We start from the raw sequence: 57086 nt of genomic DNA, 5'->3' as shown, positions 1-57086 counted from the left end.
CTTGAGAGAACCCAATCAACGCCCAATTATATCCTGGCAACCCAGACAAACCGCCGCAACACCCACAGGGAGGGGAACGCTCAAAAACCAAAAAATCAATCTTGATTATTTCAAATAGGCTATTAGCATAATATCCCTATGGACATTCCACACGCCGAACGCATCAAACAGCGCGAGATCGCCTTCCAGGCGATCCACCCGAATCCGCATCAGGCGGACACGGCAGCCCGTTTTTTGAATGATGTGGACGGCATACTGGACGTCCGCTCCCTCTCACCCACCCAGCTGCGAATCCGCTACGATGTCCTCAAAACGAGCCTGCACGAGATCGAATCGGCCCTGATCGAACTGGGACTACACCTCGACAACCGGCTCTTCTATCGGCTTCGGCGCGCACTGCACCATTACACGGAAGAAACAGTCCGCGCCAATTGCGGCGGTCTCAACTGCGAAAGCAACTGCACCAAGAAACTCTTCGCCAAACGCTACGAGCTGATCGAACACGGCTGCCGTGACGACCGCCCCGAGCATTGGCGGCGCTATCTCTAACTCAGGACTCCCCCCATTCGCCCGCACAAAACGGCCCCGCAAGGGGATTAGACCGCTCGCCCATCACGCCATACCCATACCATGAACGACGACCAACTCCTCCGTTACAGCCGCCAAATCATGCTGCCCGCCTTCGGGATCGATGCCCAGGAACGCCTGATGGCGTCGAGCGTGCTGATCGTCGGACTGGGCGGACTGGGATCGCCAGCGGCCATGTATCTCGCGACCGCCGGGGTGGGACATCTGCTGCTCGCCGATTTCGACGCCGTCGATCTGTCCAACCTTCAACGCCAGATCCTGCATACCAACGAACGCATCGGCATGCCCAAGGCGGATTCGGCCCGCCTGGCATTAGAGGCACTCAATCCAGAGGTCCGACTCACGACCATCAAGCGCAGTCTGAGCGAGGATCAACTTCCCGACCTGCTCGCCGAGGTCGATCTGGTCGTGGATGCGAGCGACAACTTTCCCACCCGCTTTGCACTCAACCGCGCCTGCGTCGCGGCACGGGTTCCGCTCGTCTCAGGCGCCGCGATCCGCATGGAGGGACAGGTGACCGCCTTCTCCGGCCAGCCAGGTACCCCCTGTTATCGCTGTCTCTATCCGGATGACGGCAGCATCGATGACAGTTGCTCGGCCAACGGCGTCCTCGCTCCATTGGTCGGCATCATCGGCAGCGTTCAGGCCGCCGAGGCGATCAAGATTCTCACCGGAGTCGGCCGCCCGCTGTTCGGTCGCCTACTGCTGCTGGACGCCTCCAGCATGGAGTGGCGCAGCCTGAGATTGCCCCAGGACCCGGACTGTCCGGTCTGCTCGGGACAGTAGCCGGCCAGCGGCGTGATTGTCGATCGACACCAAACGATCCAAGCACTGATAGCTGATAGCTGATAGCTGGCCGCTGAATGCTGTATCTTCGGGATTCGTCCAACGTCCCGGCCGCACCCACCATGCGCTTCGAAGTCAGTCACGACGAAATCAAACAGGCCAACATCCCACACGAGTTGTTCCTGACCAACCTGATCGGCAATCACATCCTCATGGCAGTGGGACTGGGCGGCCTGGCCGGCAGTTTCCCCTGGGCGATGGCGCTGATTCCGACCATCTCGTTCAGCATCCTCGGATACACCCTTTGGCGCGCGCGCCAGTCGCGCAAACGCGATTCCTGGTACGTCATGTGTCACTGGCAGATCTGCGCACGCCGCAGCCGGCTGTTCATGCTGATGCTCGGGCTGCTACTGATCGCAGCCACACTCGGATGGATCGGCTATACCTACGGCGGGATGATGAAGGAAGCCGTCTGGGCCTTGGTCGGAGGGACAGGCATCCTGCCCATCATGGTCACCATCCTGGTTCTGGTCATCGTAGAGTCGGACGCGCTCTATCACGCCAATCAGGCCCGACTGCCACTGTGGGTGGTCGCGCGCTATCCCAACCCGGATGCCCGCATCCTCGACGAGGAGGCGAGCCTTGAGGAGCCAAACCAGACAGCTCTATGAGCGCCCGGCCAGCTCCTCGACGATGAGTGCGTCGAGCACCTGGAACATCCGCTCGGTCCCGCCCGCCTCGCCCGGAGTCGTACGGTATGTTCCATCGACGATCAGGGTCGGAACACTGTCGATGCCGTAACGGATCGCCATCTCTTTGGCATGCTGCAGCTCGGCCTCGACCTCGGGAGAGGCGTAGCGAGACCGAAATTCGGCCTCATCCAGCCCGACCTCCACGGCGACGGCCGCCAGGTCGTCCTCGCTCATCACAGAACGCCGCTGTACGTGGATCGCCTCGAACAGCGCGCGATGGAACGCCTCCAGTTTGCCCATCGACTGGGCGACATAGAAGGCGCGCGCATGGGCGTCCCAACGTCCGCCGGTCGCCGGCATGCGTCGAAACTCGACTCCCTCGGGAAGCGTCTTCAGCCAACGCGCGAGCGCCGGCTCCAGATGCCAGCAATGCGGACAGCCGTACCAAAAGACCTCCAACACCTCGACTTTATCGCCCGTTTCAGTCGGCTGGGGCTGAACGAGGCGCTGATAGTCGATCCCCTCATCGAATGCCCAGACCGAACAGGTCAGCACAAGACCGCACAGAACCGAGACCAGAGAGACAGGCCGCATCGCGCGAAGCGGTCCGAGCGTTAGAGACATGGCAGCGACTCCTGATTCGAATCCAGGTTGACGAGAGTCTCCGACCGACATCAGCCGATCAGGGCGTAATCCAACACCAATCCGACGAAGACGACCATGCCGAAGAAGTTGTTGTTGAGGAAGGCCTGGAAGCAGGCGGCGGGCTCGCGATTCCAGGTCAGCTTCTGCTGATAGATGCTGAAGCCGGCGGCCACCAGAAGGCTCGACACATAGACGGGACCGCGCCCGGCCTGCTGCCCGACCCAGAACAGAAGCGCCAGCATCAGCAGCTGCAACAGCCCGATCACATGCCGATCCCAGCGCCCGAACAGAATCGCCGTGGATTTGACGCCGATCTTGAGATCGTCCTCGCGATCGACCATCGCATACTGGGTGTCGTAGATCAGCGCCCAGATCAGGGTCGCAACGAAGAGCACCCAGGCATAGACAGGAATAGTGCCCGTCACGGCGGTGAAGGCCATGGGAATGGCCCAACCGAACGCCGCACCGAGGAAGAGCTGCGGGACGTGGGTGAAGCGCTTCATGAAGGGATAGACGAAGGTCAGCAGCAACGCGACGATCGAAAGCGCAATGGTCTGCCAATTCAACTGAAGCACCAGCCCGAACGACATCAGACTCAGCCCGACGAACACGCCGATCGCCTCGCCCGGCGTCACATCGCCCGTCGCAAGCGGGCGTCGATTGGTGCGAGCGACGTGGCCATCGAAATCACGATCGGCATAGTCGTTGATCGCGCACCCGGCCGAGCGCATCAGCACCACCCCAAGCACGAAGATGACCACCACCAACCACGGCGGCTGCCCGTCGCCTGCGAGCCAGAGCGCCCACAATGCCGGCCACATCAGCAGGAAGATGCCGATAGGGCGGTGCAGACGGACCAGATACATATAGCCAATCAGGCGGTCACGCAGCGAGAAGGGCCGCTGATGACGAACTTTCAGCTCGGGGACGTTCATAGGCTGATCGAAAATCGGTTGAATTTTGGAGAGCGAAACGCTGGAAACGCAGAAGATTATGGCATAGCCCGAAGGCCGAGGAGATCCCCGCCGAGTGCGAGGCATCGATCAGAGGACGTTTCAGAGCGCAGAGATGGCGTTCAGACCTGCCCGTAGAGTTCGCGATCGCCCAGCCAACGATCGATCAGCGGCGAGACCAGATCGGGATAGCGCGCCAAGATGAGGTCGGCCGCGCGCTGGGCCGGGGCGACCAGATGCTGATCGCGCAGTGGATCGGCCACGCGCAGCTGAATGGCGCCCGTCTGACGCGTACCCAACACCTCGCCCGCCCCGCGCATCTGCAGATCGCGCTCGGCGAGCAGGAAGCCATCGCAGGTCGAACGCATCAGGCCCAAACGCTCGCGCGCCACCTCGGACAAGGGCGCGCGGTACAGCAGGAGACAATGACTCTCGACCGAGCCGCGCCCAACCCGCCCGCGCAGCTGATGCAACTGGGCGAGGCCCAGCCGCTCAGCGTTCTCGATGATCATGAGGCTGGCGTTGGGCACGTCCACCCCAACCTCGATCACCGTCGTGGCAACCAGCAGCCCCAGTTCGCCGCGCGCAAAGGCCCCCATCACCGACTCGCGCTCGCTCGGTTTGACCCGCCCATGGACCAGACCCACGCGGACATCGGGCAGCAGTTCGGCCAACTGGCAGGCGCTCTCCTCGGCGGCCTGACACTGGAGCGCCTCGGATTCCTCGATCAGGGTACAGACCCAATAGACCTGCCGCCCCTGTTCGCAGGCCCTTCTGACCCGCTCGATAACCTCGTCGCGCCGTCCCTCGGGGACCGCAACCGTGGTGATGGGCGTACGCCCCGGCGGAAGCGTATCGATCACCGAGAGATCCAGATCCGCATAGAACGTCATGGCCAGCGAACGCGGAATCGGCGTCGCGGTCATGATGAGCTGATGGGGCACGCAATCCGCATCAGCACCCTTCTCGCGCAGCTTCATGCGCTGATGGACGCCGAACCGGTGCTGCTCATCGATGATCACCAGTCCTAGACCCGCAAAGCGCACACTGTCCTGAAAGAGCGCATGGGTTCCGACGATCAGACGCGCCTCGCCCGAGGCGATGGCATCGAGCAGATCGGCCCGCTCCTGCCCCTTGTGTCGACCGGTGAGCCAGCGCACCTGGATCCCCAGCGGTTCGAGCCAGCCGGCCAGAGTGCGATGATGCTGCTCGGACAAGAGCTCGGTCGGCGCCATCAGAGCCACCTGCCAACCCGCCTCCAGCGCCTGGAGCGCGGCCAGCGCCGCCACCACGGTTTTGCCGGAACCCACGTCGCCCTGAAGCAGACGCTGCATGGGCCGCGCCTCGGCAAGATCGGCCGAGATCTCGCCCAACACCCGCTCCTGCGCCGGGGTGAGCGCAAAGGGGAGCGACCGACGCAATGCCTGACGCAGCCCGCCATCCCCGTCGAGAATCGGCGCCGAGACCTTGCGCTGGGCAAGACGCATCCGCCGCAGTCCGACCTGATGGGCGACCAACTCCTCGAAAGCCAGCCGCAGAAAGGCCGGATGGCGACGCTCCTGAAGCTCATCAAGATCCGCCCCGACTGGCGGACGATGCAGATAGACCAGCGCCTCGGCCAAATCGCTGAAGGACGCGCCACCCAGGGTCTCGCGCGGCAGACAATCGGACAGCGGACTGCGCCCCAACTGTTCGAGCGCCTGATCCATGAGCGCGCGCCAAACCGATTGACTCAACCCCTCGGTGGTGGGATAGACCGGCGTCAGACAGGCATCGGGTTGCGAGACATCGCCAGTCTGGACGCGATACTCGGGATGGATCATCTCCAGCGCGCCCTGCCCAGGCCGGACCTCGCCGTAGCAGCGCAGACGGATGCCCGGACGGAAGAATCCGGCCTGAGAGGCGGAGAAATGGAAGAACCGCAGAACGAGCCCCTGAGCGGGGCCGTCGGACAGCCAGACCTTGAGCGAACGCCTGCGTCCCTCGACGACCGTCGATTCGACGACCTCACCCTCGATCAATGCCTCGGCGCCCACAACCAATGCACCGATCGGGACGAGACGGGTCCGATCCTGGTAACGCAATGGGAAATGCAGGAGCAGGTCCTGGATCGTGCGGACATTCAGCCGCGCAAGCCGCTCGGCCACCTTGGGACCAACACGCTTGAGGCCCTCAACGGAGAGACGTTCGAGCGCCGAATCCGCGTCACCCCCCGCAGCGATCGCATCAGCGGAGACGGGCTCTTTGGTCTCGGACGCCGTCATGACGCGAAGCGGTCCCACGCTGGCGCTTGCCCGTTCACCACACCGACGACAGTCTCACGCGCGGCAGACCGGAGTGCCGCGACCGAATCGCCTGAGCCAGCTGGTGCACGGCCATGGCGTAATAGCTACTGTGGTTGTAGCGGGTAATCACATAGAAGTTGTGCAGACCGACCCAGTATTGGTAACCACCGGCCGCATCCAACTGGAGCAGACTGACCTCGCCCATGCTGGAAACGGAACCGGCCGGCACGACGCCCCGCGCCGCCAGCTCGCCAAGACCGTATCGCGTATCGAACCCTGTCTTCATCAGACCAACCGAGGCACCCGGAGCCACATTGGCGCGCACCGCCACGCCCTGTCCGGCACGCCAGCCGTGCTGCTTGAAATAGTTGGCCACGCTACCGATGGCGTCCTCCGGATGCCAGAGATCGCGATGACCATCTCCGGTGAAGTCCACCGCATAGTCACGAAAGCTCGACGGCATAAACTGGCACAGCCCCATGGCGCCGGCGAAGGATCCCTCGGGCCGGGTAGGATCGATGCCCTCGTCGCGAGCCATGACCAAAAACTCTTCCAGCTCGTTGGTGAAATAGTCCGCGCGGCGGGGATAGGCGAAGGAGAGCGTCGCCAGCGCGTCTAGGACCGAGGTCTTGCCGACGAAGCCGCCATAGCGGGTCTCGACCCCGATGATGGCGACGATATATTCCGACGGCACACCATAATATGCCGAGGCACGGGCCAGCGACGACTCGTGTCGGCGCCAGAACTGGACGCCGTTCGAGATAGAGGCGTCGGTCAGGAACTTGGCGCGATAGCGGGTCCAGGCACCGTTGGGGCCAGTACTGCGTCTTGGCGCCTGACGGTCCATCAGATTGATGATCGACTGGCGGCGCTGGGCGCGCGAAAGGATCGCGGCGGTCTGCGCCGGACTGAATCCATGCTTGCGCTGCATCCGATGAATGAAGGCGTCCACGCCCGACGCATGGGCGAAGTCACCCTGGACGCTTGACGACCCCAGTGATGCACCACGAAAGATCGGAACCCCCTCCTGAGTCGGCTGCGAAGCGCAACCGACAAACGCAAGCGGCGACAAGATCAGGAGTGGAAGCAGAAAGGCGCGCATCATGGTGGACCAAAGGAAAATTGAAGGGTTGCCCCACTATGGTAAGTCGGTTTTTGAGGAAGGCAACCCAAACCACTATTTTATAGTGACTTTATACCCAACGCCCCTCACTGGCTCAGGACCAGAACCGCATCCATCTCGACCGTCGCCTCCTTCGGCAAGGACGCGACACCAATAACCGCGCGAGCCGGATAGGGCGCCTCGAAATACTCGGCCATCACCTGATTGACGAGCGGAAAATGTCCCAGATCGGTCAGGAAGACGTTGAGCTTGACGATATCCGCCAACGAGCCTCCGGCCGCTTCCGCCACACCGCGCAGGTTGTCGAAGACCCGACGAATCTGCGTCTCCATGTTCCCATCGACCAGCTCCATCGTCTCTGGCACCAACGGAATCTGACCGGAAAGATAGAGCGTGTCGCCAACCCGAACCGCTTGGGAATAGGTACCGATCGCCTGTGGAGCACGATCCGTGCTAATGATCTGCTTGGTCATCGAAAACCACCTCTTCAGAATACGGATGGCTTGAACGCCATCCAGGGTTGAGTTCACGCTCATCGAAGACTGGCCCACTCCCTCGGAAGCCGTCGTGCCAGAGGGGCCCTGGATCGGACCGACACGACGTCCGCGCGCAATCAGCCGAACAGGCGTGCCCACCAGCGACGACGGTTGTTGGGCAGGCGTTGGGCCGAAGCCAGTTCGGTCGGCGCGAGCAGGCTCATAACCCAACCGGGCAAGGGCGGATTGTTGCTGTAGCCGCAGGAGACGCCGAGATTATGAGGGTCGTAGATCTTGATAAAGGAAGGGCTGCGCGGATCGTCCGCATAGACGATCCCGCAAGAGTCGTGGCGATGCTCCGCCCGCAGCAGCGTATCGATCTCGTTCACGAATTTCAGCACCTGATCGCGATCGGCCGCCTGGCGCGGCGGGGTCTGCCCCACGGCATAGAGATACCAGCCCGCGTCCGCGCGCTCGCGGACCGCCGACCAGAGCGCATCGAGCTGAGGCCAACGCAATGCCGAGGTAAAGGACCCGCGAAAGGCGCTCAAAAAGGGGTCGGTGGAATCGTGCGGCTGGTTCATTCCGAAATTCGCGATGGTTCTCAGACCTGGTAGAGTCGATATAATCGCAAGCCTATCGATCCGGGATCAACCTTCATGCCAGCCCTCTATCAGTCGAATCTTTCCAGCCTGCCACTCATCGGACGCGGCAAAGTCCGAGACATCTATCAGGTCAGCGACGATCACCTGCTCGTGGTCGCCAGCGATCGGCTTTCCGCCTTCGACGTGGTTCTGCCCCAGCCCATTCCTGGCAAAGGAGAGGTGCTGACACGTCTCTCAAACTTCTGGTTCGGGCGCACCGCAAGCCTGATTCCCAACCACCTCACGGAGGTTCCGGTCGCAGCAATCGTCACCGACCCCGAGGAACTGGCCACGCTCGGCGACCGCGCCATGGTGGTGAAACGACTCAAGCCACTCCCGGTCGAGGCCATCGTGCGCGGCTATCTGATCGGATCCGGATGGAAAGACTACCGGAAGACGGGCTCCGTGTGTGGAATCGGTCTACCGCGCGGACTGCGCCAGGCGGATCAGCTCCCGAAGCCCATCTTCACGCCATCGACCAAGGCCGAGCTGGGCGCCCACGACGAAAACGTCGATTTCGCTCACACCGTCAAGCTGCTCGGAACCGAGCTGGCCGAACAGGTGCGCGAGATCAGTCTGGCAATCTACAGCGACTGCGCCAGCTATGCCCGCGAGCGCGGCATTATCATCGCCGACACCAAGTTCGAGTTCGGTCTCGATGACGCAGGCCGGCTGCACCTCATCGATGAGGTACTCACCCCGGACTCGTCGCGCTTCTGGCCCGCCGATGACTATCAGCCCGATACCAGCCCGCCGAGCTTCGACAAGCAATTCGTTCGGGACTACCTGGAAACGCTCGACTGGGACAAGACCGCGCCTGGCCCCGAACTCCCCCAGGCGATTATCGATCGCACCGCCGACAAGTATCGCGAAGCCGAACAACGATTGACTCAGACCCCTTAAGCGTTTAACGCTCGGATCGGTTCCGAAGACCCGACCCGTGCTCCCGTGCATCGGACGACGAGCATTCAAGCATGAAACTGGAAGACATCACCCCTGGAATGCTCCTCGCCAAGGACGTGAGCGATCCCAATGGCACTCCGTTGATTCGGGCCGGCGCCATCATCACCGAACGCCACGTGCGGGCGCTCAAATCCTGGGGCATCGCCGAGATTGCGATCCAGAGCGATGCCCCGACACCGAGCGCGCTCACGCGGGATTCGGCCTCGGTCCAAGAGCTGAAGACGATGCTGGACATCCAGTTCAGCCTCAGCAACCCAGACCACCCCGCCGTCCGAGCCCTCTACGAGATCTGCCTGGAACGTGCGCTCAAGCACTGTTAGCGGAACCATTGCCGTGAGCGCAGCCGAGATCCAAGGAACCCCGATCCTCGAACGCATCGACGACCTCCCCTCGTTACCCTCCACCTACCACCACGCGCGCGAGGCGATGGACGATCCGAACGGGTCGTTGGAGACCCTGGCGCAGATCATCAGCACCGACCCAGCGATGTCCGCGCGGATACTCAGGGTCGCCAACAGCGCGCTCTACGGACTCCCCACCAGGGTCGACAGCGTGTGGCGCGCGCTGAGCATCATCGGGGTCGCCGAGACACGCAGTCTCATCCTCGCGACTGCAGTCATCTCCGCCTTCAAGGATCTGCCGCTCGGCGCGGTCTCCATGCGTTCCTTCTGGGAGCACAGCGTGACCTGCGGAGTCGCATCGCGCACCATTGCGCGGCGCATGCACCTCAGCTCACCGGAGCGGTTCTATCTGGCGGGATTGCTCCACGACATCGGACGCCTCTGTCTGTTCATCCTAGAGCCCACCACCATGAGCTCCGCCCTGCAGGCCCATCGCGAGCGCCAAGGCCCGCTCCACGAGATCGAGCGCCAACTCTTCGCGACCGACCACGCCGTCGTCGGCGCCGCGCTGCTGAGACACTGGGGCATCCCGGAGCCTTACTGCGTAGCGGCCGAGACGCATCATCTCTCCCAAGACGCGGAGCCGACCTGCACCGAGACGGCGCTGACCCATGTCGCAGACATCATCGTCAACAGTCTGCGCATCGGCACCAGCGGAACCCGCTGGGTTCCGCTACTGAACGACAGTGCCTGGCGGATGACCGAACTGGTCACGAGAGACCTGCCGGATATCGTCGAGACCACGATCAGCACCGCGCGCGACGTCACGTCCGCCTTTCTGGAGCACTGAATGAATCTCGCCTTGCATCCCAGGCTGCTGTCGCCCGCCGAAACGCCCGGCGAACATTCGCAAAGCAGGCCGACCAACGTCTACCCGCTGGCCTTCGATATCCTGCGCGAGGCCATCGGACGCTTCCCGTCCTGCCGCACCTTCACCGAACTGTTCAGTGCACTGAACAGTTGCTCCAGACTCCTGTTGCCCACAACGCAAACCGCCTTACTGCTCCGCCAGCCCGACGCCTGCTTCGAACTGGTGTTCAGCTCGCCGATCAGCGCCCAGGACGACCTGCGCAACCTCATCGACCAACTGATCGACTCCGGCCGCTTCGCCCAGGCGCTCAAGCACGGCGGACATTGGGTGGAAGAGAGCGAGGAACACTCCTGTCTGCTGCACGCCATCGCCACGCCCAAACGTATCTACGGCATGGCGATCTGGGTCGATCGCAAGATTCCCGCACTCTACCGACAACCACTGGGGGCTTTGGTGGACCTGGCTGCGCTCTCGCTCGACCGTCTGCAGGGCGGCACCGAGTCATGTCTGCTCCCAGGCAATCCCGAGTTGGCGCGCGGCATCTGCGACACATCGCTCGACGACATCGCCATCCCGGTCGACCAACTGACGGGTCTGGCACACCGAAACCATTTCATCCGCTTTCTGCAGAGAGCCATCCTCGATACCAAACCCGAAACGGCAACCGGCACCATCCTGCTCGATGTCGACGGCTTTCACCGCGTAAACCGCGAATTCGGCTGCGAGGCCGGAGACCGATTGCTGCGGGATGTGGCACTACGTCTCGACACGGCCCTGAGGTCGCGATTCGTCTACACCACCATCGGGGTCGCCGAATGCGATCTCTGCTTCGCCCGCACCGGTGCCGACGAGTTTGGGCTCGCGATCGCGCGTATCCGCCACCCCGAGCAACTCGCCGAGATCGCCGCCCATCTGCACAGCCATCTGGCCGAGGGCTTCAGTCAGCAAGGGACCAAGCTCTATCTCTCGGTCAGCATCGGTGTCGCCTCCTCGCGCAACATTTCCACTTCCGTCTCGGCCCAGGCGCTGCTACGCAGCGCGGATTCGGCGCTCAAACGCGCCAAGAGCAACGGACGCAACCAACACGTCACCTACGATCCAACCTGGGACGAAGCCGGCTCCGCGCACCTGCGTACCGAATCACTGCTCCAAGAGGCACTGCGCAAGGACCATTTCACCCTCTATTTCCAGCCGCTCTTCCAGCTTAAGGACATGGCGCTGATCGGTGCCGAGGTCTTACTGCGCCTGCGGCTCGACAACGGCATGCCGCTCGGACCCGCGAGCTTCATCCCGATCGCAGAAAGCACCGGGCAGATCGTCGAGATCGGCGAATGGGTCCTGCACCGAGCCTGCCGCCAGATCCGCGAATGGAATCTGAACGGCTACCCCCACATTCCGCTGTCAGTCAACGTCTCGGGAATCGAGCTGTCCCGCACCGATCTGAGCGCGCGCATCCGCCACATCCTGGACCTGGAAGGCGTACCGCCCGAACGCCTGCACATCGAGATCACCGAAACCGCTATCGCCCGCAACGAGTCACAGGCGCTGGCCAATCTCAAGGCCCTGCGCGCCGCCGGATTCGAGATCTGGATCGACGACTTCGGCACCGGCTATTCCTCGCTCAAGTCGATCAAGAATTTCCCAATCTCGGGTATCAAGCTGGATCGCGAGTTCGTACGCGACCTGACCCAGAATCCCACGACCGAGGTGATCGCCAGCACCATCCTGTCCATGGCCAGGCATCTGGGTCATCCAGTGGTGGCGGAAGGCATCGAGAACACCGAACAGCTTGATCTCCTGCGGCAGCAGGGCTGCGAGCTTGGCCAAGGATTCCATCTCGGACGTCCCGTCTGCGCCGAGGTCTTCGAGAACCGTTTCTTCCCGGCACGCCGAACGCCTCCGCCAACAGGCTGAAGCCACGCGATCAGCGACGATCGAGTCTCGGCACCGGACGACGCGCGTCGATCAGATGCCAGAGACTCAGCCAGGGATGACGCAAGAGCATACGCGGCCCCGCGTAGCCCATCACCGCCTTGACCCGATCCCGCCTGGCAGCGCTATAACAGTGCACCTCGCAACGATTGCAGGCCGGCTTGGCGTCCTGAAAGGGACAGATCTCCAGACGACGCCGAGCATACTCGTGCAGCTCCGAGCACGACGCGCAGAGCGCATCCCGCCCACCATGATGGTCGCAACAATAGATGCGCATCATGACGGCGATAGTCCGCTGCTCGCGCCGGATACGCGGCCCCGTCGATCCAGCATTCCGCGCCATTCATGCCCCCTGCGGGGATTTCCGGATATGAATACACGTCATCACAAGGCACCAGAGCACCTGACGCCTTGACCGAGGTCAAATCAGGGGCGGAGCGACCCCAGAGTGCCGATCGAGACCGGACCGGGCTCCAGGATGTCGACCAGCTCGGCGATCCGCCGTAACGCCCCCAGATCCAGAACAGTCACCTGACTGCCCTGCATGCGGATAACGCCCTGAGCGGTCAGCGATTTGACGACGCGCGAAAAGGTCTCGGGCTGAACCGAAAGCCGCGACGCCAGAACGCCCTTGCGGACATCGAGTTCCAGCGTCTGCTCGCCAGGCGCAATCTTGGCGGCCAGATAACGCGCCACCCGGCTGGTCGCCGTGTGCAGCGTGAGGTCGTCGATCTCACCGATCAGACCCCGCAGACGCTGACTGAGCGCGCCCAGCAGCACGAAGCAGGTGTCGACCGATTCGCGCAGCATGGCCGCGAAATCCACAGCATCGATCGCCACCAATTCCGAGGCGACCAACGCGGAGGCACACACCGGATAGCGCGGCGCGCTGAGGAACATCAGGGCCTCGGCAAAGGTCTGGCCAGGACTCACGATCTCGATCACCTTCTCCGCGCCCTCGGGCGAGAGACGAAAGAGTTGCATCTGCCCAGAGAGGAGGAGATAAAAACGGTTGGCGGCGTCGCCCTGACTGAAGAGCAGTTGTTCCGCATCGAGCGCCACCCGCAAGGCGTGACGGCTGACCCGTTCCAGTTGCTCGGTTTCGAGCCTCGACAGCAGCGGGGCCCGGCGCAAATCTTCGATCATGGCAATGGCGCACCTCGTTCCGACGCGCGCCGGCCCAATCCGGACGCGCCGATCGAGTACCATGCTAGCGCAAGGCCGCATTCCCATGGCGGCGGATCGCCCGAATCCAGGCAACTGAGGAGCCCGAGCCTCATGTCTCCATCCGACACATCGCCCCCACCCATCTGGCCCAGCGCCGACTACGATCGACAGGTCGGCCGACTCCGAGCCGCCATCGGCCAACCCATCCATCTGGTCGAACTCGAGATCAGCGCCACCCATGTGCACATCCGTCAGCTGGGGCAGCCCTATATCCTGCTCGACGTGCTGGCCTTTCCGCGCCCAGACCCATCGCGCGGACTCACCCCCCACCTGATCCTGCTCGACGACGGCCGAGGACTGAACCTGGGACGCATCGCGCGAATCAGCCTGGAAAGCAATTTCAATCCCGCCCCATCACAAATTCTCTATCAGGACCGCGAGGCATTGGAGGGACTGATCTATCGCGATCGACGCCTGACGCCGGCCTTCATCGCCGAACGCGCGCATCGCATCATGGGGCAGGCGCTGGGAAAGAACCCCGAGGCCCTCGCGATCAGCGGACCCGAGAATCAGGCCCGCATCGAGACGACAGAATCAATGAAGCAACCAAACAACGCCTGAACCGCACCCGTAGCCCGGATGCGGCGCGAGCGAAATCCGGGGAGGCCTGTCGACCAGCCCCAGAACGCCCTTGGGAAAAGCGGAAAACAGCGAAGAGAACCGGCGCAACGGCCGGTTCTCGATCGAACGGGATCAGGAATCCTTGTGATATCCGAGAATGCGCTCGACCTCGTTGCGCGAGCCCAGAATCACGGGCACCCGCTGATGCAGCGACTCAGGCTGGACCTCCAGGATCCGCTCGTCCCCGGTGATGGAGCCGCCGCCCGCCTGCTCGACGACGAAGGACATGGGATTGGCCTCGTAGAGCAGTCGCAGCTTACCGCCCTGCCCCTTCGACTTGATCTTGGAATCCATCGGATACATGAAGATACCGCCGCGGGTCAGGATGCGGTGCACCTCGGCGACCATCGAGGCGATCCAACGCATGTTGAAGTCCTCGCCGCGCGGCCCCTCCTTGCCGTCCAAACACTCCTGAACATAGCGGCGCACCGGCGGCTCCCAAAAGCGCATGTTGGAGACGTTGATGGCAAACTCCCGCGTATCCGAGGGGATCTGCATCTTGGGATGGGTCAGGATGAACTCGCCGATATTCTGATCCAGCGTAAAGCCGTTGACCCCGTTGCCGGTGGTCAGCACCATCATGGTCGAGGGACCATAGAGTGCGTACCCAGCCGCAACCTGCTGCGTGCCCGCCTGCAGAAAATCGCGCTCGGTCGGCTCATCGTTACCGCCCGGACAGCGCAGGATGGAAAAGATGGTCCCGACCGAGACATTGACGTCGATGTTCGACGAACCGTCCAGCGGGTCGAATGTCAGCAGATACTTACCGCGCGGATACTGGATCGGGATGGGATAGATCTCGTCCATCTCTTCCGAGGCCATCGCCGCCAGATGCCCCGCCCACTCGTTGGACTTGATGAACACCTCGTTGGACAGGATGTCGAGCTTCTTCTGCGTCTCACCCTGCACGTTCTCGGTCCCGGCACTGCCCAGCACGCCCACCAACGCGCCATGGTTGACCATGTCGCTGATGACCTTGCAGGCCGTGACCACATCGTTGAGAAGCGACGTAAAATCCCCCGTCGCCCCAGCGATTTGGCGCTGCTCTTCGATGATGAACTGGGTGATGGTCGTACCGTTGTGCATGGTTGTCCTCGTCTCAAGCAATCTGAAGTATTGTTTTGTGAGTGGACGAGTATAAGTGTTTCATGGATGGGACAGGAACCCACACCCACGACGAAGAACGTGCAGCTGGTGCTACAGGCGTCTTGAGCTTGCGCGGAAGCGCGAACGCCTTGAACGCATGCGCCATCCCCACGTACTCGGGTGGCGCGCTTGAAGGCGTTGGGCGCGTTGCGCTTTGCCCAAAGCGGACTGAGTCGATCAGCGGCGCCAGCAGGTGGCAGCGTCATAGCCGTTGGCGGCGCTCGTGACGCCCTTCTGCCCCATCTGATTGATGGTCAGTGTGCCGCAACTGTCGTTGGCCTGAGGACCGCTGGCAACGGGCACTGCTTGCAGGCTGAAGGCGGTCGCCGTGGCGGCGGAGGTAAACGAAAAAGCGTAGCGATTCCCCATACCGCCTTCGTTCGGGCAGCCGGAGGGCGGAAGACCGCCGACATAGCTCGAACTACCGGTAAAACGCCGCTCCATTCCTTGCGCCAACTCAGAGAGACAGGCCGCCGCGTTAGCCCGCCAAGATTTGCGAACCGAATCCTGATAAGACGGATAGGCAATCGCGGCGAGGATGCCAACGATGGCGACCGTGATCATGAGTTCGATCAGAGTGAATCCAATAAGTTGAGATCGAGTTGCGTGCATGACTCTAAACCTTGTTGCTGGATGATTGAGAGCGGCTATCAGGCAAATAGGCTAACCGCACCACTTTGGCGGTTTTTCCCTCTAGTTGGGTATACAGTGCAGAGCAGTTGGGTAATTTCTGTTCTTACATAGACCTGATTATTTACGAATCTCAGCCTGCGAGTGCTGAGTCGGCGCATACTGAGACCATCGCAAGTTCCTGGAGAAACGCTGATGGCACAAAACCCGATCCAATTTCAGAAGGGCTTGAGCTTGCAGGAATTTATGACGCACTACGGCCGTGAAGCCCTGTACGTTGAGGCCCTGGAGCAATGGCGCTGGCCGCAGGGGTTCGTCTGCCCGAGCTGTGGTCACGGGGGCGTACCGGTGCGACTGCGCACGCGAGCCCTGTTGCAGTGCCGCCATTGCCATCACCAAACCTCCGTGACAGCTGGGACGATCTTCGAGGCCACCAAGCTGCCGCTCACGACTTGGTTCCTGGCATGTTCTTGTTGACGCAGCAGAAAAACGGCATCTCTGCACTGGAGCTCAAACGTCATCTGGGTGCCTCCTATCTCACCGCGTGGCGGGTCAAGCACAAGCTGTTGCAGGTGATGAAAGAGCGTGACGACCAAACCCGACTCAAGGGCGTTATCGAGGTCGACGATGCCTACTGGGGCGGGGAGCGTCACGGCGCCAAGCCTGGGCGCGGCTCACCGAACAATATTCCGTTTATCGCCGCTTTGTCCTGCAACGAAGAAGGCCACCCGATCGGGCTGTGCCTGGGTAAGGTGGCCGGCTTCCGCAAGGGGGAAGTCGAGCGCTTCGCCAAGCGCCATTTCGATCCCAATGCCATCGTGCTCAGCGATGGGCTGGCGTGTTTTCGTGGCGTCGCCAGCGCCGGGTTCGAGCACCAGCCCGTTGTCACCGGCGGAGGCTATCGCAGCATGGCCTTGCCCGAATTTCAGTGGCTTAACACCGTCCTCGGTAACGTCAAAAACAGCCTGCATGGGTCCTATCATCAGGTCAGCGGCAAGCATCTGCCACACTTTTTGGCCGAGTTTTGCTATCGCTTCAATCGCCGATTTGACCTGGCAGCCATGCTCCCTCGTCTGGGGTGGGCAGCCGTTCGTACACCGCCAATGCCCACCACCTCCTGAAAATGGCTGAGGCATTTTAATAATCAGGCACATAGAAACACCCTCCCTCTTGCGAAAGGAGGGTTGAGAAGCGTCAAAATCCCGGATGGTTTAGCGCGGCATCAGGTTATCGCAATTGTTGCCAACCCTGCCTGCCAATATCAGTTCCGCTCTTTCGCCCACGCGCGTAACGTCCGTTAGGATCGCCACCCGGCACCAGCAGTTCATAGGTTTGATTTGGCGATCCGATCGCTATGATTTCCTCACCCTGTCCATAGTGGATCCCGCTAACATCAGCCCAAGTGCCATCAGCCAACTGGACTTTATCGCCTGCGTCAAAGCTGCCATTAAAATCCAGATCCAAAACGGCGCTCGCTGTGCGTCCGCCGGTGGCAAGATCGATATCCATGAGATAACCGTTTCTGCCGCTTCCGCACACATCTTCGTCCAGGATCAAAGTACTGATCTCAGCCCAAACTAGCTCGCCACTATACTTGACCTTCGCGTCACTGATAACGCGCTCACCAAGCTCGCCAGTATCCGCCTCATCAAGATCAATGTACCAACCCGCTTCCGGCGTTGCCGTGTCCAGAGCATGGTTAGAAAGCACACGGACACGGTTGGCGTAATTTCCAAACGCATTGACGCCGTAATAAACAACCTCTTGTTCCAGAAGGTCGCTACGGTCGTTCACTGGATTAGGTGATGCACCGACCGGATCGAAAATACCGTACAGAGACTGGATATGATTATCCGTTTTATCAGACGTGCGAAAATAACTGCCAGTGCCGAAGGTCACGACAACGTAGTTATCAACGTCAGGCAATTTCCCAACGGCAGGGCGCGAGGTAATCGGTTGCAAATTACCATTATCATCCGTAGCAGTGAATAAAAGCTCAACCGTCCAAGGCGTCGAGGAGACATCGAAACGCCAGAGATTACCCAACAGGTCGCCGGCATAAATCCGTTGCGCTTTGCCGTTCATGGCTGGCCAGATCGTTCCGATGGGAGCGGCAAGGCCATTTGGGGTCGTCGCATCCCCAGTTGCGGTGTCGAGTTTGGCGATCAACGCACCGGTTGCGAGATTGACGACATAGAGAAAGGCCCGATTCTGATCGCTGTTGTAGCCGTTGCCAAATACGGCCACCCAGGTGCCATCGTTGAACTGGCCGATCAGCGGCTGGCCAACACCGTAGCCAAGATCAGCATCACGGAACTCCCAGAGCACATTCGATGTGCTGAAGCTTGTCGGATCGGTCACATCCAGAGCAAACACAGAGCGCCCCCCCAGCCCCATGCTTCCAACCAAAACCTTCTTTTCCGTGCCACTCAGCACGGCCGTCATAACCGAAACGGAACCATCCATCATGTAGCGGTGGGTATAGTTCGGATCGGTCAGGCGACTGAGGGGGGCATAGCTCTCGCCCGGCTCAGATAACATTAGCTCGCTGGGGATGAAGGCGAAGATCTCGTCGCCAGTTTCGCCGTTGAAAGCATGCAGCATGCCATCATTGGCGCCGACATAGAGTACCCCATCATCGTATTGAGGGTCCGAATTGACGATGTCGCCGAGCAATTTACCATCACGATCCCTAAACGTAGCATTAGCGCTCTCATTGCCACGCAGCCAATCGACCCGATCGCTACCGAGCCCATCGGATATATTACTAGCGTTATAGTTCAACGCTGCCTTTTGAGCCGCAGTCAGATTGGCCCACTCAAATACGGCGCCACTCCCGACGCCCGCTGTATCCGCCGCCCGCGTGAAAATCTTGCGGCTGGCTGCATACATATTCCGCAGTTTGGCCTCGGCGTTCCAGACCAGCGGCCCCTGTTCCTCGCTAGCGGTGACAGAATGGGCGGTGAAGGTCCCCGACCAGTCTTCGCTACGAAATCCAGCGGTATAGACCAAGGTGCTGGTACTCAGAATGGCCGAACTAGTGGCCGCCGAGGATGAAGATGTCTCCAGCCGGGAGCCGATTTCAGCCAAGATCTCGCTAAATTTCTCGCCCAACTCAGAGGGCACATCGACGCTTAAGAATGTCCCACGGCCATTAAGAGTCGCGTGCCAGAGATCATCGATTTGCACTGGATTGCGTGTCGTCGTGACGCTAGGCCAGGTCGGTGGATTAGTGTAAGGATCATCGGTTTGTGCCTGGTTGACATTAAAGATAGTGCCAGGTGATCCCATCGTAATGGCAAAAAGATTAAGGTGCAGATTGGTGTTACAGTCGAGCCTGGGGGATGGGGTTGCAAGACTGCAACCGAGCGGGACTGGAACCTCTCCGGTCGGCAGATCTGGACGAGGATTATCGAGATAAAGCCTGGCAGCGACATCGCCCATTGTATTGGAGTAGGTATCGGCAAAGGGCGAGCCCAGTTCGTCATCGCGATTTCCGACTCCGGTATCGTGAACATCGGAATAACCGTCTGTAAAGAGGACGCCGAAATTCATCTGACATTTCTCCTGGATCGGCGCGCCATTATCGGTTCGCTCCAATTGGCTCCACATTCGATTGACTGCCCGGCGGTTTGGCGTACCGCCCGACCCAAGGTAATCCTCGTATACCATTTCGAAGAAATCATCCCGATCAGAGTCAACGGACATATCTCGATACACTAGCGTTGACGAAGGGTTCGTATTGATCAGATAGCTCCCGACCCGAAAACCGTAAATATCTTTAAAAGCTTGGCCGATTGCACCACGAGTTGCGATATGGCGCTTATGATAATAGGTAAACCAATTGGCGAAATTTTGAATGGCCGCGTCATACGCAGCCGTCGAGTCGAAATTTTCTGGCTTAATCTCATAGCGGATCATATTCGATCCGTTTGGTGCCTTGCCGTCAACGACCGCATCGGCGCCACCAATCGTTTTGCTTGTAAGATAACCAAATCCGGCAGGCAGCGGGGTCGTTTCTTTGAGATAAAAGGTTGCAGGAAAATAGCATAATGCTTGTGAAGCTACTGCCGTGACAGCTTCCGGTGCTGTCAATTCTGCTTGACAGGTCGATCCAGATAATTTCCGCGTACCAATCGGAAGCGTCATACCGGGATAGACTCTGAATTTATGGTTGTTGTTACTGTTAACTCGATCCACCGTTAAATTAAAAGTCTCGCTACCGCGTGTCGGATCAGTTTTGGCTGCCGTAGGGTTCGAATCACTAAATGTTTTACCGCCAAGGCTTGGCCAGGGTTTGTAGGTTGTAGCTGGATTGAAATACATCAGATTATATTCATGTGACCGAGCAAAGGCGAAGTCACCGATGGGTGGCACAGCATAGTGATCGTTGCTGCTATCTGAATATTGGCGACGACCGCTTTTTTGCCCAGTGCCATTAGGGAAGAGATAAACAAATTTTTTCCACGTGCCATTTGCGCCGCCGTTCATATTAAAGTTAAGGACACCGGCCTCAACGGCATCACTCTGATTGCGTCCTGTAAACGATTTATCTCCAGTATGCCACCAAAGGGCGCCATCATTATTTTTCGTCAGGATTTCAGAATCCATGGAACCAGAGTCATCAACAGCCAAAATCAGCGCGGGGGTTACCGCTGGAGTGGTAAACAGCGGCTTTGGCTCGATATCGACCGCCGCTATGACAGGTGTTGCAAGCACCAAACCGAGGCACGCCCCCGCGAGCAACGCCTGGGCATGGATGAGCAATCGCGTGAATGATGCGGATGCGGACATGATCTGACCTCCGTGCGGAGCAATTGCCCCTAGCTTGAATGCGGCACATCGAGTCGGCTGAGTAACCGTGCTGATGACCATCACAGGCTGACTCGGGAGCGCACTAATGATTCGCTCACAAAAACAACCATCGCCTGCTCAGACTAAAGCGCGAACCTGCTTTGCAGGATCACGATAGCTGTATCAGTTGCACCCTTGCTGAATGAGGTAATGGTATAAACATCACGGGATTCAGTTTCTCCCTTTCCCCACTCGACGCCACCAGAGTTGACCTTATAAGGTGGACCAATGTAATAGGTCGGGCTTTCAACTGGCCCTGAAATGGAAAAACTACCGGTTTCATCGGGGCTGGAAGTCCCATCCCACCGAGCAGGATCACCGATCTTCGTTTTGGTTTTTGCTGTATTTTGAACAGCAGTGGATTGCAGCAATTGACTTTCGGCCTTACGTAAAGCGCCCTCCGCAGCCTGGAAAGCGACATTGCGGGAGCGCACATTGCCGGCCATGCGTTCATCGAGGCTGACGCTCTGCATCGCAGTAACACCGATCACTGTCATGACGAGAAGAATGATGAGCCCGGTTACCAGAACCATGCCATGCTGACGGCGGTCGTAAGTCGGCTGAAACATGGGGCGTTCTCCTTAAGGCATTCGGTTACGCAAGGCGATGGTGGTACTAAATGACTGATAGATTCGTCGGTCAGTCGCAGTAAAAGCAGTTGCGCCATCGTTTTTCAGGAAAGGAAGCGACATCGGTTGCTCTACCAGGTTGTCTTCATTGCTAACCAGAAGCAGATCGATTTTCACCGCAATCACATCATTCCAGTTAGTGACGGCACTTGCATTGACATAATTACCTGCGCGAATCAGGTAGCTTATCTGCATGTCAAAAACACCTTCCACCAGATCATTATCTTCGTAGGCACCTTTATCGAAACTCCGCTCCCACAAGGCGGGCAAGTTATTCTCGCCGGGCGCGATAAAATACAGGCGGCTGCGGAGCAAACGAATTTCCATCCCGGCTCCATAATCATGGCTCAGTGGAGTCGTGATGGCTTTGTTTCCGGGGGTTCCAGCAGCGGCACGCGAAAGGCTGGTTGCGTCATCAGCGGCAAGATTTTGAAATAGATCACAGCAAATGTAGCAGTTGTTGGCATCATCCCCGATCAGCAGGATGGAATTACTGAGCAACCCGCTCGATCCAGTTAATGCAATCACGGACGAAGTATCGTCTGTTGCACCGGTCACGGTCAGACCGGAAGATTCCGCCGCATGGTTGAACATTATGACATCGGTGTCGGCCTTATATGCCGACATCTTTCCTACCCCGACATCAGGGTCATCGCCTTTTTCTCCATCCCAACCCTTAACAGGACTATTTATTAGATCAAAGCGGTCTGCGGTGTATTTCGTATCACTTTCATCAAGCAGGTTATTGAGCCCGTTGGCACACAAACTCTTGAATCCCACTTGACGGATATCGCGTGACAGATATTCGAGTGCGAATCGCCCGTTTTCCTGTAAACGAGACATAGCCTCAGTGGCGCGATAGCTCTGCTTGGAAATAAGAAATATCTGAAGAATACCGCCAGAAATGAATAAACCAATGGTCATAGCTACCATTAACTCGACCAGCGTGAAACCGTTCTTCTTTGGTTCGCTCATAGCTGGGTCTCGAAACTGAATGATTGAGTAACACTACTGCCTTCCTGACGCGATTCATCCCAGATTACTGTAATCGTAAAAATATCGCCCTTCTGAGCAATCGAGCCGCTCCCCGCTGGCAATAGGCAAGCCAAACGATTTCGCCATTCAGCAATATCGGCTGCCTCAATGCTGCCCGACCGAACATAACTAAGATCGCAGGTCACGTTACTGAAAGCGCCAATGTAATCAGAAGCTTTAGACGGATTAGCCCTCATCGCATCGGTAATCTCATAAGCCAAATTCGTGGCCTGAGTACGCAGATAAGAGCCTTGATTCATCTTGAGAGACACGGTCTGCAATCCCGCCAACCCAAGCAAACCAATGGATAGCACGAGGATGGCGATCAAGACTTCAATAAGGGTAAAGCCACGCTGGCGAGAAACAGCGCACGGCGCAAAATCTGTTAAACGCTTCATTTCGATTCGATCATCTAATCAGGGGCATGTCGCCTTGCTTGAAGAGGCCCGGCCAACCGCAGTAACGGAGATGGTTCGCTGTTGATCGCCGGTACAGCCGGTTGGTGTATAGGTGAAGGTGATGGCGGCTGAGGCTTGTCCGGCGCCACGAAAGGTGACTTCTCCGGCGGTCGCCGTGAAGGTTGCCGTACCGTTCACGGCGGGCCAGACGCGCAGCACGTCCAATGGACTAGAGCCGGTGACGTACAGAATCCAGCCATCCGCCCAGTTGGTCACGCTGCTGGAGCGGCACGTCGTGGAGTCGGTGGACGAGCAGACTGAAACAGACGCGCCACGCTTGACCGCTTCGGTACGAGCCAAATTCAAGGCGGTTAGAAATTCATTGACCTGTGCCGAAGCGCGATTGTTGCGTATCAGATCTTGAAAACTCGGCACAGCAATGGTCATTAAAATGGCGGCAATCGAAAGGGTGACAACCAATTCAATCAGCGTAACTCCGGCCATGCCTCGCGCTCGGAGGAACCGTACAACCCGTATCGTCGCACCGAGCGGAGGATCGGCTGGGGACGGAGCCAGTCGGCGCCGTTCGTGCGCTTCGAAGGCGATCAAGCCGGCGCGGAAGTGGGGGGGCATGGTGCGGTTTGGCCAGATGCTCCTTGTCTGACGGCTCGGAATGGTGGGCATTGATCCCTTCTCCGTTGATATCGGGTCTAACCGGCGATTGGCGAGGTCGCGCTAACTTGGCCTGTGGTGAGCGGGCGCTGACAGTGTCTCTGCACACGCAAGCCTAGCCGATGACTTGATCTGTTAGTGTGAAGACGCGCACACTAATTTCGGCGACCGACTGTCTCCCATCTGCGACTCCCAAAACCTGGAATATTATAGCGCGCTCACCCTATACCGACATTTTCGCGGCAGGCGTCGACGCGGCAGCGACGTGTATAATCAAGCGCTGAGGTCGACGAGCACCTTAAGTCATCCAAGACCCATCTTTCCAATCCGCCAGCCTTGGTCTCGCGCTTCATACGTGTCTAACCTCGACTCATCCCCCCTCCTCGCCGCCCTCCCCATGGGCGCGCTCATCCTGGATCACCAGCTCTCAGTGCTGGAGGCAAATGCCGCCTTGCTTGATCTCCTGGGCCACACACGAGAACAGGTGTCGGGGACGACATTCGAGGAATTGCTGCTCACCCCGATCGACGACGCCTTGAACCCGCTTCTGAGCGACGACGCGACGCAGCGGCTGGAACTGGACGTCCGCTTTATCCTCCAGCGCGGCGGAACCTTGTTCGCATCGATCTCCGTCTCTCGCATACCGGACGCGACCGAGGGGTATCTAAGACTACTCGCAATCATTCTCCGCCACGCGACGGACCAAACGGGCGCCACACCCGCCACTGCAACGGACGAAGCACTCTCACTGGTCCGAGCCGCCCGTTGGGAGCTGGAGCTTGCAACCAGGCGTATCCATGCACCGCAAACCTGGTGGGATCTTTGGGGCTTTTCAGCGGATGAAACGATCGACCACGACGACGTCATCCAGCGGATCCTGCCAGCGGATCGCGATCAGGTGCGCGCCGCAGTCCGGCATGCACGCGAGACGTCAGAGCCCGTTCTCATCCGCTTTCGCGTCCCTGACGCGAACGGCGAGATACGCTGGTTCGAATCCACCGGCCAGATGAATACGAACGAGGTTCCCTCGGCCGGTCGGATGCATGGCGTAGTCATGGACGTCACAGAACGCTGCAAGGTCGAGCAAGAACTCGCGCGCTACGCCGATATCGTGTCCTCGTCCCCGGACCGAATCGCCTACGTCGACAGAGGCTGCCGTCTGCTGGCCGCGAACACGCCCTTCCTGCGTGCAGCCCACCGATTGCAGGCCCCGAATAACATCGGTTACCCCTTCAAGGATGTCTGCGGCGACGGACCATTGACCGCCCTGCTCTACCGCAGTCTGGGCCGCTGCCTCGATCGCCAAGACATCGTCGTCGAGGACATCCGCGAGATCGGACGCAATGGCCAGCCACGCGATGCCGAGGTTCGCCTCTTCCCCCATCTCGACGGTCAGGGAGCCGTGGCCGGAATCGTCATCAATATCCGCGATGTCACGCAACTACGCGGGTCCGAACTCCGGCTGCGCCAGTCGGCCGCTGTCTATGCCTCCACCTCGGAAGGCGTCGTCATCACGGACATGGATGGCACCATCGTCTCGGTGAACTCGGCCTTTTCGCAGATCACCGGATACACGGCGGCCGAGGTCGTTGGCAACAAGCCCAATCTGCTGAACTCCAATTGGCACCCCAAACGTTTTTTCGTGCGCATGTGGCGGCAACTGCTTCGGACCGGTTTCTGGCAAGGCGAAATCTGGAACCGCCGCAAGGACGGCGAGATCTACTGGCAGAAGCTGACCATCCGCAGCATCCAGGATTCGCGCAACAGAGTGGTGAATTTTGTCGGCGTCTTTGCCGAGAGCACCGCAAGCCTCGGCGCGGCCCCGCGACGGGCCGAGCATCTGATCCATTACGATGCACTGACCAAGCTGCCCAACCGGTTGCTGTTCGAGTCGCGACTGGATCATGCGCTTGATCTGGGGCTACATAAGGGCGCGCTGGTCGCAACCCTGCTGGTGGATCTGGATCGCTTTTCGCATATCAACAGCAGTCTGGGGCATCACATCGGCGACGAACTCCTGCGCGCGATCGCCTTCCGTCTACGCGAGACCGTCCGTCCCTCCGATACCTTGGCACGACTGCGCGCGGACCAGTTCGCCCTGATCATCGAGGATATCGCCGACCCCAAGGAGGTCGAGGAGATCGCCCGCCGGCTTCAGTCCACGCTCGGGGCGACCATCTGGGTCAACGGCCACGAGATGTTCGTCACCGTCAGCATCGGCATTGCCTTCAATACGGGATCCGATATCGAGCGACAAACGATCGTCGCCCGCGCCGAATCGGCGCTACGCCTCGTCAAGCGTCAGGGACGCAACGGCTTCCGCATCGCGACCAGCGGACCGACCGAGCCGATCAACGACCAACAGGGCATGGTCGAACTGATGCGAAACGGGCTTCGCAAGAACGAATTCAAGGTGCTCTACCGCGTTGGGCAACATCTGCTGAACAAGGATTGCAGCGCCGTTCAGGCCAGACTCCATTGGGCGCAGCGCGAATTGGGACTGATCCCTCCCGAACGCTTCCCACTGCTGACCAACGACAGCGGCCTACTCCTGGAATTGGGCCAGCTGACCCTGCACACCGCCTGCGAACAATTGCAGGCCTGGCTCTCGCGGGGACTGCCGCTGGAATCGATGCTGATCGGCATCTCGGAGGCCCAGCTCGTCCGGGGCGATCTGGTCAAAACACTCACGCTGTTGACCAAGCAGCATCCCCTGATCGCGCACCGACTGGAACTCGAATTCAGCGAATCGCTGCTGGTGAAGCACCGCGAACAGATCGCCGAGGTCTTCAGCGGAGTGAATCGTCTCGGAATCCTCACCAGTCTGTCCGAGGTAGGTGCCGGTTGGACCGCGCCCGCCGTACTCCAGCGACTGCCGATCAGGACGCTCGGCATTCATGCGGATTTCGTCGAGTGCCTCTCGGAGTCGGTGCATGACCAGGCCGTGGTCCAGGCCGTCATCAACATGGCTCAGGCACTCAACCTCACCACGCGGGCCGACGGTGTCCGCTCGGACAAGCAATTCAATCTGCTGTCGAACATGGGCTGCAACCAGGCACTGGGCGACCTGTGCGGTGAACCGCTCTGCGCCGCCGAGATCCAGGCGCTGCTGGATCCGAATCGCGCGCCTAGTCGCTCGCGTACCTACGAAAGTTAAGCCTCTGAGTCTCGCTCCTTGCACCCCCTCGGCGAGACGTGTCTAATCGATACAGTCCGCACTGCCGAACGAGCCTCTTTATGTCAGTCCCCGATCTTGCGCCCATACCCGAATCATCGGGCCTGGTCGATGCCTACACCCCGCTTGCCGACTGCTTCGACGAGATGCGCACCGCCGAGGGCGAGGTGCGTCCGCACTGGCAGTACCTGCTGGACGCGCTGCGCACGCTCGGCCCGACCGGGATAGAAGAGCGCTGGCGCGAGGCATCCCGACTCGTTCGCGACAATGGGGTCACCTACAACCTCAACGGCGACCCGCGCGGTATGTCGCGCCCCTGGGAGCTGGATCTGCTCCCGCTGCTGATCCGCAGCGAGGAGTGGGCCGACCTGGAGCGTGGACTCATCCAGCGCGCCGAGCTGTTCAACCTCATCCTCGCGGATCTCTATGGCCCACGCGAGCTCTTGCGGCTGGGCCTGCTGCCCGCCGAACTGATCGACGGCGACCCCGGCTATCTTTTGCCCTGCCATGGCATCGATATCTCGGGCGGGCGCCCACTCATCCATTACGCTGCCGACCTCACCCGCACTCCGGACGGACGCTGGCGCGTCATCGGCGATCGCACCCAGAGCCCACTCGGTGCCGGCTACGCGCTGGAGAACCGGGTTGTGCTCTCACGCGTCATCCCCAGTCTGTTCCGCGACTCGCACGTGCATCGACTGGCCGGATTCTTCCGTTCCATGCGCCAAACCATGGCCCGACTCGCGCCCCATCGAGGCGACGAGGCACGCGTCGTGGTGCTCACGCCCGGCCCACAGAACGAGGCCTATTTCGAGCACGCCTATCTCGCCAACTATCTAGGCTACACCCTGGTTCAAGGCGGCGATCTCTCGGTACGCGACGGAGCCATCTGGCTGCGCACGCTTGGCCGACTGGAACGCATCGACGCTGTGCTGCGCCGCGTCGACGATGCCTGGTGCGATCCGCTCGAACTGCGCGAGGATTCGCTGCTGGGTGCGCCCGGGCTGGTTCAGGCCGCGCGGGCCGGAAACGTGATGCTGGCCAACGCGCTGGGCAGTGGCGTGCTGGAGCACCCAGCCTTCATGGCCTTCCTGCCCGCGCTCTGTCAGCGCCTGCTCGGTGAGTCCCTGTTGCTCCCCGACATCCCAACCTGGTGGTGTGGCGACCCGGACTCGCTCGCCCGGGTGCTGGACGACCTCGACCGCCTGACCATCCGTTCCTGCATCCGCACATCCGATGAGCACCCGCTGTTCCCCGCCGCGATGGAGCCCGCCGCACGTGACGCGCTGATCGCCTCGATTAAGCGCAACCCAGGCGGCTATATCGCCCAGGAGCGCATCCAGCCCTCGACGGCCCCGGCCCTGATCGGGCAACGGCTCGAACCCCGACCGAGCGTGCTGCGCACCTTCCTGATCGCCGAGGAAGAAGGCTACGCGGTCATGCCGGGCGGACTCGGACGCGTGGCCATGAGCCATGACGCAACGCTGCTCTCGACCCAACTCGGCGGACTGGGCAAGGACGTCTGGGTCCTGGCCTCCGAGCCGGAGCGCCAGGAGAGTCTGCTGCCGACCGCCGAGATGCAGACTCCAGCCGTCATCCAGGAGAGCGCCGTCTCCAGCCGCGTCGCCGACAATCTGTTCTGGATCGGTCGCTACGCCGAGCGCGCGGAGGGCCTGGTGCGGCTGCTGCGCATCACCATCTTCAAGTTCTCCGAACGCGGCGATTACCGAATCGCCGAGGGGAATGCCTCCTGTCTGCGCTCGCTGCTGGAGGCGATCACCAACCAAACCCAGTCCCTTCCCGGCTTCATCGGCAAAGGCGCCGATAAGCGCCTGATCGATCCGGTTCCCGAGCTGCTTGCGCTCATCTCCGACCGCACCAAGGTCGGCGGACTCCCGCGCACGCTGGAGGCGCTGGGACAGGCCGCCTACTCGGTGCGCGACCGTCTCTCGGTCGACACCTGGCGCATCATCAGCGACATCGAGCGACTGCTCGGCAGCCTCTCGGAGCACCCGCCAACCCAGCTCTCCCAGGCACTCGACGAACTCGACCCGCTGGTCACCTCGCTGGTCGCCTTCTCCGGTCTGAGCCAGGAGAACATGACACACAACGAGGGTTGGCATTTCCTCGAAACCGGCAGACGGCTCGAACGCGGAACCTCCATCGCCAGCCTACTGCAATCCACCCTGGTCCCCGTGGCGAGCGAGCAGGACGAAAACATGCTGATCGAGGCGGTGCTGGGGATCAGCGACAGCCTCATCACCTACCGCCGCCGTTACCGAGGCGGCACCCGCGTCGGCGCGCTGCTGGATCTGGTGCTCCAGGACGAGGGCAATCCACGCGCCCTCGCCTACCAGTTCGCCATGCTATCCAAGCTGGTCGCCGACTTGCCCAAGGGCGATCTGGCGATGGGACGGACACCGGCTGAAAAGGTGGTGCTCAAAAGCCTGACGGACATCCGACTCGCCGAGATCAATCAACTCATCCAGGTCGAAAAACAGGGACTGCGTCGAACCGCGCTCTCCAAGCTGCTGGTCAATCTCGATCAGGGACTAGCGGCACTCTCCAACGCCATCACTGCCCAATACTTCCGTCACGAAGAACAGCCACACAGCCTGTTGCGCCGGACAGGGACGACGCCCTCATGAAGTTCCGCATTCAGCACGTCACACGCTACGAATACGCCGAGACCGTCTCGCTCTGCCATAGCATCGCGCACCTGAAGCCCATCCAATCGCGTCGACAGCAATGCCTGGCATCCACCGTGAGAGTCAGCCCCTGGCCAGCGGTCGCGCGCGAGCACGAGGACTTCTTCGGCAACCGAGTCAATTATTTCTCGATACAGCAGGCCCACGACGCCCTTGAGGTGACGGCTCAGAGCGAGGTCGAGGTGACACCCTTCCCGCTACCCGAGGAAGACAAAACACCGGATTGGGAACGCGCCGTCGAACGCCTGTACGACAAGGGCGACGGTCTCATGGTCGAGGCCCGGATCTTCACCCTGCCCTCGCCACAGATTCCGCTGGACCCGGCCGCGCGCGACTACGCCGCCCTATCCTTCACACCGGGCCGTCCCATTCTGGAGGCCACGCTCGACCTCATGGGACGCATCTATCACGAGTTCGAGTACGACCCCGCCTCGACCACCGTGACGACTCCAGTCGCCGAGGTCATGGCCAATCGTCGCGGCGTCTGCCAAGACTTCGCCCATCTCGCTATTTCCGGACTCCGAGGACTGGGCGTCGCCGCACGCTATGTCAGCGGATACCTCGAAACCCTGCCGCCGCCCGGCCAGGTCAAACTCCAGGGAGCGGACGCCTCCCACGCCTGGTTCTCGGTCCTGATTCCGGACATCGGCTGGGTCGATTTCGACCCGACCAACGATCAGGTCCCAGGCGAACAGCACATCACGACCGCCATCGGACGTGACTTCCAAGACGTCACGCCACTGCGCGGGATCTTCTATGGCGGCGGAACGCAAGACCTGATGGTCGCGGTGGACGTCGATCGCATCGAGGAAACACCAGCGGCTTGACGCCACCCGTAGTCCGGATGAAGCGAAGCGCAATCCGAGAACATCGGAGCTGGCGTCAGACCGACTTCGCCCCGTCCCGATAGCGGGCGATCAGTCGCACATAGTTGTCGGCCACGTAGTCCAGGTATTCGAGTTCGCGATCGGTCAGTGCGCGCGCACGTCTAGCTGGGGCACCGAGCCAGAGGAATCCGCCGTCGAGAACCTGCCCCGGCGTGACCAAGGCACCCGCACCCAGCATGGTCCGAGGCTTGAGAACGGCCCGATCCAGAACGCGTGCGCCGATGCCGACCAGACAATGGTCCTGGATCTCGCAGCCATGCAGCACCACCTGATGACCGACAGTCACCCCGTCATGAATGATGAGCGGCGCACCGCCCGGCATGAACTGGCTGTCGTGCGAGACATGCAGCACGCTTCCGTCCTGAATATTGGTCCGAGCGCCGATCTCGATGCGGTGGATGTCGCCGCGCACCACGCAGAGTGGCCAGATGGACGACTCGGCGCCCAAGGTCACGTCGCCGATGACTACGGCGGTATCATCCACCCAGGCATTCTCGGCGATCAGGGGCGACCTGCCCTCGAAAGGACGGATATTCGAGCGCATGGCGCTGTCTCCAACTCGGCTCATGGCAGCCACTCCGGCCATTCTGATGTCATGATTCGGCCCTCTTCAATTCGATACTCAACGGAACAATCGGATGCGTTCTTTGCTCAAGGTCTTGGGTTGGCTGCTGACCCCAATGCTACTCCTGGCACTGGTCCTGGGGGTCATGGTGTATCACGACCGCCACGCAGTCGTCCCCGAGGACGAGAGCCTCACCGCCGGAGAGCGCGCCTGGACCCGAAACTGGCTGCTGCAACATCGCCCTTCGGCCAACAAACCCGGCCAGTGGATCCACCTGGACCTGTCCGAGCGCGAGCTCAACCTGATCGCCAATGAACTGCTCGATAAGCTCGGCCCCGGACAGGCGCACATCCATCTCGACGACGGCAGGGCACACATCAAGGCATCCCTGTCTCTGCCCTGGGATCTGGTCCAAGGCTATCTCAACCTGCAATTCGATCTGGTCGAAACCGGGCATCTACCGATCATCGAATCGGCCCGTCTGGCCGGACTCCCCGTTCCCAGCGCGCTGATCCAGTCACTGGCCGACCGTGTCCTGTCGTCCGTCGACCACAGCGAGCTGCTGCGCGATCTCAGCATTGAGCCGGATCGTCTCGCCCTGACCTATGCCTGGCGCCCGGATCTGATGGAGCGCATCGGCAGCGGGATGCTGGCTGCGGCCGACCTGCCACGGCTGCTGCGCTATCAGGAGGATCTGAACCGCTGGGCCGCCGAGCATCCACAGCCCCAGAACATCCCGCTCGCGGATCTGCTGTCCCATCTCTTCGCCACGGCGGGCGAGCGCTCGAAGAGCGCGGATCCGATCCAAGAGAACCGCGCGGTGTTCATGGTCCTGGCGGCCTACGTCAACGGTCAGACCATCCGCGACCCGAGCCAAGAGAGCACCCCCAAGGTCTCCACGCGCCCGCGCACCGTGGTGCTGCGCGGCCGGCACGATCTGAGCCAGCACTTCGCCGCTTCTGCAGCGATCGCCATCCAGGGCAGTAGCACCTTCTCCGGCCTGATCGGCTGGTACAAGGAGATGTCGGACTCCAAGGGGGGCAGCGGATTCAGCTTCCCCGACATGGCGGCCAACCGCTCCGGAATCCGGCTAGCCAAGCTCGCGACCGGCAACCCGGAAGATGCCCGCTGGCTCCAGCGCGCCGCCGCCAAGGGACTCACCGAGGACGACTTCATGCCGCGCATCGAGGGTCTGCCGGAGGGCATGGACCGACAGCAATTCATCACCGATTTCGGCGACGACAAGGCGCGTCTCTATCGCGAGACGATCGCCCACATCGACCAGCGCATCGACGAGCGACCGCTGTACCGACAACCACCGAGTTGATGGACGTGTCAGCCGCCAGCCGCCAGCCGCCAGCCGCCAGCCGCCAGCCGCCAGCTATTGTAAAAGCCGGTCGCCGAAGACCGGCGGCTCACCCCGACATCAAGGCGTCCGGGCGACGGCCCAGACATCGATTCGCTCGGCTCCGGCCCGACGCAGTACGCGACTCAGCTCGACGATCGTGCTGGCGGTGGTCACCACGTCGTCGACGATCGCCACATGAGACCAACCAAACGGCTCTCGGGCGCTGAAGGCGCGGCGCAGGTTGCGCCGTCGGGCGCGCGCGTCGAGCCTAGCCTGGGGCGGGGTCGCAGCGATCCGGGTGCAGCAATCAGGATCGACCTCAAGCGCCAGCTCGCGTCCCAACACCCGTGCGATTTCAAGCGCCTGATTGTAGCCGCGCTCGCGCAATCGACGCGGATGCAGGGGGACCGGCACCAGTGCGTGCGGCATCGAAAGCCCCCTCGCGTTCACCTCGACGGCCAGACACTGACCGAGCAACCGGACCAGATTGAGGCGCCCCTCGAACTTGGCCCCACCGACGAGGCTCGGGATCTCGGCCTCATAGCGAAAGGCCGTCATGCAGCGATCGAAGGGCGGTTCGCGCTTCTGACAACGCCCGCAGAGCGTTCCAGACGGAACCGGAGACTCAAATGGAAGGGCGCAACGGGCGCAGCAGATCCGATTGCGCGGCAGATCCGCATCGCATCCGGCACAGAGATCGCGTCCCGCGTCACCCGGCGCGCCGCAGAGCACGCATGTCGGCGGAAAGAACCATGAAATCGGCTGATTGGACAATCTGACGCGCATCATCCCAACCCTCGAAGACCAATCGGCGAGATAGACTTGTAAACCTCAAGCGCAAAGGTTTGGTTGACAAGTCGCCCGCACATCTTAGGATACTGCCGTTTTTCCAGTCGCGATCCGCACTCGGGTCGCCCTCATTTCGACACGATCATCGCCATGTCTTCTTCCGAATTCACTCCCATCGTCCGTCACGACTGGTCGATCGAGGACATCCAAGCCATCCTCGACCTGCCCTTCAACGATCTGCTGTTCCGCGCCCAGGGCGTCCACCGCGCCGGTTTCGATCCGAACCGCATCCAGGTCAGCTCGCTGCTCAGCATCAAGACCGGCGCCTGTCCCGAGGATTGCGGCTATTGCAGCCAGAGCGCCAAGCATGGGACCGAGGTCGAGCGCGAGCGTCTGATGCCGGTCGAAGAGGTCCTGGCGGCCGCCCGCACCGCGCGCGAGCACGGCGCGACCCGCTTCTGTATGGGTGCGGCCTGGCGCAATCCGAGCGACAAGAATCTGGACCAGGTCGTCTCCATGGTCGAAGGCATCCATGCATTGGGCATGGAGACCTGCGTGACCCTCGGCATGCTGACCGCACCCCAGGCACGCCGCCTCAAGGACGCCGGACTCGACTACTACAACCACAACCTGGACACCTCGCCCGAGTACTACGGCCAGGTCATCACCACCCGGACCTACCAGGACCGGCTCGACACACTGGAGCACATCCGCGACGTGGGTCTCAAGACCTGCAGCGGCGGCATCCTCGGCATGGGCGAGTCGCGCCGCGACCGCGCCTCCATGCTGCGCCAGCTCGCCAACCTGCCGGCCCATCCCGAGTCCGTCCCCATCAACCTGCTGGTCCAGGTCGAAGGCACGCCACTGTTCGGGCGCGAGGCGCTCGATCCCTTCGAGTTCGTGCGCGTGGTCGCTGCGGCGCGCATCATCATGCCCCAATCGCACGTGCGTCTCTCGGCCGGACGCAGCGAGATGAGCGACGAGCTGCAGGCACTCTGCTTCCTGGCCGGGGCCAACTCCATCTTCTACGGCGAGCGTCTGCTGACCACGCCCAATGCCGAGTCCGACCGCGACCGCAAACTCTTTGCCCGTCTGGGTCTGGAGTTCGAAGAGGTCGAGGCCGAGCGTACCGAACCGGGCGCCTGTCACAAGCACGAGGGCGAATCGCACGTCCACATGACCCTGTGACGACGCCCAGTTCCACCATGGAAACGCCAACCGCCCCAAACCGACCCGACGCCGGACTGCGCGAGCAGCTCGACCAGCTGGCCGCAGCCCAGCGCTACCGGCGTCGGCGCGTCCAGGACGGCCCGCAGCAACCCAAGGCGGTCCTCGACGGCCGCCCCATGCTGAGCTTTTGCAGCAACGACTATCTGGGTCTGGCCAATCACCCCGAGGTGATCCGGGCGCTGCAACGCGGCGCCGAGACCTGGGGCGTCGGCAGCGGCTCCGCCCATCTGGTCAACGGCCACAGCCGGGCGCATCACGCACTCGAAGAAGCGCTGGCCGCCTTCACCGGACGACCGCGCGCACTGCTGTTCTCGACCGGCTACATGGCCAACCTAGGCGTCATCTCGGCGCTCGCCGGACGCGGCGACAAGGTGCTTCAGGACCGACTCAACCACGCCTCGCTCCTCGACGGTGCACAGCTCTCGCGGGCCAATCTGCGCCGCTATCCACACGCGGATGCCGCCGGGCTCGAACGCCAGCTCAATGACTCGGGCGCACGGCTGATCGCCACCGACGGCGTCTTCAGCATGGACGGCGACCTCGCCCCGCTGCCCGAACTCATCCCGATCGCCCGCCGCGCGGGTGCCTGGCTGCTGGTGGACGATGCCCACGGGCTAGGCGTATTGGGACGCGGCGGCCGAGGCACATTCGACCATTTCGGGCTGACGCCGGACGACGACTGCATCCTGATGGGCACCCTGGGCAAGGCGCTCGGGACCTTCGGCGCCTTCGTCGCCGGCTCAGAGGAGCTGATCGAGACCCTGATCCAACGCGCCCGCAGCTATGTCTTCACCACCGCCTCGCCACCGGCGGTGGCCGAGGCGACCCGAGCCAGTCTCGCCATCGCCGAGCGCGAGGACTGGCGTCGCGAACGGCTGCAAACACTGATCGCACGCTTCCGGCACGGGGCCGAACAGCTCGGCCTGCCGATCATGGATTCCCCTACCCCGATCCAGCCTCTGATGGCCGGAAGCGAGGCGCAGGCACTGGCCTGGAGCCGCGCGCTAGAGGAGGCGGGTATCCTGGTCGGTGCCATCCGCCCGCCGACGGTCCCCGAGGGCACGGCGCGACTGCGGATCACATTCTCCGCGACACACCGCGACGAGGATCTCGACCGCCTGCTCGAAGCATTGGACCGACTGTCCCTATCGACGCAATCCACGAAGGACGATCACCTTGACTGAACCATCGGACACCCAACTCGATCTGGTCATGCTGCATGGCTGGGGCATGAATTCAGCCGTCTGGGACGGCTGCCCGGATTGCTGGAACGGACTCTCGCAGCACCGAATCGATCTTCCGGGCCACGGGCACAGTGCCTTTCAGCCCAAGCTCGACACCCTCTGGAGCTGGGCCGACGCCTGTCTCAACGCGGCACCGGAACGTGCCGTCTGGCTCGGCTGGTCGCTGGGCGGACTGGTCGCCTTGGCCGCTGCGCTGCGCGTGCCCAAACGGGTCGCGGGACTGGTCCTGCTGACCGCAACACCACGCTTCGTGCGTGCCGCCGACTGGACCCCGGCCATGGAGGAGACGACGCTCGATCAATTCCATGCCGGGCTGGCCCAGGATCCCAAGGGCACGCTGGAGCGCTTCCTCGCCCTTCAGGTGCGCGGCAGCGACGCCGCCCGCGAGACGCTGCGCACATTGAAACAGGAACTCGCCCAGCGCCCCGAACCCAACCCGGACGCGCTCTCGCTCGGGCTCGATCTGCTGCGCGACGAGGATCTGCGGGGCCCGCTGCCGGACATCCCCTGCCCGGCACTCTGGCTGTTCGGCAGCCACGATGCACTGGTGCCCCAGGGCGTGGCGGAACGCGTCGAGCTACTGATGCCAGGCGCGCGGACCCACATCATCCAGCACGCCGCCCACGCACCGCACCTATCGCATCCGCAGGAAACCTCCGAAGTAATCCGCGCCTTCATCGGCGAATGCGTCGAGAACCCGGAAGGCGACTAAATATTCGATCATGTCAGATATTGCCAACGACATCCCCCCGATCGATAAGGCGCGCGCACGCCGTAGCTTCGATCAGGCCGCATCCCGCTACGACAGCGTGGCCGTGCTCCAGCGCGAGATCGCCGACCGGCTGATCGAACGACTCGACTACATCCGACTCGAACCCGCACGTGTCTTAGACTTGGGCACGGGCACGGGCTATGCGCTGGACGGATTGAGCAAACGCTACCGCAAGGCCCAGCTGGTAGCACTCGATTTCGCCCAAAGCATGCTGAAGCAGGCACGCCGACGCGGCAGCTGGCTACGCCGGCCAACCTGCGTCTGCGCCGATGCCGAATCACTGCCGCTGGCCGACGGCAGCGTCGACCTCATCGTCTCCAGCGCCACCATCCAATGGTGCAACGACCTGGACCGGACCTTCGCCGAATGTCTGCGCGTGCTGCGCCCCGGCGGTCTGCTGATGTTCACCACCTTCGGCCCGGACACCCTGAAGGAACTGCGCCAGGCATGGAGCCAGGTCGACCGGCACAGCCATGTGAGCCCCTTTCTCGACATGCACGACATCGGAGACGCACTGGTCCGCACCCGCTTCGCCGATCCGGTGATGGACGCCGAGCGCATGACGCTGACCTATGATCGCGTCCATGACCTGATGCGCGACCTCAAGGTATTGGGCGCACGCAACGCCACTCAGGACCGTCCGCGCGCGCTCTCGGGGCGCAAGCGGCTGACGGCGGTCGAATCGGCCTACGAGAGCCATCGGCGCGATGGCAGACTGCCCGCGAGTTACGAGGTACTCTATGGTCACGCCTGGGCGCCGGAACAGAAGCCGGTGACCGGCGGCATCGCCGTTCCAATCCCGTCCATCGGGAGCCGGCGACACGCAAAACCGGACAGCGACCGGAGACATCCAGGCAGGACGGCATGACAGGCATTTTCATCACGGGCACGGATACGGGCTGCGGCAAAACCGAAATCAGCCTGGGACTCATGGCGAGCATCCAGGCCCAGGGCGCGAGCGTGCTGGGGATGAAACCGGTCGCCAGCGGCTGCGAGCCTGGACCGGACGGACTGCGCAACGAGGATGCGTCGCGCCTACTGGCCCAGGGCAGCAGCTCAGCACCTTACGGCATCGTCAATCCATTCGCCTTCGAGCCTCCGATCGCACCGCACCTGGCGGCGGCGGAGGCCGGCATTCAGATCGACCTCACGACCATTCGCACCGCCTACCGCTCGCTGTGTCAGGAAGCGGATCTGGTCGTGGTCGAAGGGGTCGGCGGCTGGCGCGTTCCATTGGGATCCGACGTCTTCGTCAGCGACATCCCCGCCCAACTGGACCTGCCCGTGGTCCTGGTGGTCGGGCTCAAGCTTGGCGCCATCAATCACGCCCTGCTGACGGCCGAGAGCATTCGCGCCAGCGGGGCCAGGCTGGCGGGCTGGGTCGCGAATCAGGTCGAACCCGAGATGCTGATGCGCGAGGCCAATCTGGCGACGCTGGCCGCGCTCATCGAGGCCCCCTGTCTCGGTGTCGTGCCCTGGAAGAAGAACCCCGAGCCGAACGAGACGGCCAGCCATCTGGACCCAACACCACTCGGGCTCGACCTGACTAAAGAAACCCGAACCGATCCTAACGCCATCGACCAGGGTCTCACCGACCCGGCATTCTGACAGGATCATCATGAAGACCGACGTCACCGGATCGAGCATGCGAACCAAACGCCTCCGTTTCGCCGCCATCCTGCTGCTCGGCGCCGCGATCGCCGGCACCGCCTCGGCCGCGACCGACCCGGTCGCGCAGGTCAAGTCGCTGGGGCAGGCCAGTCTGCTGCTGAAGGACGGTGGCCGCGACCGCATCGCCTATCAGGCCGACACGCCGCGCGTCCCGGCCTCGACCATGAAACTCTTGACCGCCTATGCCGCGCTCGAGACCTGGGGACGCGATTACCGCTTCCACACCGATGTCTATCGCGATGGCAGCGACTGGCTGTGGGTGAAGGGCTATGCCGATCCCTATCTGGTCTCCGAGGAACTCGACCGTCTGGTCGCCGGGCTCCAAGCGAAGGGCATTCGCTCGGTCGCTGGCATCGGGCTCGACGACAGCTTCTTCAGCCCGGATGTCGAGATCGCCGGACGCTCCACATCCGACAATCCCTACGACGCCCCGGTCACGGCACTGGCGGCGAACTTCAACACACTCAACCTGGTGCGCAAAGGCGACCAGATCCGCAGCGCCGAACCCCAGACCCCGCTCACCGCGACCGCGCGCCGCTTCGGGCTCTCGGGCGGACAGGGCAAGCAGCGGGTCAATCTGCGCGAGCGCGAGATCGCACTGCGCTATTTCGGCGAACTGCTCGGCGCCAAGCTGAAGGGTGCCGGGGTGCGCGTGGGCGAATCCATCCGCGTCGGCCGAGTTCCTAGCGGGGCCAAACGCATCTACCGACACACCAACAGCCGCACCCTGGCCGAGATGATCCGTCCCATGCTCAAGTATTCGAGCAATTTCGTCGCCAACGCGCTCTTTCTCCGTCTGGCCGACCCACAGGCCAAGGGCCAGGTGAGCATGGCGGGCGCACAGCGGGCCATGGCACAGTTCGCCAAACACCGCTTCGGCTGGCGCGACGTCCGCATCGATGACGGCGCGGGTCTTTCGCGCGCCAATCGGATCAGCGCCCGCCAACTGGTCGCCGTGCTCGATGCCTTCACCCCCTATCGCGATCTCATGCCGACCCAGGACGGCGATCCAGACGTCCGCGCCAAGACAGGAACCCTGCGCGGCGTCAGCTGCTATGCGGGCTACGTGCGGCGTCACGGAGCCTGGGAGCCCTTCGCGCTTCTGATCAACCAGCCGGTCGACTACGGCCTGAGACGCCGGGTCGCAAGCAGCCTGGCGCACTGACTCAAACGCGAGTCCATCTGGTGCCGATCCGTCCCGCCTCATTCAGGATCAACGATAGGTTCAAGCGACCGGTCGTCCGCCTAGCCGTGCTGGTGACCGCCGGATGGCTGCTGGTCGGTTGCGCGACCGCGCCCGAACCCAAGTCCGCCGCGCGCATCCCGCTTCAGAGCACTGGGTGCGGAATGGAGGAGAACAGCCAAGGACTACCCAGTCTGGCCCCCTTGATGCGGCGGGTGACGCCGGCGGTCGTGACCGTCTCAGCCGAATCCAGCATCCAGACGGAACCGCCTCCCTTTCTGAAGGATCCCGATTTCAAACGTTTCCTGGACCAGATGGGCCTGCCGCTGCCCGACTGGGATCCGTCGGAACGGCGCCAAAGCGTAGGCTCCGGAGTCATCGTCGACGCCCGTCGTGGCTATGTGATGACCAATGAGCATCTGCTCAAGGACGCGAACACGATCACCGTCACGCTCACGGATCGGCGCAGCTTCCGCGCCCGCAAACTCGCCTCGGATCCGAGCACGGATGTCGCCATCCTCAAGATTCCTCCGGTCGATGTAATCCCGCTGCCGTTCGGCGACTCGAACCGACTAGAGGTCGGGGATTTCGTGATTGCGATCGGCAACCCGTTCGGCCTCGGACAGACGGTCACGCTCGGTATCGTCAGCGCCGTCGGCCGTAGCGACATCGCGGGGAACCAGCTCGGCGAACTCATCCAAACCGACGCCTCGATCAATCCAGGAAACTCCGGCGGTCCCCTGATCGACCTGACCGGTGCTGTAGTCGGCATCAACACGGCGCTCATCGGACCCACCGGAGGCAATGTCGGAATCGGCTTCGCAGTCCCCAGCAACCGCGCGCAAACCGCGCTCAAAAGGGTACGCAAATAGGCCGCGCGTCCCCGCCAACCCGGCGGGTACGCGGTTTGCACTCGCGCCGCGCCTGTTCTAGAGTGCCCGCCAACCCCTATCGCTCGTCTCCCGTCTCGAATTGCCAGCGTTCATCCGCACATGATCCGCACGCTCATTCGTCGCGGTCGACGGGTATCACTCGCACCACGAGGAGGCATACCCATGTCACAAGCGCAAAACGGCAACACCGTCAAAATACACTACACGGGAACACTGGATGACGGCACCGTATTCGACTCCAGCAACGGCCGCGAGCCGCTCGAATTTACGCTCGGTTCGGGCGGCGTCATCCCCGGCTTCGAGTCCGCCGTAACCGGCATGAGCGTCGGCGAGACCAAGACCGTCACCATTCCGCCGGAACAGGCCTACGGCCAATATCAGGAAGAGATGACCCAACAGGTTCCGCGTTCCGCCATTCCGCCGGAGATCGAACTGCAGGTCGGCATCATCCTCAGCGCCGAGGCCCCCGACGGGAGTCAGGTTTCATTCGTTGTCAAGGCGTTCGACGATGAAGAGGTGACCATTGATGGCAACCATCCGTTGGCTGGCCGCGACCTCACCTTCGCGCTGGAGCTGATCGAGATCAGCTGACCGGCGCCGGACCCGCTCACAGTTGCCGTCGTTCGCCCGGACGAAGATACTTGTAGCGTGTCCGGTCCTTGCCACGGAATCAAGGACCGGAGTGCGCACGGCGGGTGACGAACGGATTGGCTCGCCGATGGAGATCCAGGCCCCAGCCGCGCACCGCGCGCTTGGGCCACCCCATAAGCAAGCAGCATCGGGACGCATGATCATGGCCAATCAGCAAGATCAAGATATGGATTCCAAAGATCTGCCGGAAACCTCCGGCACGTCAGACGAGATCGCCCTGCTTCGCGAGGAATTGGAGCAGCAGAGATCCGAGCTCCAATCGATAGAGGTCGCGCTGATCTCGCGGATCGCCGATGTCGATGACGACCGGCGGCACGCCGCAACACGGCTTCAGCGCACCCTACAGAACCATCGCGAGGAAATGGACGGGCGTCTGCGCCATCAGAACCTGATCGTGACCATCACGTTCATCCTCTTCGTCGTCATCGTCAGCGTCCTCTTGGTATTCGCCTACGCCAAATTCGACCAGGCGCGCCAGACCTTCTCGACCGAAGTGCAGGAGCTGCGACAGACATTGGAGGAGGTCAAATCCTCTATCTCCGAGCCACAGGATCAGGAACAGACTCCGGCCACGCGAGAGAAGCTCTCCCAGTTGTCCACGGCGGTCAAGGCCATCACTGCGTCGCTGGAACGACTCGCCGACGAGCAGGAATCGATGGCGACGAGCGCAGCCCAAACACCCGCCACCGATCTCTCAATCGACTCGAATGTCGAGTCGCAGCAGATCTCCACTCAGGCGCCACCCGCTCCCGAGTCGGCCAAATCAGCGGAGCAGGCGCCCGATCAGATCGAGGGTACGGAGCCAGCCGCCGAACCACTTGACCACGCATCCACTCAGCCCGCCGAGACATCGCCCGAAGCGGACCAACCGACAGTGGAAAAGGCATCGACCCAGGACTCATCGGTAAAGGAAATCGCTGAAACGCCGTCCGATGCGACCGAAGAGCCTCAAGCCGAAGAAACACTCGCGGAACCAGCCCCGGCGATCGACCCTGGGCAAGCATCGGCGCCAGCCGTGACAGCAGCCACAACGGCGCCGGAGCCAGAACCCGAACCGAAGGCGCAAACGCCGACGCAAGAGGTTGAAGCGGAGCCTCCCGAGACGACATCCGAACCGCAGATGCAAACGCCAGCGCAAGAGGTTGAAGCGGCGCCTCCCGAGACGACATCCGAACCGCCGACGCCGACGCGAGAGGTTGAGACGGCGCCGACCGAAACGACAGAGGCGACTAAGCCCGAGGCATCATCGCTTCCCGAGCGTATCTCGGTCGGCGACAGACCCTATACGGTCCAGCTCATGGGGTTCTATTCGCTGGACTCGTTGCTGGCCTTTGCCCGCCAACACGGGCTGACCGACCACCCTGTCTATGATGAGGAGCGCTACCAGGGACGGCCCTGGTTCGTGCTCATCCACAGCCTTCATGCGACCAAGGAAGAAGCCGAGGCCAGCGTCGCCGCGCTTCCGCCCGACCTGGCGAAACTCGACATCTGGATCCGCAAGCTGGAGCCGGACGCCACCCTCTATCGTCCAGTGCCGCGAACCGAGTGATCGAGCCCGCCGGTTGACGCATCACCAGGGGATCGGCTCTCCTTGGCGGAAAAATCCGCCGCTCGGACCATCCTCTGGGAGCGTCGCCGCCCACACGATGCCACGCGCGCCCTCTTCCACACCGATCGGGGCTTCCATCCCGCCCATCTCGGTCCGAACCCAGCCGGGACACACCGAATTGATCTTGACGCCCGTACCCTGAAGTTCGTCGGCAAACATGCATGTGACAGCGTTGAGCGCCGTCTTGGACAGACGATATCCGGTGCAACCGCCGTTCATCTCGCTGAGCTGGGCCATCCCCGACGAGACGTTGACGACCCGTCCACGCCCCTCCATCAACGGAATCAGCGCCTGACAGACCCGCAAGGCGCCGAGCGTATTGGCCTCCAGCGCCTGACGCACCAGATCCAGATCCGCCTCGAAGACACTCGAACCGGCCGAGCCCGGCCTCGGATCGGGAAAGACGCCAGCGTTGTTCACCAAGACGTCGAGCCGTCCGAAACGCTCGCGTACAAAGGCGGCCAACGCCTCGACACTGGACCCATCGGTGATGTCCAGCGGGTGGAAGATCACCTCCAACCCCTGCCCCACCAAGTCATCCGCAGCAGCCTGCCCCTCAGACTCGCGACGCGCGGTGAGGATCACCTGATATCCGTTATGGGCCAACTGGCGGCAGGTTTCGAACCCGAGACCGCGGTAAGCACCCGTCACGAGCGCGAGTGGTCGATTCGACATGATGAACTCTCCTATCGAGTTTAAGATCTTGTGGACTAGGCCGCGCTTCCGTGTTCAGGCCATCGCTATAATGCGAACCGACAACAGCACAGCTGTCGATTCCAGCTACCCCCCTCACGGAACCGAGACGCGGAAGACGATGTTCAAAAATACCTCATTGCATTTCGATCCCGACCTGGACCAGATCCTCAATCGGGTCTATGGCGCGGGTTCCAATATACAGTCCGAGCCAGGCCGAAGCGCAACCAGCTTCCGGCAATCCCTGGTGCGTCGCGAACGCGGCTCGATCGAACTCAAGCAGGCATTGAGCGAACTCCGGGATCGACGCGAAAAGGCCCAGGAGATCATGCGTATGAAAGAGGAACTTAACTATCTCCAGACACAGGTCACCAAGCTGAAAGAGCTGGATGCTCAGATCGTCACGCTCCGCGACAAGCTCGACCAAGAGGAGGCGATCGAGCCAATTCTGCTCGCCGATTCGAGACCCGACGAGGACGAACGACACGACGACTAGCCGGGCGGGCTGGATGCTGGGAATGAGGACCAAGACATCCCGTCGGGGTTGACAACAAAGAGTGTTACGCAGAAAAATCACGTCACACTCCACGCGTCAATCGTCGTCCAAATCCTATGAATCGACCCATCTTTGCGCGTCCCGCTCCGCTCGCTGCCCTGCTGTCCACCCTTCTACTGGCCGCAACCAGTGCTCAGGCGCATTTCCAGCAGCTCATTCCCTACCCTGACATCCTCACCGCCGACACCGGCGCCGAGGTGAATCTGGACCTGAGATTCACCCATCCGATGGAACGCGGCCCGCTGATGAACATGGGCCAGCCAGTTCGATTCGGAGTCGCCGGCCCGGCTGGCGTCGAGGATCTCACCGACAGCCTGAAGGCCGAGAAGACCGACGGCAAACAGACCTTCAGCGCCGATTACCACGTCAAACAACCCGGAGACTATGTCTTCTTCGTCGAACCGGCGCCCTATTGGGAACCAGCCGAAGGGGTCATGATCGTCCACTACACCAAGGTCGTCGTCGATGCCTTCGGCGCCGAGGAGGGTTGGGATAGAGAGATCGGCCTGCCAGTCGAGATCGAGCCCCTGGTGCGTCCCTACGGCCTCTGGACCGGCAACCTCTTCAGCGGCATCGTCAAGCAGAACGGCCAGCCGGTGCCCTTCGCCGAGGTCGAGGTGGAATGGGTCAACGACGGCTCGGTCACGCCGCCCGCCTCGCCCTTCGTCACCCAGGTCATCAAGGCCGACGCCAACGGTCGCTTCAGCTACGCCATGCCGCGCGCCGGCTGGTGGGGCTTCGCCGCGCTGCTCGAAGGCGATAAGCCCATGAAGAATCCGGATGGGAAAACGGTCCCGGTCGAAGCCGGGGCACTCATCTGGGTGAAGGCGACCGACATGAAGTAGCGGATCGGCCCCACTCGATGGCACATATCCCTGACGGCGTCCTCTCGGCGCCCATTCTGATCGGCGGCGGACTGGTGTCCGCCGCGCTGCTCGCTGTCGCGCTCAGACGTCTCGACTACGATCGGCTCCCACAGGCGGCGGTTCTGTCCGCCGCCTTCTTCGTATCGTCCCTCATCAGCGTCCCGGTCGGCCCGAGCAGCGTCCACCTGCTGCTGAACGGACTCATGGGACTGCTGCTCGGCTGGACCGCCCTGCCCGCGCTCTTCGTCGCCTTGCTGCTGCAGGCGGTTTTCTTCGGCTTCGGTGGGATCCTGACGCTCGGCGTCAATACACTCAACATGGCCCTGCCGGCGCTCATCTGCGCACTTACTCTGGCACCGTTGATGCGTCGGGTCGCGCCGCGACGACGCCTCTGGGTCGGGGCGGCCGCGGGAGGTATCGGCGTCATGTCCACGGCGGCTCTGGTCGCGATCGACCTGGGGCTGAGCGGACAAGCCTTCCTACCAGCCGCCAAGGTCCTGGTCCTGACCTACATCCCGCTGGCCGTCGTCGAGGCGCTCATCACCGCCACGGTCGTCGCCTTCCTGCAACGCGTCGCGCCCGAGATCCTCATCCACGACGAGGTTGGACATGTCTGAATCCAAACCGTCCGCGCGGCGGCTCAAGCCGTTGGCCGCCGGACTCTTACTGGGGCTCGTGCTCGTCAGCCTGCCCGTGCTCGCACACAAGCTCCAGGTCTTCGCCTTTGCCGAGGGCGCCCAGATCCAGGGCAGCGCCTATTTCGCCGGCGGGGCCAAGGCCAGCGGCGCCAGAATTCGCATCCAGGACACCACGGGTAAAACGCTCGCCGAGCTGACGCCCGATGCCGAGGGCGCGTTCAGCTACCAGGCCACATCGCCGACCGATCACATCATCATCGCCGAATCGGGCGACGGACATCGTGCCGAGTGGCGAGTCACGGCCGACGAGCTGGCCGGCGGCTTTCCTCAATCCGAGTCGATTCCCCCTGCACCGACCCAAGGACAGCCAGGAGCCAGCGAGCCGGTCACCGCTGACCAGACATCCACCACAGCCAAGCCGACCCCGGAGACATCGGCCACCACACCCGACGCGCGGCTGCTGATGGAGATCGAGCAGGCCGTCGCCCGCCAAGTCCGCCCCCTGCGGGAACAACTGATCGCGTCCGAGGACCGTGCCCGCTGGCATGACGTGCTCGGGGGCATCGGCTACATCATCGGGCTCACCGGGCTGGCACTCTGGATGCACGCGCGCTCCAAAGGCGGACATTCGTGACCGAGAGCGCCTTGCTCGCGCCGCTGGGATCGGGCTGGATCTCGGAGCGCGACCCGCGTCTGCGCATCCTCGCCGCGCTGCTCTTCGCGCTGGTCACCATCGGGCTGCAGCAGCTTGAGATCGCCCTGCTCGCCTTCGCCCTGGCCCTGGGATTCGCCCTGACGGCCGGCATGCGCCCAGCCTTCCTGCTCCGTCGCCTAGCGGCACTGGAAGGCTTCATGGCAATCCTGCTCTTAAGCCTCCCTTTAACGGTGCCGGGAACCCCGGTCGCCACGTTCGGCCCGCTCACGGCGAGCCAGGAAGGGCTGCATCAAGCCGGTCTGATCCTGCTCAAGGCCAATGCCGTGGTGCTGGCGCTTACCGCGCTGGCCGGAACCCTGGAACCGGTGGTCTTCGGGCACGCACTCGGACGCCTCGGCGTTCCGGAGAAGCTGGTGCATCTGCTGCTGATGACGATCCGCCAGATCCATCTGCTGCATCAGGAATATCTCCGGCTGCGCCAGGCGATGCGGGCACGGGCCTTCGTTCCACGTAGCGATCGACACACCTGGAGCAGCTATGGCTGGCTGATGGGCATGCTGCTGGTGCGCAGCCTAGACCGCGCACGGCGACTCATGGCGGCCATGCGCTGTCGCGGTTTTCAGGGACGGCTCTATCTGCTGGATCGACCGCGCTGGCGCCTCGCCGATACCGGATCGGGGATCGGATTCGTGATACTGTGCGCGAGCCTGCCGATCCTGGACCGGATGACGTGAGCCAGAACGAGATACCCCACTCAGACTCTCAAACCCCATTGATCGAGCTGCGCGACATCGCCTTCGATCATCGCGACCGCCAGGTGCTCAAAGGGGTCGATTTCAGCCTGCATGCCGGAGAGCGGATCGCCTTGATCGGCCCCAACGGGGCAGGCAAGACCACGCTGCTGCACCTACTGGTCGGACTGCACCAACCGCGCGCGGGAACCCTGCTCGCCTTCGGCCGCGAGCGCCGTGTCGAGTCGGATTTCCACGAGGTGCGCGCCCGGATCGGGCTGCTGTTCCAGGACTCCGACGATCAACTCTTCTGCCCCACCGTGCTCGAAGACGTCGCCTTCGGCCCGCTGAACCTCGGCCGCTCGCCCGACGAGGCGCGCAGCGACGCCTTGCGGACCCTCGCGGTGCTCGGACTGGAGGAATTTGCCGAACGGGTCACACACCGCCTCTCGGCCGGCGAGAAGCGGCTGGTCGCACTCGCGACCGTGCTCGCCATGGCCCCTTCGGTCCTGCTGCTCGACGAACCTACCAACGGCCTCGACGAGGCGACCGAGCAACGCCTCATCGCCCATCTGTCGGGACTCGACCAGGCGATGCTGATCGTCTCCCACGACCGCACCTTCCTCGAACGCCTAGCGACCCGAGCGGTGCATCTGGTCGACGGCAGGCTGAACGAAGCGACCCTGCACAGACACCCGCACACGCACCACCACAGCCATCTCCACCTGCATCTCGCCAACGCCGCGACCGACCACCAGGACGCCGCGCACGCCGATCATCACGAGAGTTCCTGAGAGAGCGTCAAGGCGCTTGCCGGACACTTTAAAGCCGTCGCCCCCGAACAGGAGGTCGACGGCACACAGATCATCGATTCAGCTGAGCCTGCATCTGTCGCGCCTCGTCGATTCCCGGGAAATCGACTCCCGAGGCAAGCGCCTTGGCCAAAAGATCTTTCGCTTCCGCCTTACGGTCGAGGGCGGCGTCAATCATCCCCCGATGAAACTGGACCTCTGGCGGAACCTTGTCGACCATCGAGACGACCTTATCCATGGTCGCAGCGGCCTGATCCAGCTCGCCAACGCGGAATTGGACCCAACCGAGGGTGTCCAGCAGCACCCACTGATCCGAGCCCTCGAACCGCTTCACCAGCTCCCGCGCCTTGGCCAGACTTTCGGGATCGTCCTTGCGGTCGTTCGCAAGCAGCATCGCGAGGTTGTTGATGACAGCATCCGCATCCGGGTTGGTCTTCAACACCTCCTCATAGACGGCGAGCGCCTCATCGGGTCGCGAATCCTGCTGCAACGCCTGCCCGAGACGAAACACGAGGAAGGCATTGCGATTGGTGGCATCGACGCCCTTGCGCAAGGTCTCGACCGAGGCCGCCGGATCACCATCACGAGCCTGTAGGTCCGACAAACGCACATAGGCAGCGGGAGACTCTGGATGCAGCACGATCATTTGAGCGAACTGGTCACGGGCCTCCTTTAGACGCCCGGTTGCCATATAGATTTCGCCCAGAAGACTGAGGGCCGACGAATTCACGGGCTGCTTGTCCAACACCTGCTGGACCTGACGCTCGGCATCCTCGGCACGCCCCAGCGCGAGCTGACTCCTAGCCAATGCCAGCTTGGGCTCGATCGCGTCGGGCCGCTTTTCAAGCGCCGTTTCGAAATGTTTGACGCTTCCCTCTAGATCACCCGCATGCTGCGCATAGAGCCCAGCGAGATAGTGACCCAACGGATGATCCGACTGCGATTTGAGCAACTGGTCAGCGGTCTTTTTCATCGCCTCCCAGTCCTGCTGACTGAGTTGCAAGCGCGCCAAGGCGCTTTGCACCTGTGCGTTATCGGGTGTTCGCTCGAGGAAGGATTGGAGGACGGACGTCGCACCCTGGGCATCACCGTGCGAGAAACGCAACTGAGCCAGTTGCAGATAGGCCTGCGGATCCTTAGGCGCCGCCTGGATCGCCTTATCCAAAGCGTCCTGCGCCAACGACACCTCCCCGCGCATCTCGTGCGCAGCAGCAAGCATACGCAACGCATTGACCGCATTGGGAACGTTCTGCAGCACGTTACGCAGATCGGCAACGGCACGGTCGGCGTCCTTGCGTTTCAGCGCAATCGCGGCCCTCACCACCAAGGCATCCGTGTTCCGGGAATCCTCGTCCAGCACCTGCGCGACCAGCGCTTCGGCCTCGTCCTGACGATCCGTCGCCAATAGCAACGCTGCAAGCAATCCGCGCGCGCGCAGACGGTTGGCGCCATCGTCATCCCGCTCGATGATTTCACGATAGACGGCAACGGCCTCGTCCGCCTTGCCGCTCTTCCGATACAGATCGGCGAGGGCAAAGCGCAGCGAATAACGATCGGGCTCCTTGGCGATGAAGCCCTTCAAGGTGGCTGCGGCCGCGTCCAACCCTTTCTGCTGCGTAATCCATTGCACCATCAAGAATCGCGGCTGATCGTCATCGGGATGTGCGGCCACCGCCGCCTTTAACGTCTCCTCGGCGCGATCCAAATGCCCTTGCTGCGTCTCGAACGCGACCAATCGCGCCACGTGCGCCAACTGATCGGGCTCCTGCTTCACGGCCTGCTCAAGCTGAGCGCGAGCCGCGTCGGACTCTCCGCCATCCATGAGGATGCTTGCCAGCATGATCCGCAGCGAGACGTCCTCCGGATGCGCCTCGACAGCCGTTCGCAACAGTCGCTTCGCCTCATCCAAATTCTTCTGCGAGCGACGAATCTCGGCGAGGAGCACCAGGCCGTCGCGCAACTTGGGATCGACCGCAAGCGCCGCATTGGCATCCGCTATCCCCGCATCCACGTCGCCCTGCTTGGCACGGATCATCCCCCTCAGCGCCAAAGCACTCGGCTGTTGCGGATCGATCGCCAAGACAGCTTCGACATCCTTCGAGGCATCATCGAGTTGGTTCGCCCCGAACAGCAAACGCCCCCGCTTGAGGTGCGCATCGACGTTTTGCGGATCGAGCTCCAAAGCCTTGCCGTAATCACCGAAGGCAGCCGACCAGTTTTGCTCCGCCGCCTCGATCTCGGCCAGCTGGTACCAGGCCGGCGCATATTTTGGATCGATCTGAAGGACGTTTTTGAACTCTAGACGGGCTTTGATTCTGTCGCCTTGGGACAGCAGCTCTACGCCATGGTCGTAGTAGGCTTGCTTGCGGTCGTCGGCACCGCAGGAGGCTAACAGCAACAAAATCAATGGTAAAACTTTAAACTTCAGGGGCATTTGAATTTCTCCGAAGTCCCAGCAGCACATTCAGGCGCCAGACCAAAACGCATCAAGATTGTTACAAAAAATAAATCTGTTACAGCACCGTTCACAAATATCAGCACCACCACCTAGCGTGCACCATAATTTCACGGTCCATATTTACGCACCTCAGACTCTGCTAAGCCACTGTTTTAAAAAATCACCTCCAAAAAAAGATACTAAAATCGACCACAGAATCAAAAGCCTTAACTTCGGCACATATCCTGCTAAATTAACAATTGACGAGGTACAGCTTACGCATATCAGCAACCACTAAACACGGACCGGCTGCTTGAGAATGCAATTTTTAATCCATATTTATGATGAGGCATTAAACATGAGGCTTTTTCAATCAGCAATTGCATTATTACTACTCTCGTTAGCGACCGTTGCAAACGCAGCCACAATTAACGGCTCCATCGATTTCACTGGCGAAATAATACTTAACGCATCTATACCAGACGCAGTCTCAGTTTCATTTGGGGCAGTCGAAGCCAACTATGGCAATGACGATCTCAAAGTAATGAATGGCGCCAAAACCGGTTCTTCACTAACATTCCAAGGATTCAAGTTCGATCCGGATGAAGTATCTGGAAAAACAATCTGGTCTTTTAACAGTGGCCAGTTTTCATTCAATGCCGACGAAGTTGAATCCGTTACACAAAACAAAGACCCAAATTATCTGGTTGTGGTCCTCTCTGGCACACTTAGCAGCACAGATACCCTCTACGAAACAACCCCAGCATATTTCACGATCACAACTCAAGGAACGCGAACTACAGCATCGTTCTCAGCTGGTGCAACGTCAGTTCCCTTACCTGCGGCCGGCTGGCTCTTCGGCTCTGCGATGCTTGGACTCGCCGGAATAGCCAAGCGACGCAAAACGGCACGAGCCTAATTAAGCAAAAGAGAAAGCGCTCTCGCAGAATTTGAGGGCGCTTTCCTTCCAGCAACACACACCCTAATTTAAACCACCCTTTCTTTAAGCTACAGCAGTATTAAGCTACGCCCGCCTTAACATGCAATGCATACAGCATGTCCTCATCCGCAATATGGTCGATCAGCCAATCCTGGGTAATATCTAGAGCGCGGTCCGCCAGATCCTGACTTGGGCCAAAGATCATCAGATCATTTTCAAGCTCATCTAGACGCTTAAAGAAGGCGACGTGCTGGCGCAGATGGTCCTTGATACCAGGGTAGTCATGCTCGCGCATGAATGCCTCCTCCGTCTGGAAGTGCTCCTCCGCATACTCCCGCATGAAGGCGATCGCCGGCCCTACAGCAGCCTTGCCGTCACGGTCGAGGATACCTTCGTACAGACGATGCGAGGCCACGAAGAACCCCTGATGCTGTTGGTCGATTTCGGGAACGCCGATGAGGTAGACGTCGGACCAGTCTTTGAGCATTGGACACCTGCAAACATAGTTTGATCGAAAAACCAGGATCGCGAGGCCCTGGTTGACAAGGAATCTAGGTTAAGCCCGAGCCGACATGACTGTCGAGCAGGAGAAGCAGGCAGACGAACACGCACATCCAACCGACAGAAATGCCGTTCGTGATTGACCAAGACGACGAGAGCAGCCCCGCACCAAGACCAAAACAACAGCATTCCACCGCCCCAGCTCTCGCCGCCGAACCAAGCACTAACCATGCTACTCTGCCAGCAAGAAGCGCGGTCACCCTCCCACGAACCTCCGACCGACGCTTGCCGGAGCCTTATCGGCCCGCATACCTCTTCTCACGAAGCGTTGTGCCCGTTCGATTAGCACATGCATTTCCAACTCACGAGGAGAGGCCATGCCCAAGGATCGCATCACCCACGCAGCCCGCACTCCAGCGCGCGCGAGCCTCCTTTCGATGACGAACCGGGACAACGCCCTTTGGCAGCAATACTGGCGCGACCAGCGAACCGATCTGAACCAACAGGGGGTCAATCCACTCCTGATGCGTTGGTGGTCCAGCCTCGGCCTAGCAAAGGGCAGCCGCGTATTGGTTCCGATGTGCGGCAAGAGCCAGGATATGCTCTGGCTCATCAAAGAGGGATACAGGGTCACCGGCATCGAGCTGAGCCCGGTGGCCGTTCGCGCCTTCTTCTTTGAGCATGACCTTGGATCTACCAAGCGGACACAAGGCCCACTGACACGCTGGGGACATGGAAATCTGAGCATCCTGTGCGGTGACTTCTTCGCCGCCACCGCCGCCGATCTCGGACCAATCGATGCCATCTACGATTGCGCCGCGCTCACAGCGCTACCTGAAGATATCCGCCGACTCTATGTCACCCACCTAGCCCTGATCGTCCCCGATGCACGCCAACTTCTGGTACTGACATCCGAAGACTCTGTGCCTGGCGAATCATTGGGGCAGATATCGACCGTCGCCCAGGAAATCCAAACGCTCTATGCCGAGCGTTTCAAGATCGACCTGGCCCAGGTTGAAACTCACGTCGAAACCGACCAGCAATGCCCGCAGGAACGGAGCGAGACCGTCCACCACAAGGCATACCGAATGACGGTCCGTGCCTCTGCTCATTTGATCGACCAACCGGACAACGCTTCGGGTGAAGACAGGATAACGACCGAACAAATCCGCTAACCGTCGACCCGCCCTCGTCCCACGGACGTGAGTTCCGGGATATCGTACAAAGAGGACCATTGACATCGCATCGATTACGGCTTTTCCGCACCAGAAAAACAGCCATGCGCCGCCTGCATTCTCTGAAATGGTATTGCCGACTACCCCGCTTACAGGTACAACCTAAACGGATAATCCTTGCCGACATCCATATTTATCGATGCTGCGTTAGCGCAAACGCACGATCTTCATCACTTATCGCTGATCAGGGGCGACTCAATGACGGCTAAACATTCCACGCCGGACCCTAAAATGGTGACGATCTGCGTCACGAATCTCGCCAGTGAAACCACCGCAGCCGAAGTGACGGAGCTATTTTCGGCATACGGAGTCGTGCGCTGCATACAATTCTCCGAAGACAGGTTCCAGCACAGGTTTCAGAAAATCGCCCATGTCGATCTTTCATCCGATAAGCCTGCACAAGCGCTTGCCGCACTGGACGGACAGCTCTTCAAAGGCGCGATCATCCAGCTAACGCAATGCTCCGACGCCTCTTCAGCGGATGAAGACTCAGCCGATCACCTCTCGACCGTCCTCAAAGACAGCAGCGAGCCCAACTACTCCGCGAGAACCCCTTATGAGCTGGCCTCCGTGGAAAAAGTAGACATGACCACGAGCACAGATGGAGTCGACTGGTTTCGCTATATCTTGGAGAGCGGCACCTCAAGCATCGTCGGTTACCGCCAGGGGGACCTAGATGAGGTCACAGCTTTTGCGCAAACCTGCGCGGACGATTTCAATCTACGCAACACTGTCGGATGGAAAAGGGCGTCAGGTCGCGTGCGAAAGCAATAACGACCCGATCACGCCCCTCGACTGCAGCCTCCCGAGACGAGCCCGTGACCGTTCGTCTTGGCGCCACTCACCTGACGGCGACCGCTCTCGACCTTCGAGGACAGAGACCCGTGGCGAGTCCCCGGCTCACGATCAGACCCGGCTGACCTGGGCCACGATGGTGAAGAGGCCCAAACACCGCGCATACCGTCGATCTCAACATTCGACTGCCGAACGTGCTAGCGCATCTACCGACAAGACCCGGAACGATCCTGTTGCTCCAGCGCCTCCAACCGCTTGCCTAGCTCGACCAACTCACCCGCCTGGCGATTGATCCGCTTGAGCAAACCCGGCAACTGCGCCAGCGCCGCAAGTTCGCGGAGGGTATCCCTAATCGGACGCGCCGGGGTTCCGAACACGGAAAGACCTGCCGGAACGTCCTTGGTCACGCCAGACTGACCGCCAACGCGCGCGCCCGGTCCGACGCTGACATGGTCTGAAATGGCGACCTGTCCAGCGATAACCGCCCCATCCCCAACACGGCTACTACCCGCCACCCCAGCCTGACTCACCAGAATGACGTGCTGGCCGATCTGGGTGTTATGAGCGACTTGAACCAGATTGTCGATCTTGGTGCCGCAGCGGATACGCGTCTCGCCCAGAGTGGCCCGGTCAACGCAGCAGTTGCTACCGATTTCGACATCATCCTCGATCACCACGCACCCGAGCTGAGGGATCTTGCGATGCCTATTGCCATCCCAACTGAAACCGAATCCATCCCCACCGATGACCGTTCCAGAGTGGATGAGACAACGCTGACCCAGCACACTGCCTCGGTGAAGGGTAACGTTGGCCTCAATGACAGAGTCCATCCCCAAAACCACATCAGGCCCAAGATAACAGCCAGGACCGATGATGCAGCGATCACCGACCCGCACGCCGGGACCAACAACAGCGCAGGCGCCTATCGCCACATCCTGACCGAGGATCGCCGTGGGGTCGATCACCGCGCGCGCGCTGATACCTTGAATCTCCGAGACATAGGCAAAGGCTTCGGCGACCCGAAAAAATCCTCGCCGCGGCTCCGACGAACGAATGAGCACAGAACCGCTGAGGACGGGGAAGTCCTCTGGAACGACGATAGCACCCGCTCCGCTGGCCTGAACGGCGTCGGCCTGCTCGGAGGTCTCAGCTAGACAAAGGTCTCCACCCCCCGCCAATTGCAAGGTATTGACTCCATCGATACGCAGAGGCGCTTGCGTAGGCTCGGCGGCCGTAAGAGGGACCTGCAGCAAGGTACAGATCTGAGGAAGGTCGAACACCATCTGGTCATCTCCTAGTCGTATCGGTTCGCCAGCAGTGGATCCCAACAAACGCCGCAACTGCGTCGCGCATCCCCACACTCAGGATACGTTTCAGCAGAGTCTCTATTGCGAACAATCTGCGCCCTGCGAGCAGATTAGCAGAGAAAACATGATACTGACGCATTCAATAACGTGCTAATTGAGCGCTCAAAAAAAGGCTAATCGCAGAGATCGAAATAACAGAGTATTTTCCCGTAGACCGGATTGGCTTTAATGAAGCAGGCTAAATAAATAAAATGGACCGCCGCAACAGCAAATACCACAACATCCTGATCGACTCCAAAATAAAACCGAAAGCGAATTCGGCGCAACTCTAGAGCGACTTCCAGAAGTATCCGCTCTACTCTACTGCTCAACAGGCCGAAGAGAGCGTCACTGATAAATGGATCAAGATACCTTGATCGCATCTCGACCAACACCATTCACCACATAGCGCAGAGTCAAATACTAGAGGCCGCTTTTACCATACCGACATCAAAGCATAAAGGAGGCCAAAATGGCGACTGACTTTATCCCAGAATATTCGTATCGCACTCCAGGCGCAGTGATGTCAGCTTGACTCGAACTCCATCTTTATAACGACGAACAAGAGTCAGTTTTTAAAGCACAAAAAAAGCTTGCCGGCTGACAGCCGGCAAGCTTTTAGAGCGGATCCGAAGAAGCGGGAAACCGCCTCAGAAACGCCGTCCACTCGAGCCACGATCGCTTCTGGGCTTGGCTTCGTTCACTTTGATGGAGCGCCCCTGAAGATCCGTTCCATTGAGCCCCTTAATCGCCGCATCGGCATGGCTATTATTGGGCATCTCGACGAAACCGAATCCCTTCGATTGACCCGTGAATTTATCACTGATCAAATTGACTTGGGCAACCTCACCAAAAGGCGCAAAGGCTTCACGCAGATCAGAATCGGTCGTGTTATAAGATAGATTGCCTACGTAGATATTCATCGCTGTCTCTCTGAACTCAGAAATTGCATGTATATAGGATATCGAAGCCGGCCTAACGGCGACGCTTTCGATACGGAGTCACCGCTGGCGCGGTATCAGTGAGGCAGGGAGGCTACGAGGTCTCGGAAACAAACTTGGATTTCTGCGAAATCAGCAGACGCCATATGCCGACTGGTATCATCGACTTCTCTCACTCTCTATACCGTAACAGGTCTTGAACGGGAAAGCACGCGATATTTCAGCTCTATTTCTATCGAAATCGGACGCGCGCCGCCTAAGCACCAAATCCGTCACGCAAAAGCACACCCACATAAATAAAAATAATAACCTAGACGTCGAATGCGATAAGAAAGGCCCTTCTTAGACACGACGCACGCACATACAAACCACGAAGAAGGAATACTGGATTGGCGCCCTTCCATTCAGTCGAGCAGGCTCCACCCACTCAATAAGCCAAATCGCCGCATAGAGCGCAGCCTTCTCTCGACAGACATCAGAGCGCACCGCCCCTGCCGGACGGCCAGCTCAATAATATCTCGAATAACGCGCGGTCAGCACAGCCCGCCGCCGACTGTCCAGCAATCGTTTACGAAGGCCGAATCAAGCGGGCACCTGATTATTTACGAATCTCAGCCTGCGAGTGCTGAGTCGGCGCATACTGAGACCATCGCGAGTTCCTGGAGAAACGCTGATGGCACAAAACCCGATCCAATTTCAGAAGGGCTTGAGCTTGCAGGAATTTATGACGCACTACGGCCGTGAAGCTCTGTGCGTTGAAGCCCTGGAGCAATGGCGCTGGCCGCAGGGGTTCGTCTGCCCGAGCTGTGGTCACGGCGGCGTACCGGTGCGACTGCGCACGCGCGCCCTGTTGCAGTGCCGCCATTGCCATCACCAAACCTCCGTAACGGCTGGGACGATCTTCGAGGCGACCAAGCTGCCGCTCACGACCTGGTTCCTGGCGATGTTCTTGTTGACGCAGCAGAAAAACGGCATCTCTGCGCTGGAGCTCAAGCGTCATCTGGGCGTCTCCTATCTCACCGCTTGGCGGGTCAAGCACAAGCTGTTGCAGGTCATGAAAGAGCGTGACGATCAAACCCGACTCAAGGGCGTTATCGAGGTAGACGATGCCTACTGGGGCGGAGAGCGTCACGGGGCCAAGCCTGGGCGCGGCTCACCGAACAAGGTTGCGTTCATCGCCGCCTTGTCCTGCAACGCAGAAGGCCACCCGATCGGGCTTTGCCTGGGCAAGGTGGCCGGCTTCCGCTCGCGCGAAGTCGAGCGCTTCGCCAAGCGCCACTTCGATCCCAATGCCATCGTGCTCACCGATGGGCTGGCGTGCTTTCGTGGCGTCGCCAGCGCCGGGTTCGAGCACCAGCCCGTCGTCACCGGTGGCGGCTATCGCAGCATGGCCTTGCCCGAATTTCAGTGGCTTAACACCGTCCTCGGTAACGTCAAAAACAGCCTGCATGGTTCCTATCATCAGGTGAGCAGCAAGCATCTACCACGCTTCCTGGCCGAGTTTTGCTATCGCTTCAATCGCCGATTTGATCTGGCCTCCATGCTCCCGCGCCTTGGATGGGCTGCAGTGCGAACTCCACCGATGCCACACCGTCTCCTGAAAATGGCTGAGGCATGTTAATAATCAGGAGCGGGCAAGCAAGGTCGAATCGAGCAAGCAGAGCGCACCCGAAGCCCAGACGGCACCGAGATAAGCGCATGAGG

53 protein-coding genes and 1 pseudogene are annotated in these 57086 nt (G+C 61.1%); 32 read left to right on the top strand and 22 right to left on the bottom strand.

The window, feature by feature from the left end; genetic code table 11:
• Nucleotides 1-138: 138 nt before the first annotated feature.
• The 3 genes from THIDRDRAFT_RS08490 (at nucleotide 139) to THIDRDRAFT_RS08480 (ending at nucleotide 2045) form a co-directional block, all read left to right on the top strand.
• Entirely contained in the window at nucleotides 139-549 is a 411-nt protein-coding gene (locus tag THIDRDRAFT_RS08490) for a hypothetical protein (RefSeq protein ID WP_007040425.1), read from the top strand.
• Nucleotides 550-630: 81 nt separating this feature from the next.
• Nucleotides 631-1374, top strand: a complete 744-nt coding sequence (locus THIDRDRAFT_RS08485; protein ID WP_007040424.1) for a HesA/MoeB/ThiF family protein — start codon at nucleotides 631-633, stop codon at nucleotides 1372-1374.
• A gap of 77 nt (nucleotides 1375-1451) precedes the next feature.
• A complete protein-coding gene (locus THIDRDRAFT_RS08480; protein WP_007040423.1) occupies nucleotides 1452-2045 on the top strand; it encodes a hypothetical protein in 594 nt (197 codons plus the stop codon).
• Here THIDRDRAFT_RS08480 and THIDRDRAFT_RS08475 read toward each other — a convergent pair.
• From THIDRDRAFT_RS08475 to THIDRDRAFT_RS08450, 6 genes are all read right to left on the bottom strand, one after another.
• Nucleotides 2040-2690: a thiol:disulfide interchange protein DsbA/DsbL gene (locus THIDRDRAFT_RS08475; protein ID WP_007040422.1), complete on the bottom strand. Its 651-nt coding sequence runs from the start codon at nucleotides 2688-2690 to the stop codon at nucleotides 2040-2042. The two genes, THIDRDRAFT_RS08480 and THIDRDRAFT_RS08475, sit on opposite strands and share 6 nt — an antisense overlap.
• A 50-nt stretch (nucleotides 2691-2740) precedes the next feature.
• On the bottom strand, nucleotides 2741-3646 hold the full coding sequence (gene ubiA, locus THIDRDRAFT_RS08470; RefSeq protein WP_007040421.1) for a 4-hydroxybenzoate octaprenyltransferase: 906 nt from the start codon (nucleotides 3644-3646) through the stop codon (nucleotides 2741-2743).
• Nucleotides 3647-3786: 140 nt separating this feature from the next.
• Nucleotides 3787-5928, bottom strand: a complete 2142-nt coding sequence (gene recG / locus THIDRDRAFT_RS08465) for an ATP-dependent DNA helicase RecG (protein ID WP_007040420.1) — start codon at nucleotides 5926-5928, stop codon at nucleotides 3787-3789.
• Between the two features lie 34 nt (nucleotides 5929-5962).
• Nucleotides 5963-7054, bottom strand: coding sequence for a lytic murein transglycosylase B (gene mltB, locus THIDRDRAFT_RS08460; RefSeq protein ID WP_007040419.1), 1092 nt, complete (start codon nucleotides 7052-7054; stop codon nucleotides 5963-5965).
• Between the two features lie 104 nt (nucleotides 7055-7158).
• Complete coding sequence (locus tag THIDRDRAFT_RS08455) at nucleotides 7159-7545, bottom strand: RidA family protein (protein WP_007040418.1); 387 nt, start codon at nucleotides 7543-7545, stop codon at nucleotides 7159-7161.
• Between the two features lie 140 nt (nucleotides 7546-7685).
• On the bottom strand, nucleotides 7686-8132 hold the full coding sequence (locus THIDRDRAFT_RS08450; protein WP_007040417.1) for a hypothetical protein: 447 nt from the start codon (nucleotides 8130-8132) through the stop codon (nucleotides 7686-7688).
• A 75-nt stretch (nucleotides 8133-8207) separates the two neighbouring features.
• On the opposite strand from THIDRDRAFT_RS08450, the gene THIDRDRAFT_RS08445 reads away from it, so the two are divergent.
• The 4 genes from THIDRDRAFT_RS08445 (at nucleotide 8208) to THIDRDRAFT_RS08430 (ending at nucleotide 12281) form a co-directional block, all read left to right on the top strand.
• Nucleotides 8208-9095 (top strand): phosphoribosylaminoimidazolesuccinocarboxamide synthase, encoded by an 888-nt coding sequence (locus THIDRDRAFT_RS08445; protein ID WP_007040416.1) that lies wholly within the window; start codon nucleotides 8208-8210, stop codon nucleotides 9093-9095.
• 71 nt (nucleotides 9096-9166) lie between these two features.
• Nucleotides 9167-9475 carry a hypothetical protein gene (locus THIDRDRAFT_RS08440; RefSeq protein WP_007040415.1) on the top strand — a complete coding sequence of 103 codons (309 nt, stop codon included), beginning with the start codon at nucleotides 9167-9169 and terminating at the stop codon, nucleotides 9473-9475.
• Nucleotides 9476-9488: 13 nt separating this feature from the next.
• Complete coding sequence (locus tag THIDRDRAFT_RS08435) at nucleotides 9489-10346, top strand: HDOD domain-containing protein (RefSeq protein WP_007040414.1); 858 nt, start codon at nucleotides 9489-9491, stop codon at nucleotides 10344-10346.
• On the top strand, nucleotides 10347-12281 hold the full coding sequence (locus THIDRDRAFT_RS08430) for a putative bifunctional diguanylate cyclase/phosphodiesterase (RefSeq protein ID WP_007040413.1): 1935 nt from the start codon (nucleotides 10347-10349) through the stop codon (nucleotides 12279-12281).
• A gap of 10 nt (nucleotides 12282-12291) precedes the next feature.
• Here THIDRDRAFT_RS08430 and THIDRDRAFT_RS08425 read toward each other — a convergent pair whose 3' ends face one another.
• On the bottom strand, nucleotides 12292-12642 hold the full coding sequence (locus THIDRDRAFT_RS08425; protein WP_007040412.1) for a nitrous oxide-stimulated promoter family protein: 351 nt from the start codon (nucleotides 12640-12642) through the stop codon (nucleotides 12292-12294).
• Between the two features lie 83 nt (nucleotides 12643-12725).
• Nucleotides 12726-13445, bottom strand: coding sequence for a Crp/Fnr family transcriptional regulator (locus THIDRDRAFT_RS08420; protein WP_007040411.1), 720 nt, complete (start codon nucleotides 13443-13445; stop codon nucleotides 12726-12728).
• A 132-nt stretch (nucleotides 13446-13577) separates the two neighbouring features.
• Here THIDRDRAFT_RS08420 and THIDRDRAFT_RS08415 point away from each other — a divergent pair, with 132 nt between their 5' ends.
• Nucleotides 13578-14087: a hypothetical protein gene (locus tag THIDRDRAFT_RS08415; RefSeq protein WP_007040410.1), complete on the top strand. Its 510-nt coding sequence runs from the start codon at nucleotides 13578-13580 to the stop codon at nucleotides 14085-14087.
• 132 nt (nucleotides 14088-14219) lie between these two features.
• On the opposite strand, the gene THIDRDRAFT_RS08410 is transcribed toward THIDRDRAFT_RS08415, so the two are convergent.
• Together THIDRDRAFT_RS08410 and THIDRDRAFT_RS08405 are read right to left on the bottom strand one after the other, a co-directional pair.
• Nucleotides 14220-15233, bottom strand: coding sequence for a class 1 fructose-bisphosphatase (locus tag THIDRDRAFT_RS08410; protein WP_007040409.1), 1014 nt, complete (start codon nucleotides 15231-15233; stop codon nucleotides 14220-14222).
• A gap of 237 nt (nucleotides 15234-15470) precedes the next feature.
• Complete coding sequence (locus tag THIDRDRAFT_RS08405) at nucleotides 15471-15905, bottom strand: type IV pilin protein (RefSeq protein WP_007040408.1); 435 nt, start codon at nucleotides 15903-15905, stop codon at nucleotides 15471-15473.
• 213 nt (nucleotides 15906-16118) lie between these two features.
• Here THIDRDRAFT_RS08405 and THIDRDRAFT_RS08400 point away from each other — a divergent pair.
• Nucleotides 16119-17064 (top strand): annotated as a pseudogene (locus tag THIDRDRAFT_RS08400) (IS1595 family transposase).
• A gap of 86 nt (nucleotides 17065-17150) precedes the next feature.
• On the opposite strand, the gene THIDRDRAFT_RS23710 reads toward THIDRDRAFT_RS08400, so the two are convergent.
• The 5 genes from THIDRDRAFT_RS23710 to THIDRDRAFT_RS08370 form a co-directional block, all read right to left on the bottom strand.
• Nucleotides 17151-20717: a pilus assembly protein gene (locus tag THIDRDRAFT_RS23710; RefSeq protein WP_007040405.1), complete on the bottom strand. Its 3567-nt coding sequence runs from the start codon at nucleotides 20715-20717 to the stop codon at nucleotides 17151-17153.
• A 143-nt stretch (nucleotides 20718-20860) separates the two neighbouring features.
• Nucleotides 20861-21346, bottom strand: a complete 486-nt coding sequence (locus THIDRDRAFT_RS23705; RefSeq protein WP_007040404.1) for a pilus assembly PilX family protein — start codon at nucleotides 21344-21346, stop codon at nucleotides 20861-20863.
• A gap of 12 nt (nucleotides 21347-21358) precedes the next feature.
• A complete protein-coding gene (locus THIDRDRAFT_RS08380; RefSeq protein WP_007040403.1) occupies nucleotides 21359-22381 on the bottom strand; it encodes a PilW family protein in 1023 nt (340 codons plus the stop codon).
• Nucleotides 22378-22839 carry a type IV pilus modification protein PilV gene (pilV, locus tag THIDRDRAFT_RS08375; RefSeq protein WP_040844344.1) on the bottom strand — a complete coding sequence of 154 codons (462 nt, stop codon included), beginning with the start codon at nucleotides 22837-22839 and terminating at the stop codon, nucleotides 22378-22380. The genes THIDRDRAFT_RS08380 and pilV overlap by 4 nt, the downstream gene beginning before the upstream one ends.
• An 18-nt stretch (nucleotides 22840-22857) precedes the next feature.
• Nucleotides 22858-23343 (bottom strand): GspH/FimT family pseudopilin, encoded by a 486-nt coding sequence (locus THIDRDRAFT_RS08370; protein ID WP_050984671.1) that lies wholly within the window; start codon nucleotides 23341-23343, stop codon nucleotides 22858-22860.
• 523 nt (nucleotides 23344-23866) lie between these two features.
• Between THIDRDRAFT_RS08370 and THIDRDRAFT_RS08365 the strand changes: the two genes are divergently transcribed.
• The 3 genes from THIDRDRAFT_RS08365 to THIDRDRAFT_RS08355 all read left to right on the top strand — a co-directional run bounded on the left by THIDRDRAFT_RS08365 (nucleotide 23867) and on the right by THIDRDRAFT_RS08355 (nucleotide 30221).
• Nucleotides 23867-26668, top strand: a complete 2802-nt coding sequence (locus THIDRDRAFT_RS08365; protein WP_139058681.1) for a sensor domain-containing protein — start codon at nucleotides 23867-23869, stop codon at nucleotides 26666-26668.
• An 80-nt stretch (nucleotides 26669-26748) separates the two neighbouring features.
• The gene (locus THIDRDRAFT_RS08360; protein ID WP_007040400.1) at nucleotides 26749-29334 is read left to right on the top strand and encodes a circularly permuted type 2 ATP-grasp protein; all 2586 of its coding nucleotides are present in this window, start codon (nucleotides 26749-26751) and stop codon (nucleotides 29332-29334) included.
• Nucleotides 29331-30221 carry a transglutaminase family protein gene (locus THIDRDRAFT_RS08355; RefSeq protein ID WP_007040399.1) on the top strand — a complete coding sequence of 297 codons (891 nt, stop codon included), beginning with the start codon at nucleotides 29331-29333 and terminating at the stop codon, nucleotides 30219-30221. Before THIDRDRAFT_RS08360 ends, THIDRDRAFT_RS08355 begins: the two co-directional genes overlap by 4 nt.
• A 55-nt stretch (nucleotides 30222-30276) precedes the next feature.
• On the opposite strand, the gene THIDRDRAFT_RS08350 is transcribed toward THIDRDRAFT_RS08355, so the two are convergent.
• On the bottom strand, nucleotides 30277-30825 hold the full coding sequence (locus THIDRDRAFT_RS08350; RefSeq protein ID WP_007040398.1) for a gamma carbonic anhydrase family protein: 549 nt from the start codon (nucleotides 30823-30825) through the stop codon (nucleotides 30277-30279).
• A gap of 94 nt (nucleotides 30826-30919) precedes the next feature.
• On the opposite strand from THIDRDRAFT_RS08350, the gene THIDRDRAFT_RS08345 reads away from it, so the two are divergent.
• Nucleotides 30920-32173, top strand: a complete 1254-nt coding sequence (locus tag THIDRDRAFT_RS08345) for a YfiM family lipoprotein (protein ID WP_007040397.1) — start codon at nucleotides 30920-30922, stop codon at nucleotides 32171-32173.
• A 99-nt stretch (nucleotides 32174-32272) separates the two neighbouring features.
• Here the strand turns inward: THIDRDRAFT_RS08345 and THIDRDRAFT_RS08340 are convergent, their stop codons facing one another.
• Nucleotides 32273-32983, bottom strand: a complete 711-nt coding sequence (locus tag THIDRDRAFT_RS08340) for a ComF family protein (RefSeq protein ID WP_007040396.1) — start codon at nucleotides 32981-32983, stop codon at nucleotides 32273-32275.
• A gap of 150 nt (nucleotides 32984-33133) precedes the next feature.
• Here THIDRDRAFT_RS08340 and bioB point away from each other — a divergent pair, with 150 nt between their 5' ends.
• From bioB to THIDRDRAFT_RS23700, 9 genes are all read left to right on the top strand, one after another.
• Nucleotides 33134-34171: a biotin synthase BioB gene (gene bioB / locus THIDRDRAFT_RS08335; protein ID WP_007040395.1), complete on the top strand. Its 1038-nt coding sequence runs from the start codon at nucleotides 33134-33136 to the stop codon at nucleotides 34169-34171.
• Nucleotides 34172-34188: 17 nt separating this feature from the next.
• Complete coding sequence (bioF, locus tag THIDRDRAFT_RS08330) at nucleotides 34189-35397, top strand: 8-amino-7-oxononanoate synthase (RefSeq protein WP_007040394.1); 1209 nt, start codon at nucleotides 34189-34191, stop codon at nucleotides 35395-35397.
• Nucleotides 35390-36169, top strand: a complete 780-nt coding sequence (gene bioH, locus THIDRDRAFT_RS08325; RefSeq protein ID WP_007040393.1) for a pimeloyl-ACP methyl ester esterase BioH — start codon at nucleotides 35390-35392, stop codon at nucleotides 36167-36169. Before bioF ends, bioH begins: the two co-directional genes overlap by 8 nt.
• 10 nt (nucleotides 36170-36179) lie before the next feature.
• Complete coding sequence (gene bioC, locus THIDRDRAFT_RS08320; protein ID WP_007040392.1) at nucleotides 36180-37097, top strand: malonyl-ACP O-methyltransferase BioC; 918 nt, start codon at nucleotides 36180-36182, stop codon at nucleotides 37095-37097.
• The gene (gene bioD / locus THIDRDRAFT_RS08315) at nucleotides 37094-37837 is read left to right on the top strand and encodes a dethiobiotin synthase (protein WP_007040391.1); all 744 of its coding nucleotides are present in this window, start codon (nucleotides 37094-37096) and stop codon (nucleotides 37835-37837) included. Before bioC ends, bioD begins: the two co-directional genes overlap by 4 nt.
• A 10-nt stretch (nucleotides 37838-37847) precedes the next feature.
• On the top strand, nucleotides 37848-39065 hold the full coding sequence (locus THIDRDRAFT_RS08310) for a D-alanyl-D-alanine carboxypeptidase/D-alanyl-D-alanine-endopeptidase (RefSeq protein ID WP_007040390.1): 1218 nt from the start codon (nucleotides 37848-37850) through the stop codon (nucleotides 39063-39065).
• Between the two features lie 20 nt (nucleotides 39066-39085).
• Nucleotides 39086-39955 carry a trypsin-like peptidase domain-containing protein gene (locus THIDRDRAFT_RS08305; RefSeq protein ID WP_007040389.1) on the top strand — a complete coding sequence of 290 codons (870 nt, stop codon included), beginning with the start codon at nucleotides 39086-39088 and terminating at the stop codon, nucleotides 39953-39955.
• Nucleotides 39956-40138: 183 nt separating this feature from the next.
• Nucleotides 40139-40567 (top strand): FKBP-type peptidyl-prolyl cis-trans isomerase, encoded by a 429-nt coding sequence (locus THIDRDRAFT_RS08300; protein ID WP_007040388.1) that lies wholly within the window; start codon nucleotides 40139-40141, stop codon nucleotides 40565-40567.
• Nucleotides 40568-40793: 226 nt separating this feature from the next.
• A complete protein-coding gene (locus tag THIDRDRAFT_RS23700) occupies nucleotides 40794-42176 on the top strand; it encodes an SPOR domain-containing protein (RefSeq protein ID WP_139058680.1) in 1383 nt (460 codons plus the stop codon).
• Between the two features lie 21 nt (nucleotides 42177-42197).
• On the opposite strand, the gene THIDRDRAFT_RS08280 is transcribed toward THIDRDRAFT_RS23700, so the two are convergent.
• Entirely contained in the window at nucleotides 42198-42911 is a 714-nt protein-coding gene (locus THIDRDRAFT_RS08280; protein WP_007040386.1) for an SDR family oxidoreductase, read from the bottom strand.
• A 139-nt stretch (nucleotides 42912-43050) separates the two neighbouring features.
• Between THIDRDRAFT_RS08280 and THIDRDRAFT_RS08275 the strand changes: the two genes are divergently transcribed.
• From THIDRDRAFT_RS08275 to THIDRDRAFT_RS08250, 6 genes are all read left to right on the top strand, one after another.
• The gene (locus tag THIDRDRAFT_RS08275; protein WP_007040385.1) at nucleotides 43051-43425 is read left to right on the top strand and encodes a hypothetical protein; all 375 of its coding nucleotides are present in this window, start codon (nucleotides 43051-43053) and stop codon (nucleotides 43423-43425) included.
• A 116-nt stretch (nucleotides 43426-43541) separates the two neighbouring features.
• Nucleotides 43542-44330 (top strand): DUF4198 domain-containing protein, encoded by a 789-nt coding sequence (locus THIDRDRAFT_RS08270; protein ID WP_007040384.1) that lies wholly within the window; start codon nucleotides 43542-43544, stop codon nucleotides 44328-44330.
• A gap of 17 nt (nucleotides 44331-44347) precedes the next feature.
• The gene (cbiM, locus tag THIDRDRAFT_RS08265; RefSeq protein ID WP_007040383.1) at nucleotides 44348-44968 is read left to right on the top strand and encodes a cobalt transporter CbiM; all 621 of its coding nucleotides are present in this window, start codon (nucleotides 44348-44350) and stop codon (nucleotides 44966-44968) included.
• Entirely contained in the window at nucleotides 44961-45623 is a 663-nt protein-coding gene (locus THIDRDRAFT_RS08260) for a hypothetical protein (RefSeq protein WP_007040382.1), read from the top strand. Before cbiM ends, THIDRDRAFT_RS08260 begins: the two co-directional genes overlap by 8 nt.
• On the top strand, nucleotides 45620-46378 hold the full coding sequence (gene cbiQ / locus THIDRDRAFT_RS08255; RefSeq protein ID WP_007040381.1) for a cobalt ECF transporter T component CbiQ: 759 nt from the start codon (nucleotides 45620-45622) through the stop codon (nucleotides 46376-46378). Before THIDRDRAFT_RS08260 ends, cbiQ begins: the two co-directional genes overlap by 4 nt.
• Nucleotides 46375-47169, top strand: a complete 795-nt coding sequence (locus tag THIDRDRAFT_RS08250; RefSeq protein ID WP_007040380.1) for an energy-coupling factor ABC transporter ATP-binding protein — start codon at nucleotides 46375-46377, stop codon at nucleotides 47167-47169. Before cbiQ ends, THIDRDRAFT_RS08250 begins: the two co-directional genes overlap by 4 nt.
• Nucleotides 47170-47239: 70 nt before the next feature.
• On the opposite strand, the gene THIDRDRAFT_RS08245 is transcribed toward THIDRDRAFT_RS08250, so the two are convergent.
• On the bottom strand, nucleotides 47240-49621 hold the full coding sequence (locus tag THIDRDRAFT_RS08245) for a tetratricopeptide repeat protein (protein ID WP_007040379.1): 2382 nt from the start codon (nucleotides 49619-49621) through the stop codon (nucleotides 47240-47242).
• Nucleotides 49622-49943: 322 nt separating this feature from the next.
• Here THIDRDRAFT_RS08245 and THIDRDRAFT_RS25550 point away from each other — a divergent pair, with 322 nt between their 5' ends.
• On the top strand, nucleotides 49944-50543 hold the full coding sequence (locus tag THIDRDRAFT_RS25550; protein ID WP_007040378.1) for a VPLPA-CTERM sorting domain-containing protein: 600 nt from the start codon (nucleotides 49944-49946) through the stop codon (nucleotides 50541-50543).
• Between the two features lie 100 nt (nucleotides 50544-50643).
• Here THIDRDRAFT_RS25550 and THIDRDRAFT_RS08240 read toward each other — a convergent pair whose 3' ends face one another.
• Nucleotides 50644-51051 carry a bacteriohemerythrin gene (locus THIDRDRAFT_RS08240; RefSeq protein WP_007040377.1) on the bottom strand — a complete coding sequence of 136 codons (408 nt, stop codon included), beginning with the start codon at nucleotides 51049-51051 and terminating at the stop codon, nucleotides 50644-50646.
• A 391-nt stretch (nucleotides 51052-51442) separates the two neighbouring features.
• Here THIDRDRAFT_RS08240 and THIDRDRAFT_RS08235 point away from each other — a divergent pair, with 391 nt between their 5' ends.
• Complete coding sequence (locus THIDRDRAFT_RS08235; RefSeq protein WP_007040376.1) at nucleotides 51443-52240, top strand: thiopurine S-methyltransferase; 798 nt, start codon at nucleotides 51443-51445, stop codon at nucleotides 52238-52240.
• Nucleotides 52241-52417: 177 nt separating this feature from the next.
• Nucleotides 52418-53074, top strand: a complete 657-nt coding sequence (locus THIDRDRAFT_RS08230; protein WP_040844333.1) for an RNA recognition motif domain-containing protein — start codon at nucleotides 52418-52420, stop codon at nucleotides 53072-53074.
• A 227-nt stretch (nucleotides 53075-53301) separates the two neighbouring features.
• Here the strand turns inward: THIDRDRAFT_RS08230 and lpxD are convergent, their stop codons facing one another.
• Entirely contained in the window at nucleotides 53302-54378 is a 1077-nt protein-coding gene (gene lpxD / locus THIDRDRAFT_RS08225) for a UDP-3-O-(3-hydroxymyristoyl)glucosamine N-acyltransferase (protein ID WP_007040374.1), read from the bottom strand.
• Between the two features lie 713 nt (nucleotides 54379-55091).
• Nucleotides 55092-55364 (bottom strand): RNA recognition motif domain-containing protein, encoded by a 273-nt coding sequence (locus THIDRDRAFT_RS08215; RefSeq protein WP_007040373.1) that lies wholly within the window; start codon nucleotides 55362-55364, stop codon nucleotides 55092-55094.
• A gap of 691 nt (nucleotides 55365-56055) precedes the next feature.
• Between THIDRDRAFT_RS08215 and THIDRDRAFT_RS08210 the strand changes: the two genes are divergently transcribed.
• Nucleotides 56056-57003, top strand: a complete 948-nt coding sequence (locus THIDRDRAFT_RS08210; protein WP_007040372.1) for an IS1595 family transposase — start codon at nucleotides 56056-56058, stop codon at nucleotides 57001-57003.
• The last annotated feature ends 83 nt before the right edge of the window (nucleotides 57004-57086 follow it).

The organism is Thiorhodococcus drewsii AZ1 (assembly GCF_000224065.1).
Lineage (GTDB): Bacteria > Pseudomonadota > Gammaproteobacteria > Chromatiales > Chromatiaceae > Imhoffiella > Imhoffiella drewsii.
Note: the sequence above shows the minus strand (reverse complement) of the source record. Positions and strands in the feature narration are given on the sequence as shown.

Coding starts and splice junctions, on each gene's coding strand:
- bioB (WP_007040395.1), top strand. CDS start 33,134: ATGTCTTCTTCCGAATTCACTCCCATCGTCCGTCACGACTGGTCGATC.
- THIDRDRAFT_RS08440 (WP_007040415.1), top strand. CDS start 9,167: ATGAAACTGGAAGACATCACCCCTGGAATGCTCCTCGCCAAGGACGTG.
- THIDRDRAFT_RS08405 (WP_007040408.1), bottom strand. CDS start 15,905: ATGCACGCAACTCGATCTCAACTTATTGGATTCACTCTGATCGAACTC.
- THIDRDRAFT_RS08475 (WP_007040422.1), bottom strand. CDS start 2,690: ATGTCTCTAACGCTCGGACCGCTTCGCGCGATGCGGCCTGTCTCTCTG.
- pilV (WP_040844344.1), bottom strand. CDS start 22,839: ATGAAGCGTTTAACAGATTTTGCGCCGTGCGCTGTTTCTCGCCAGCGT.
- ubiA (WP_007040421.1), bottom strand. CDS start 3,646: ATGAACGTCCCCGAGCTGAAAGTTCGTCATCAGCGGCCCTTCTCGCTG.
- THIDRDRAFT_RS08235 (WP_007040376.1), top strand. CDS start 51,443: ATGCCCAAGGATCGCATCACCCACGCAGCCCGCACTCCAGCGCGCGCG.
- THIDRDRAFT_RS08360 (WP_007040400.1), top strand. CDS start 26,749: ATGTCAGTCCCCGATCTTGCGCCCATACCCGAATCATCGGGCCTGGTC.
- THIDRDRAFT_RS08430 (WP_007040413.1), top strand. CDS start 10,347: ATGAATCTCGCCTTGCATCCCAGGCTGCTGTCGCCCGCCGAAACGCCC.
- lpxD (WP_007040374.1), bottom strand. CDS start 54,378: ATGGTGTTCGACCTTCCTCAGATCTGTACCTTGCTGCAGGTCCCTCTT.
- THIDRDRAFT_RS23705 (WP_007040404.1), bottom strand. CDS start 21,346: ATGTTTCAGCCGACTTACGACCGCCGTCAGCATGGCATGGTTCTGGTA.
- THIDRDRAFT_RS08370 (WP_050984671.1), bottom strand. CDS start 23,343: ATGGCCGGAGTTACGCTGATTGAATTGGTTGTCACCCTTTCGATTGCC.
- THIDRDRAFT_RS08480 (WP_007040423.1), top strand. CDS start 1,452: ATGCTGTATCTTCGGGATTCGTCCAACGTCCCGGCCGCACCCACCATG.
- THIDRDRAFT_RS08425 (WP_007040412.1), bottom strand. CDS start 12,642: ATGGCGCGGAATGCTGGATCGACGGGGCCGCGTATCCGGCGCGAGCAG.
- THIDRDRAFT_RS23700 (WP_139058680.1), top strand. CDS start 40,794: ATGGATTCCAAAGATCTGCCGGAAACCTCCGGCACGTCAGACGAGATC.
- THIDRDRAFT_RS08300 (WP_007040388.1), top strand. CDS start 40,139: ATGTCACAAGCGCAAAACGGCAACACCGTCAAAATACACTACACGGGA.
- THIDRDRAFT_RS08270 (WP_007040384.1), top strand. CDS start 43,542: ATGAATCGACCCATCTTTGCGCGTCCCGCTCCGCTCGCTGCCCTGCTG.
- THIDRDRAFT_RS08345 (WP_007040397.1), top strand. CDS start 30,920: ATGCGTTCTTTGCTCAAGGTCTTGGGTTGGCTGCTGACCCCAATGCTA.
- bioF (WP_007040394.1), top strand. CDS start 34,189: ATGGAAACGCCAACCGCCCCAAACCGACCCGACGCCGGACTGCGCGAG.
- THIDRDRAFT_RS08445 (WP_007040416.1), top strand. CDS start 8,208: ATGCCAGCCCTCTATCAGTCGAATCTTTCCAGCCTGCCACTCATCGGA.
- THIDRDRAFT_RS08450 (WP_007040417.1), bottom strand. CDS start 8,132: ATGAACCAGCCGCACGATTCCACCGACCCCTTTTTGAGCGCCTTTCGC.
- bioD (WP_007040391.1), top strand. CDS start 37,094: ATGACAGGCATTTTCATCACGGGCACGGATACGGGCTGCGGCAAAACC.
- THIDRDRAFT_RS08275 (WP_007040385.1), top strand. CDS start 43,051: ATGTTCAAAAATACCTCATTGCATTTCGATCCCGACCTGGACCAGATC.
- THIDRDRAFT_RS08355 (WP_007040399.1), top strand. CDS start 29,331: ATGAAGTTCCGCATTCAGCACGTCACACGCTACGAATACGCCGAGACC.
- THIDRDRAFT_RS08280 (WP_007040386.1), bottom strand. CDS start 42,911: ATGTCGAATCGACCACTCGCGCTCGTGACGGGTGCTTACCGCGGTCTC.
- THIDRDRAFT_RS08240 (WP_007040377.1), bottom strand. CDS start 51,051: ATGCTCAAAGACTGGTCCGACGTCTACCTCATCGGCGTTCCCGAAATC.
- THIDRDRAFT_RS08310 (WP_007040390.1), top strand. CDS start 37,848: ATGAAGACCGACGTCACCGGATCGAGCATGCGAACCAAACGCCTCCGT.
- cbiM (WP_007040383.1), top strand. CDS start 44,348: ATGGCACATATCCCTGACGGCGTCCTCTCGGCGCCCATTCTGATCGGC.
- THIDRDRAFT_RS08415 (WP_007040410.1), top strand. CDS start 13,578: ATGTCTCCATCCGACACATCGCCCCCACCCATCTGGCCCAGCGCCGAC.
- THIDRDRAFT_RS08380 (WP_007040403.1), bottom strand. CDS start 22,381: ATGAGCGAACCAAAGAAGAACGGTTTCACGCTGGTCGAGTTAATGGTA.
- THIDRDRAFT_RS08210 (WP_007040372.1), top strand. CDS start 56,056: ATGGCACAAAACCCGATCCAATTTCAGAAGGGCTTGAGCTTGCAGGAA.
- recG (WP_007040420.1), bottom strand. CDS start 5,928: ATGACGGCGTCCGAGACCAAAGAGCCCGTCTCCGCTGATGCGATCGCT.
- THIDRDRAFT_RS25550 (WP_007040378.1), top strand. CDS start 49,944: ATGCAATTTTTAATCCATATTTATGATGAGGCATTAAACATGAGGCTT.
- THIDRDRAFT_RS08260 (WP_007040382.1), top strand. CDS start 44,961: ATGTCTGAATCCAAACCGTCCGCGCGGCGGCTCAAGCCGTTGGCCGCC.
- THIDRDRAFT_RS08340 (WP_007040396.1), bottom strand. CDS start 32,983: ATGATGCGCGTCAGATTGTCCAATCAGCCGATTTCATGGTTCTTTCCG.
- THIDRDRAFT_RS08410 (WP_007040409.1), bottom strand. CDS start 15,233: ATGCACAACGGTACGACCATCACCCAGTTCATCATCGAAGAGCAGCGC.
- THIDRDRAFT_RS23710 (WP_007040405.1), bottom strand. CDS start 20,717: ATGTCCGCATCCGCATCATTCACGCGATTGCTCATCCATGCCCAGGCG.
- THIDRDRAFT_RS08350 (WP_007040398.1), bottom strand. CDS start 30,825: ATGCGCTCGAATATCCGTCCTTTCGAGGGCAGGTCGCCCCTGATCGCC.
- THIDRDRAFT_RS08215 (WP_007040373.1), bottom strand. CDS start 55,364: ATGAATATCTACGTAGGCAATCTATCTTATAACACGACCGATTCTGAT.
- THIDRDRAFT_RS08420 (WP_007040411.1), bottom strand. CDS start 13,445: ATGATCGAAGATTTGCGCCGGGCCCCGCTGCTGTCGAGGCTCGAAACC.
- bioC (WP_007040392.1), top strand. CDS start 36,180: ATGTCAGATATTGCCAACGACATCCCCCCGATCGATAAGGCGCGCGCA.
- THIDRDRAFT_RS08485 (WP_007040424.1), top strand. CDS start 631: ATGAACGACGACCAACTCCTCCGTTACAGCCGCCAAATCATGCTGCCC.
- THIDRDRAFT_RS08455 (WP_007040418.1), bottom strand. CDS start 7,545: ATGACCAAGCAGATCATTAGCACGGATCGTGCTCCACAGGCGATCGGT.
- THIDRDRAFT_RS08490 (WP_007040425.1), top strand. CDS start 139: ATGGACATTCCACACGCCGAACGCATCAAACAGCGCGAGATCGCCTTC.
- mltB (WP_007040419.1), bottom strand. CDS start 7,054: ATGATGCGCGCCTTTCTGCTTCCACTCCTGATCTTGTCGCCGCTTGCG.
- THIDRDRAFT_RS08245 (WP_007040379.1), bottom strand. CDS start 49,621: ATGCCCCTGAAGTTTAAAGTTTTACCATTGATTTTGTTGCTGTTAGCC.